Source organism: Streptomyces sp. NPDC005492, assembly GCF_040605995.1.
In the GTDB taxonomy this organism is placed as follows: domain Bacteria; phylum Actinomycetota; class Actinomycetes; order Streptomycetales; family Streptomycetaceae; genus Streptomyces.
Genome location: NZ_JBEXDX010000004.1, coordinates 112,112 through 169,030 on the forward strand (window position 1 = coordinate 112,112; position 56,919 = coordinate 169,030).

The following is a 56,919-nucleotide window of genomic DNA, read 5'->3' on the forward strand; positions in this document are numbered from 1 at the left end:
GTCCGCCGCCATCTCCATGAGGAAGTCCACGAACCCCTGCCAGGGATCAGGATGGGCCAGAGCCCGCTCCGCCGACTCCTGCCGCAACCCGAGATCCTGCTCGAACAGGGCCCGCACAAGGGTCTCTTTGTCAGGGAAACGCCGGTACACGGTCCCGACCCCGACCCCCGCGTGCCGGGCCACGTCGTCGAGCGTGACGCCCAGCCCGTGCTGGCCGAAAACCTCGCGCGCCGCACGGAGAATCTTCTCCCGGTTGAGGGCGGCATCGCGCCTCAATGGGCGGTCGCCCCCCATCGGAGCATCAGCCCCGGAACCCTCAGCCATGGCGCCATGCTAACCCCGCTGATCACAGGCCCGCCGGAGCCGCACATACCCCCCACACCCCGGGCCACCCGGCGGAAAACGTTCCAACCACCCTCGGGGTACACTGACGCCGCCCATGGAGAACCGCGTCGTGCCTGGTCGCACGGCCTGCGCAGCGAGGGGGTGGACACCGTATCGGTTCGCCCCGCCCGTATTCAGGATGTCGCGGCCGCCGCAGGTGTCTCGGTGTCCACGGTGTCGAACGTCCTCAACCGGCCCGAGCGGGTCAACGCCCGCACCGCCGAGCGGGTCCGTGACGCGGTCGCCGCGCTCGACTACGTACCGCATCCGGGAGCCGCGGGACTGCGGACCGGCCACTCGTCCTCCATCGGGCTGGTGCTGCCCGATGTGGCCAATTCGTTCTACTCACGTATCGCACGGGGTGCCGCCGACGCGGCCTACGACCACGGCTATTCCCTCGTGCTCTGCGACAGCGGGGACGCTCCCGAGCGGGAGCAGGGCTACTTCACGATGCTGATCGAGCAGCGGGCGGTCGGGGCGGTGGTGGTGCCGCTCGGCGCCGACCCCACCCGGCTCACCCGGCTCCGCGAACGCGGCATCCCCCTGGTGCTCGCGGACCGTGCGCTGTCGGCCCAGGACGGATGTTCCGTCTCCGTCGACGACATCGCCGGCGGCCGGGTCGCCGTGGAGCACCTTCTGGACTGCGGGGCCCGCGACATCCTCGTCGTGAACGGCGAGCGCGGGATCGTCCAGTGCGCCGACCGCTACCAGGGCGCCCGCCAGGCCGTGCGTACCCGGCGTGAGGCACGGCTGCGCCAGGTCGTCGCCGACGAGATGACGGTGGCGTACGGCCTGGAGATCGCCCGAGCTCTCGACGAACTTCCCGACGCGGTCTTCTGCACCAACGACTTCCTCGCCGCCGGCCTGTGCCGCGGACTCGGCGAGCGGGGGGTGCGCATACCCGAGGAGGTCCAGGTCGTCGGCTACGGCGACCTCGACATCGCGAGCTTCGTGGGCACGACCCTGACGACGGTCCGCCAACCCGTCGAGGAACTCGGCCGGGCGGCCGTCGGAATGCTGCTCGACGAGGTGGAGGCCCGCGCCGAACACGCCCATGAGACAAGGGTGTTCGCGCCCGACCTCGTCCTCCGGGACTCCACCCGATCCCCGTCAGACCGGAATCCGTAGGGTCACCGGTCCCATCAGCCCCGACGCGAGTTGGGACGGGAACGCCCACGCCGTCGGAGTGGCCTCGGCGAAATAGGGCGCCAGGGTGTTGTGGACGGTCACCTCCAGCCGGACCAACCGCCCAGCGGCTCCCGCGAGTTGGAACCGGTACGGAGGACAGAACGCCTCTCCGACACCCTCCCCGTCGACGAGGACGGACACGCTGCCGCGCACCCGCCCGAGATCCAGTACCGGGTCCGGACCAGCCGGGACCTCCACCTCTCGCGCGTACGTGACACCACCGCTCCAGCCGCCCAGCCCCAGCACCGTCCAGTCCCCCAGCGGCAGTTTCGCCGGCACCGTACGCACGCGGACCGGCCCGCGCCAGGCCGAACCACCCCGCAGTACGGCGGTGGGCGCGGTCACCACCTCGAACTCCGCGCACCCGGCGACCGGTTGATCCAGCGTCAGATCCCGCCCGTCGAGCTGCTTCTCGATGCCGTCGCCGAACCGTACCCTCGCGGGCAACTCCAGTGGCAGGTCCAGCGATACGGTGCCCGGCGGCACGGTGAAGCGGAAGCGCTGGGCACGTTCGTGGACCATGTCCGTGGACCGCAACGGCAGGACGGCGGTGCCGAGCACCGGTGCGCCGGTGAGCCACTCGGTGTCCGGCAACGGGTGTGGTCGTACGGCCGCGTAGCAGTGCTGCAACTCGCCCCACCGGCCCGCGTGTTCGACGGTACGACCATGCCAGCCGCCCGTCTCCGCCTCCCAACCGGTGCCGCTGACCAGCGCGTTGGCGGAGGATGTCACGCAGTCGACGAACACGGCCTCGCGCGGGTGGACGGCGTCGGCCACCACCTCCAGCAGGTGTTCGCCTTCGCCCAGGGTGAGTTGGTGCCGGAAGAACATCGGTACCGCTCCCCAGTCGGACTCGTAGTACTCCACCTTCTCCTGGCGCGCGACGACCACCCCGTCGAGCAGTACGGTGACGCCCACCGCGGTGCCCACGACGAGTACCGCCTCGCCGGTGGCGGTGAGACGCCCGCGATAGGTGACGCCGCCGTAGGGTCGTACGTCCTCCGGCAGGCACATGAACTGCGGGCGGGCCGCGAAGCCGTCCGGGCGGGTCAGACAGAAGTAGCTGCCCAAGGGTGTGTCGGGCGCGCCGGAGATCAGCAGCGGTCGATCCTGGGCGTCAGCCAGTTCGTACTCAAGGACGTTGCGGGACCGGCCGATCCGCACGCGGGCGGTGGCGAGGTATCCCGTGCTGGTGTCCAGTCGCTCGCCGTTCCACCACACTCGCTTGGTGGCGGCGGCGCCGATGTGGAGGTCGGCGGGGCCGCGGTGGTCCGTCTCCACGATCGAACGGATCCGGGCGACCGTGCCAGGTCCGGGCACGGGGACACGCACGAACTCCTCTGTCACCAGGCCCTTGTTGCCGAGCAGGCCATCCGGGTCCGGGATGCCGCGGCTCGACGAGTACAGCGAGACGCTCCAGGCCGCGTCGTCGGTGGGGGTGAGTGGCCGTTCTCCGGCGAGGATCTGTTCGACGGCCGGTGCGTCGAGCGGGTCGGGGGCCTGGGCGGTGGGCACCGGGGAGAGGACGCGGACGCGGTTGCCGTAGGTCGCGCGCGTCTGCTCCCAGCGGGGGCGGGAGTCGTCCGTCTCGGTCCAGTCCATGGTCCAGATCTGCGGTTCGGCGACGGAGGAGCCCGCGGGCAGGGCCAGGTCGCCCCAGGTGTTGTCCATGGTGGGGACCAAGCGGCCCTCCCATCCGCTCGAAAGGTCCAACGCCCGTTCCTGACCGCGGAGTTGTGGTGTCGTCGGGGGCTCCGGTCGGATGCCTTCCCGCCATACGACGAGGGCGGCGGGGGCGCCTTCCAGTGGGACGTCGATCGTCGAGAGGCCGTCGGCGACGGTGATGTTGGCCGGTCGGCGGGTGGCGGTCGCCGGGTTCCAGATCTCGGCCTCGGTCACGACCGCGCGCACGGTGACCGTCGAGTGACGGGTGTAGCGGGCGGGGTCCGCCTCGTGGTCGGCGTCGCCCGGCCGCGTGCGGGCGTCGGGGAATGCCCCGGTCACCAGGGCCACCGCGTCAACTCCCCTTCTCCTGACGAGCAGTGGCAGCTCCCCCGTCGCGTGTCCGGCGGCATCGGCGACCGTCGTCGCGCCGGTCTCGGCATCGCTCGCCCGCTCCAGGCGTGGATGCTTCAGCAGCGCCGCCACGACGGAGTCGTCGCCGGCCTGTCCGGCTGCCGTCGCGGGCGGACGGCCCACGACCACCACCCGGCCGCCGCTGTCGAGGAGTTGGGTCAGTCGACGGGCCGTCTCCTCCTCCAGGACGCTTGTCGAGGGCAGCAGTACGGCGCGGTAGGCGAGGTCCCTGACACGCAGGGCTCCGTCGGTGGCGGTGGCGCGCTGCACGGAGGCGTCGTCGATGACGTCGAAGGAGATGCGGTGCCGGTCCAGTGAACCGACGTGCGGGCTCAGCCAGTTGTTCGTGCCGCACAGGTCGAGGTAGTCGCGCTGCGTCTCGTCGACGTCGGCGTGGTCGTCGCCCAGGCGGCCGTCGCCGAAGTGCTGGACGGGTGCGTCCAGCGGGATGAGGGCCTGCATGGTGGCGGTGGGGTGCAGGACCGCGACGTCGGCGCTGTAGGTGCCCCAGGACATGATCGAGCAGATCCGGGCGACGGCCCGGGAGAACGCCGGGTACTGTCGCCAGTAGGGCTGACGCCAGTCGGTGGACGGCGGCGCCCACTCGAACCAGCCGCCCGCGGTGCCGAAGTAACTGGCGTGCGGGTTGTACAGGTTGGCGCCGCTGCGCAGGAACGGCAGGAGCCAGTCGTAGGTGTCGGCGAGGGTGCCGCCCCAGCCGGAGGAGTGGAACGCCTCGATCCAGACGCGCTCGTGGCCGTAGAGGTGGGCCATGGACGAGTGGACCTTGGAGTCGCCGTGGTGGTCGCTGCCGGCTGCGCCGTACCAGCGGTGGGTGCGGAAGTAGTCGGTGTAGATCTGCGTGGACTGGGCCGGGAAGCCCGCTCGGGCGGGGTGGCTCTGGTCGGCTCCGACGAGCATGCCGCGTTCCTCGTGCCAGGACGCGAGGGGCTTGAAGAGGGCTTCTTCGGTGAGTTCGGCGCGGACGGCGTAGTAGTCGGCGCGGATCTTCGCCGCGCGGGCGGTCGCCGGGCCGAACAGTGCGGGCAGGTGGTCGAGGAGGTCGTAGCCGCGGCGGGCGCGGAACTCGTCGGGGAAGCGGTGGCTCCAGGAGTTGGTGCCGGGCAGTTCGTCCTGGAAGCTGCCCGCGATGACGTTGCCCAGGTATTCGGGGACGCGGCGGTCGTATTCGTGGTGGACGGCGTCCAGCAGCAGTCCCACGGCATGCGGGGAGAGGTAGTCGAAAGCGGTGGGGACGGCGGTGACGAGCTGTACGTCCGTCCCCTCGGCGGCCGAGATCCGGAAGGGGCCGGAGCCCTGTGCCGTGGGCAGCCGACGGCCCGTCAGGTCGTAGGCGGCGACCAGGGTTTCGCCGCCACGCGGCGCGACCGTGCCGCCGACGACGGTGGCCCGGCGGGAGCGCAGTGCCCGGCCGTTGGCGTCCAAGCGCCGTCGGGTGATGGCACCTTGGACGTTGGCGCCGGAGAACCCGATCTGGTCGTAGAACCACAGGCGGGTGCCGATGTCCCGGGCGATGCGGCAGGTGTCGGTGAAGCGGTCCCACCACTCCTCGCCGAACCACGGCGGGTCGTCGGTCCGGGCGCCGAAACTCGGCCCGGCCGGCGCCAGGTTGATCACCACGAGGTTGTGGACACCGCCGTCCGCGAATCTCCGGAGCTGCCATTCGAGGCGCTCGCGGGTGACCTTGGCACCCGACCACCACCACAGCGGGGTGGGGCCGAAGTCCCGGGGCGGAGTGTCGAAGAGCTGCTGGAGCTCGGGAGAGATCATGATGGCGGCGGTCCTTCCGAGTGCGGCTCGGGCACCTCGCGGATCAAAAACGTTTTAGATCGGCTCGATCGTCTGTCACCTGCGATGTTGGCACCGGTCGCGAGAAGCGGGAAGGAGGCCCGTGCTTCTTCCCCTCGAATTGCGCAAGAGGGGTTGTTGGAACGTTTTTTGAACCCTATATTCACTGCGACCCCGGCCCAGAGCCGCGAGGAGCCGCATCATGATCCGTTTCTCACCTGCCCCGGAACGCCCTGAACAGCCCATTCCGAAGCACTTGTGGAAGGTCGCGGCCCTCTCGGGCATGGCCTCCTACCTGGACGCCGCGCTCATCGTCAGCATCGCCGTCAATCTGGCGATCTACCGCGACAGTTACGACATGGGCGTGTGGATGGCGGGGGCGATCAGCGCGATCGTCACCGGCTGCATCGCCGTCGGCTCCCTCGTCGGCGGCCGGCTCGCCGATATGTTCGGGCGCCGCCGGGTCTACAACCTGGACATCCTCTGCTACGCGGTGGGCGCGATCGTCATCACGCTGGCGCCCAACGACATCGTGCTCTTCGTCGGCGTGCTCGTCGCGGGACTGGCCGCCGGCGCCGATCTGCCGACATCCCTGGCCGTGGTCTCGGACGCCGCGCCACCCGAAGGCCGGGCGCGGCTGGTGTCCTTCACCCAGGTCATGTGGGTGGCGGGCATCGTCGTGGTCATCTTCCTCGGCTACCTCCTGTCGGACACGGGGCTGACCGGGGCCCGGTTCATCACCGGCCATCTGATCGTCGCCGCGCTGGTCACCTGGCAGCTCCGCTCCCGGCTCGAGCTGGCCGACGAGCCGTCGGAGCCGACCGTGACGGAGGCGGCGGTGCCGCACGGCATCGAGCTGAAGAACGTGTGGAACCGTGCCGCGCTGCTGCCGATGGCGGCGACCTTCGTCTACTACGTCACCTGGGGCATCGGCGCCAACACCTTCGGCCAGTTCGGCACGTACCTGCTGGTCACGGTCAGCGGCGCCTCCCAGAGCCTGGCCACGGGGATCAATCTGGCCTTCCTGCCGATCGCGTTGGTGCTGACCTTCGTCTTCGTCCGGATCGCCGACACCCCCTGGCGCGACCGGCTGTTCTACGTGTTCACGGTCGTGCAGGTTATCGCCTTCTGCATCGCCTCCCTCACGGCCGGCGCGCTTGTCGGCATGCTGGTCTTCTTCGTGCTGTACCAGATCTCCAACCCCTTTGCCGGGGAGGCCAGTTACAAGGTGTGGTCGCAGCTCACACTCCCCCCGGACACCCGCGGCACCACCCAGGGCCTCACCTACGCCCTCTCGCGCGGGGTCTTCGCCGGCGTCGCGTTCGTCACGCCCGCCCTGATGGACTACAGCGCCTCGCTCCTGCTCTGGCTGATCACCCTCTGCATGGCGGCGTCGGGGGTCGCGGGCGTGTACGTCATCCATGTCCTGATCCGGCGTTCCCCCGCCACCGCCGCCGCCCCGGCGCCGGGCCTCGGCGTGGCCCGCACCTGAAGCCGCACCGGCACCCGGAAGGAACACCGCCCATGGCAACGACCGACCCCACGACCGTGACCGCGGAACGCGCCGCCACCCTGCGCGAGTTGCTCCCTCCGGTGACCCGCCGCCGTACCCGGATCGGACTCGTGGCGGGCGGGCTCGGCGCCTACTGGCCGCAATTCCCTGACCTGCTACCGCAGTTGAGGGAGTCGTCCGCATACGTCGCCGAGCGGTTCCAGCGGATGGACGCGGAGGTGACCGACGTCGGGTTCATCTCCGACGCCGCCGAGGGAGCGGTCGCCGCCGAGCAACTGCGGCGGGCGGACTGCGACTTGATCGTGCTGTTCCTGACGACGTACCTGACCTCGTCGATGGTGCTGCCGATCGCCCGGCGCTCGCACACACCCGTTCTGGTCATCGACCTCCAGCCGACCGAACGGATGGACCACGCCTCCTTCGACACGGGCGCCTGGCTCGCCTACTGCGGACAGTGCCCGGTGCCGGAGGTCGGCAACGTCTTCCGACGGGCCGGGATCCCCTTCCGGTCGGTGTCGGGCTGGCTGCGCCAGGAGTCGGCCTGGCGGCGCATCGAGCAGTGGATCAAGGCCGCACGGGTACGAGCAGCGCTGCGGCACGCCCGGCACGGTCTGATGGGGCATCTGTATCCGGGGATGCTCGACGTGTCGACCGATCTGACGCTGCTCCCGGCGACGTTCGGCTCGCATGTCGAGGTGCTGGAGTTCGATGATCTGCGGCACCGGGTGGAGCAGGTCAGTGAGGCGGAGACCCGTGAGCGCACGGCGCTCGCCCGGCGGATCTTCGCCGTGGACGACAGCGTGGTGGACGAGGACTTCGCGTGGGGGGCGACCGTGTCCGTGGCCCTCGACCGGCTCGTCGAGGACTTCGGGCTCGACACCCTCGCCTACTACCACCGAGGCCTCGACGGCGAGCTGCACGAACGGCTCGGCGCCGGCATGATCCTGGGTGCGTCCCTGCTCACCGCCCGGGGCGTGCCGGCCGCCGGCGAGTACGAACTGCGCACCAGTCTCGCCCAGTTGGCGACCCAGAGCATCGGTGCCGGGGGCTCCTTCACCGAGATCCAGGCCCTCGACTTCGAGGACGACGTGGTGGAGATGGGCCACGACGGACCCGCCCACCTCGCCGTCAGCTCCCGCGACCCGCTGCTGCGCGGCCTGGGCGTCTACCACGGCAAGCGCGGCTGGGGCGTCAGCGTGGAGTTCGACGTCCAGCACGGCCCCGTCACCCTCCTCGGCCTCGGCCAGGACGCCGACGGCACCCTCTCGTTCGTCGCCTCAGAGGGCACGGTCGTACCCGGACCGCACCTCACGATCGGCAACACCACCAGCCGCGTCGACTTCGGCCGCGACCCCGGCGAGTGGGTCGACGCCTGGAGCGCCACGGGCGTCGGCCACCACTGGTCCCTGGCCCTCGGCCACCACACCGCGGACCTCCGCGCCGCCGCGAGCCTGCTGGGCATCGAGCACCGGGAGGTGTGAGCGGCTCTCGGCGATCAGGTCCGACAGGCCACGTCCCGGCGGCCGCCCAGGTATGCGGCCCGTTCCAACGCCGTGAAGTCGCGGTGTACGGCGGCGCAGATTCTGTCGGCGGCCTGCCGGGGGCCGAGCAGAGTCACGTTCCACAGGCGCACGGTGCCGTCGCTGCTGCCGGTCGCGAGGGTGTGGCCGTCGGGACCGAAGGCCACGGACCGTACGGGCCCGGTGTGGCCTGTCAAGGTGCCCCGCAACCGCCGGGTCGCCACGTCCCACAGGCGGACCGTGCCATCGTCGCCGCCACTGGCCACGGTACGGCCGTCGGCGCTGAAGGCCACCGCCCACACCTGGTCGCCGTGACCGGTCAGGACGGCCCGCTGCTTGCCGGTGGCGGTGTCCCACAGCCGTACGGTGCGGTCCTCGCTGCCGCTGACGAGGGTCCGTCCGTCGGGGCTGAACGCCAGTGCTTTGACGGTGCTGGTGTGGCCGGTGAGCGTGGCCAGGGTGGTGCCGGTGGTGAGGTCCTGGAGCCGGATCGTCTTGTCGTACGCGCCGGTCGCGAGGGTGTGGCCGTCGGGGCTGACGGCGACGGACCACACGGGCTTGGTGTGCCGGGTGGTGAGGGCGCGCCCCTTGCCGGTGGTCGTGTTCCACGCACGGAGTTCGCCGTCGTCGTAGCGGCTGATCAGGCCGCGGCCGTCCGGGGTGAAGGAGACCGACCAGACGCCGGACCTGTAGCGCAGGACCAGCCGGGATGTCGCCGTGCGCACGTCCCACAGCCGTACGGTCCCGTCGACGCCGCCCGTCGCCAGGGTGCGGCCGTCGGGGCTGAACGCGACGAACCGTACGGCCGAGGTGTGGCCGGTGAGGGTGGCCCGGAGTGTTCCGTTGCCGGTGTTCCACAGGCGGGCCTTCCCGTCGTCCCCGCCGGTGGCCAGGGTGCGGCCGTCGGGGCTGAGTGCCACCGAACGGACCGGTCCCGTACGGGTGTTGAGAGTGGCACGCGTCCGGCCCTGGTCGGACTCCCACAGGCGGGCCGTGCTGTCCTCGCTGCCCGTGGCCAGGAGACGGCCGTTCGGGCTGAACGCCACCGACATCACGAATGCCGTGTCCCCGGTGGCGATGATCCGGCTCTCGCCGGTGGCCGGCGTCGTCAGCCGCAGGGTCTTGTCGGTCCCGGTGCTGGCCAGGGTGCGGCCGTCCGGGCTGTAGGCCACCGACATCACCTGGCCGGTGTGGCCGGTGCGCAGGATGTGTCCGGCACCGCCGCCCGTGTCGAACAACCGGACGGTTTTGTCGCTCCCGCCGGTGGCGAGGGTCCGACCGTCGGGGCTGAAGGCCACGGACCGTACGGCCCCGGTGTGGCCCGTCAGCGTGACTCGCGGGCGTCCGGTGGACGCGTCCCACAGGCGTGCCGTGCGGTCCTCGCCGCCGGTGGCGAGGAGACGGCCGTCGGGGCTGAACGCCACCGACCACACCTGGGCGCTGTGGCCCTTGAGCGTGGCACGGGCCTTTCCCGAGGCCGCGTCCCACAGGTCCACCGTCTTGTCCTCGGCGGCCGCGATCGTGCGGCCGTCGGGGCTGAACGCCACTGCCACCACCTGGCTGTGGCCCGGGCGTTGGAACCTGGCGCGGATCTTGCCCGTGGTCACATCCCAGACCTGCACGCCGTTCTCCCCGCCGACGGCCAGCGTCCGGCCGTCGGGAGCGAACGCGACCGCATCCTGCGCTCCGCCGCCACCGGTGAGTGTGGCGCGACTCCTGCCCGTGGCCGTGTCCCACAGCCGGACGGTCTCGTCGTCGCTCGCGGTGGCCAGGGTGCGCCCGTCCGGGCTGAACGCCACCGACCACACCTGGGCGCTGTGCCCGGTGAGGCGGTGACGCAGTGGCAGGGCGGCAGCCGTGTAGAGGCTGCTGACGGCCTCGGTGGTGGGGCTCGTCCGGTACGACTGGACCGCGAGCAGCGAGGCCAGATCGGGGTCGGTGTCCAGCAACGCCTCGGACTGGGCGGCGAGTTGACGGGACAGTGCCGTGTGCTGCGCCCTGACCGCGCTCTGCCGCTGGGTGAACGCCAGCCCGGCGGCGATGACCGCCAGCACGAGCAGGGCCGCCAACGCCCCGCTCAGGAAGCGCAGTCGGCGGGCCGTACGGGCCGTCGCACGCTGTTCGGCGTCCCGCGTACGGAGGCTCGTGGTGAGGAACGCGCTTTCCAGCGGGGTGAGTTGGGCGGCGCTGTTGAGTGCGGTGAAGGCTTCCTCGGCCGCGGTCAGCCGGGCACCGCGATAGAGGGAGCCGGAGTCGCGGTCCAACTGGTCCCAGGCATCGGCGGCTTCGGTGAGTGATCGGCGTCGGCGCAGCACCTCGCGGTCGCGGTCGATCCATTCGCGCAGTCGGGGCCATGCGGTGATCAGCGCCTCGTGGGCGAGGTCGACGGTGTCGTCGTCGAGGGTGATCAGCCGGGCCCGGGCCAGCCGGTCGAGTACGACGGTCGGGTCGCCGTTGCCGGCCGCGTCGAGTTCGGCCCGGCGGGCGGGACGGCTGGTGTCGTCGGTGCCCTCACCCGGGGCGATCAGCCGCAGCATCACCTGGCGGGCGAGCTGGGCCTCCTGCGGGGAAAGACTGCCGTAGAGGTCCTCGGCGGTCTGGGTGATCGCGCCGCGGACGCCGCCGGCTGCCTCGTACCCCTTGAGGCTCAGTGTGCGGCCGCGGCGGCGGCGCCAGGTTTCGAGGAGCGCGTGGGACATCAGCGGAAGGCCGCCGGGCCGAGCGGTGACGTCCGCGACGATCCGGTCGGCCAGGGCCCGTTCGACGGTCAGGCCCTGGGCCGCGGCGGGCTTGACGATGGCCTCGCGCAGTTCGTCCGTGCTCATCGGGGCGACGAGCAGGCTCGCACCTCGCAGGGCGGCCGCGACGCCCCGGTGCTCGCCGAGCCGGCCGTAGAGGTCCGCACGCACCGCGATCACCACCCGCAGTCCGCTGTCGGGCCGGGAGGCGGTCAGCAGCCGGTCGAGGAAGCGGGTGCGTTCGGCGGGGTCCTGGCAGAGCGTGAAGACCTCCTCGAACTGGTCCACGAGGACCCAGGTCTCCCCCTCCTCCCCCGAGGTCTCAGCGGGGGCGAGCGCCCTGGTGTGGGTACGAGCCGGATGCTCGCCGGGGGTAAGGATGCGTACGGCCGCCGGGCGGGCGCCCGGCCAGGCGTCGCCGCGCAGCGCCGGGACCAGCCCGGCCCGCAGCAGGGACGACTTTCCGCTGCCCGAGGTGCCGACGACGGCCACGAACCGGTTGTCCAGGGCCAACTCCGCCAGATCGGCGACCAGTTGGTCCCGGCCGAAGAAGCGGCCGCTGTCGGCCGGTTCGAACCGCGCCAGCCCCCGGTACGGCGGTGTGGCCCCCTCCTCGCCCTCGGGCGTCCGCCCGGCCTCCTCCTCGGCCGCCCGCCGCCAACGCCGCTCCCACTCACCGCGGTCCGCGCCACAGGCCTCCGCGTACGCGAGGACGACAGCCAGGGACGGGAGCCGCTCGCCGGCCGCCGACTCCGACAGCGTGGCCGCGGAGAAGTCCGCCCGGTCGGCCATCGCCCGATAGGTGATCCCCCCTGCCTCCCGCCGGAGTTGACGCAACTCGTACGCGAACCGCTGCACCGGCCCGGCCTCAGGATCCAGCGGACCCTCCGGACGCCCCATGCCATTCCCCCGTCCCCGTCGCACGACCCGGCGGTACGTCCCGCGCCCCTCCCCCAAGGGGACGCGGGACGGCCTCCCCCACTGCTTCGAGTTCACCCCGGCCGGGAGTTGATTGGCAGCCCTTTCAGGGCACCAATCAATACCAAACGGCCTGCGGGAGAACGGAGTTCGCGCCCTTCCGGGGGCGCCACGCAGAAGGATGGCGGCGTTTTCCGCTCCGTGGCCATCCCACTCTTCATGCTCGTCCGGAGCGACGCCCCGCCCGGTTCGCCGGACAGATGGCCAGTTTGAATCCCAGCCCGCTGCCGACCAACATGCTCTCCTCCCGCAGGTCCCGATCGGACAGCACCTGCCCGACCGGGACCGCACGACCAAGCACCAGTACCGGCTCCTGATGACCGACGCTGGTTGCCACGACTACGCCGCCCGCGGTGCGGCATCGCTCCATGGCGCCTGTGGATCAGCTCAGGGGGACGACGATCTCGCCGCCGTGACCGCCCTTCTCCGCCTCGTCGAGCATGAGTGCCGCGAGCGTGGCACGGGAGATGTGGGGCGGCAGCACAGGGCGCTTGACGTCCGCGAGCAGCACGATGCGCCGCTTGGGGCTGACGGCGCCCACCCAGAGGTCGGGGGCGTGGAACACCGCGGCGCCGGCGTCCCTCGCGATCCGGTCGGCTTCCTCCCTCTCCGGCATCTCCTTGCCCACGACCCTTTGCATGATCGCCTGGTAGATCCTTCCGCCCGCGTTCGTCGACACCCCGGTACCCAGTGCGCCCAGCCACACGGTGCGGACACCGGCGGCGGCGAGTAGCCGCGCCCCGGCGGCGAGCGCGCCAAGGCCGTCGCCCTTGCTGATCCCGATCGCGGACACGGCCGCGTCACAGCGGCTCAGGTCGGGGAACGAGTCCGGGGACTTGACGTCCGCCCGGGCGACTTCGATGTGCCCCGAGGGCGGGACCGTGAACTGTTCCGGCGTGCGGACGAGGGCTGTGACCTGGTGCCCCCGTTCCGCGGCCTGCTCGACGAGGAGGCGGCCGACCTTGCCCGAGGCTCCGAGTACGGCGATGCGCATGGCGTTCCATTCTTTAACTAAACAAGTGTTGGTTAGTTAAGTGAACATGCGTTGGTTAACGTCTGTCAAGTGCGCCGGTGCCGGTAAAGTGATCACGACTACTGAGGGGCCGACGCCGACGGGAAGGGGTCGATGATGCCGTCGCAGGAGGCGCGCCCAGCGCGTCGCCGCAACCCGCGCGGTCAGGGGCAGGTCCTCAAGGCCCAGCTTGTGGACGCCGCGGCAAGACTCCTGGCCACCCTCGATCAGCCGGAGACGCTGACCCTGCGGCAGGTAGCCCGCGAGGTGGGAGTGGCCCCCGCCAGCATTTACGGGCACTTCCCCGACCTGGCCGCGTTGATCGAGCACGTGCTCCGGCTGCGTTACGACCAGCTCTCCGAGCTCATGGACCAGGCCGCGGAATCAGCCTCGGATCCACTCTCCGACCTGGTGGCCCGCTGCGCGGCCTACGTGCACTGGGGCGTCGAACAGCCGGGCAACTACCGGACCCTCTTCGGCGGACGCATGCCGGCGGATCTTGCCCTCGGAGGAGGCCACGGCGACGGCGCCCATCTTCTCGAGACCGTGATCACCGCCCTGGCGGGCGTCAACGCCACCCGTGGACGGCAGCCCACCGAAGAGCAGCAATGGCGCGACGGCCTCATGCTCTGGACCGCCATGCACGGACTGATCGGCCTCTACAACGACCACGGCGACCTCCCATGGCCGCCCCTGAACGACCTCCTCGCCAACCTGCTCAGCCTGCACACCGGCCGACCGACTGACGAACTCGCCACCCTCTTGGCCCGAGCCGGCCAACCCGGAACCAGCAGTGAGCACCGGGCGTCGTGAAGTTGCTGGTCACGGGTTTGGTGTGAGGGCCCGGAGGGATACTCACGCCTGCCGTCGGCTGGTGCCCATGCGAAGATCGTCTGGCCTGTCGGTCGGAGTCGTTCCCAGGTTCCGCTGCGCCCGTCAAGGAGTTGGCCAAGCGGCTGTCCGCACCCGATGGGGCACCGGAGCCGAGAACCGGAAGAACTTCTCCCGCAACCACAATTGCCATGGCGCGAGAGGATCCCAACCTGATGGAGTACGACGCCCGGAACGCCGGGGCCCTGGCACTCGCGCGCAGACCATCGCCTGGCTTGAGCAGCAAATGCCCGAGCCGGACATCTGCGACGCTCTGGACCAGGTCTGCGTGATCCGCGTCCACGACGACCGCATCCACCTCCCGAGCTACCTGGGCGTCGCTGCGGCGCTCCGGCCCATGGAGCAGTCGGGAACCTGGTCTCCGCCTCACCCTGACGTCGGGGGTGCCGCCCGGGCCTATCCGAGTCACGGCTGACTGTGTCACTCCCAGTGAATGTCGTTTCGACATGAGTGTCCCTTGTCATCCGACCAAGGCGTTTGACAGCGAACCCAGTCGTGCGGGGACAACACCGCCGGGACCGCGGGAGTACCGACGAAAGTGCTGCTCCCGGCATACCCTCATGCGGATCTCCCGCTCACCTCCCCGGGCCTGGGACCCGTTCCTCCCGCGGGGAGCGGGCTCCTGTCGACGCGCCACCAGCCGCGTGACGCCAGTGCGGCCAGACCGGCGCCGACGGTGTTGAGCAGTACGTCGTCCACCGACGACACCCGATCCAGTTGCAGGATGTACTGCGCTGTCTCGACCAGGATCGAGCAGCCCGCCCCGAGCGCGAGAACCCGCCGTACCGATGCCAGCGCCGCGAACCGCAGCGGGCCGAGGAACCCCAGCGCCGCGAACACCAGCAGGTTGCCGACGATCTGGCCCGCGTCCATCGTGAGGAGGTCCCGCAGCGGCACCATGTTCACGACCGCCCCGTCCTCATCGCCCGGCAGCAGGATCAACCAGACCGGCGGCACCGTCCCATAGACCATGCCGACCTCGGCGAGCGACATGCGCCACGCCCTCGCCGCCCTGACACCGGCGAGCCTCCGCCAGCGGGCCACAGCCCAAGCCGCCAGCGCTGCCAACGGCAACGCGGCCACCGTGAGGAGCACCACCCCGGTGAACGTACCGACCCAGCCGTGCCACCCTTCGAGTCGCACCCCGCCACCCCCGCTTCCATCCGGTTGTCATCGGCAGTCTCACCGGCGGCACGTACCGGCGGCGTATGAGTCGGCGTTTGATGCCGTAACGAACAAGCCCAACGGGATGACAACCCCTGAACTCAGCGCCGCTCAAGCTTCGGTGAGAACGGTCAACCTTCACAGGCGGCCCGTGTCTCTACACCCGTTTCGCCCCCGAACCCTGCGGCAGCGAGCCGTCCGCTCTGTCGTGGGGAGAGCCGATACGGTCCATCTGCCTCCAGGCCGGGAAGACCAGCGGGCACAAGGTGGCGAGCAGATACACACCGCCCACCGCCAGCAGCGCACAGGGCAGGCCGACCGAATCCACGAGGAAGCCCGCAACCGGTCCGCCCAGCGGAGTGATGAGCTGGACCGAGGCCGTTGTCGCGCTCAGCACGCGGCTGCGCAGTTCCTCCGGGACCGTCTCATAGGTCACGGTGGCCATGACGGGGTTGAGCACTCCGAAGGCGAGCCCCTCAACCGCCATGATCACGGCCAGCGGGGTGAAGGTGTCGGTGAAGGCGGCCACCACGAAGCGCGGCAGGCCCCCGACGAGGAAGGCGATCGTGAACACGGGCCACCGCCGAAAGCGGCTGCCCACCGCCCCGTAGACCAGCGCCCCTGTGAGTGCGCAGACCCCGAACGCCGCGTTCAGCAGACCGAGATCGACGGCACCACCGAGCTCCTCACGGGCATCCACGGGCAGAAGCACGGCGCTCCATCCCTGGTCGAGCCCCCGGGTGACCAACGTCATCAGGCACAGGCCCAGCAGCAGCGGCGTGGCCGCCACGAAGCGATACCCTTCCGCGAGTTCACGACGGTAGGCCCGCAACGACGTCCGCTCGGCCCGTCGTTGGGCCTGCGCCTCGGGCAGGCCGCGCACTCCGAACGCGAACAGCGGCGCGGCCACGGCGAGCGCCCACCGTGAACGAAGCAGGTCAGCCGGCGGGCGAAGCGAAGTGGTCAGCGTCTGGCGCGCATGACGAGGCGCACCGCGATGCGGTGTTCACAAGCAGCGCCTCCAACACTTCGCCGGGATGACCACCCGGCACCTCCACGCATTGTCACCTCGGACACCGGTCCCCCGCAACGACGATCCGTCGCAACGGGCGAGCCCACACAGAGAATTGACTGAGTTGCGCCCACCGCAAGGCCCGAGGTGTTTCCTGAAACTCGTCCACACACTCATGCAGTGCTGTCGGTGAGCTGGACCGGGTCAACCTGCCAGTCGGGCGAGGGCCAGCGCGTGCGCTCGGTCGAGGGAGTCGGCGGCAGCGCATGGGATGTCCGGTTGCACGCCGGTGCCCTCCCAGTTCGTGCCGGAGACCGGGTTGATGGCGCGGCCACCGGGGATGGTGGCTTCCAGGTGCGGGTGCACGGTCCAGCCCTTGCACGGATGTGCGCCCCCGCGGGTGCGCTCGCCGACGACAACGGCGCGACCTAGCTGCTGGAGGTCGTACGCCAACTCCTCAGCGGCAGAGAAGGTGCTGGCACTGGACAGCACATACAACGGCTTGCTGCCGCCGAAGCGTGCTCCGGGAACGTGCGGCAGGCTCCAGGACTGCTCGCTGCGCTCGCCGTCGCGCCAGTACATGGTGTTGAGGTGGGTGCGCTCGTCCAGTAGGTAGCTGCAGACGAAGGCGACCGCGTCCGGGTCGCCGCCCCGGTTGGCGCGAAGGTCCACGATCAGCGCCTGGGCGCGGGAGGCCAGGGTGAGCGCGGCGCTCAGCGGTTCGGCGGCCCACTCCAGCGGAAACAGCATCGGTGCCAGCTCCACCAGGGCGACGCCTCCGTCGAGCAACTGCACCCGGGGCGCACCGCCCAGAGACGTGTCGAAGTCCCGGCGTATGGAGTCCAGGGTGGCCGCCCCCTGCTCCGGGGACACCGGGTCGGCGTGGTGCTTCAGTCTCAGGTGTCGGTCACCGTTGACGGACTGCAGGTCCGCGGTGACCAGGCGGGCGAACTCCTCGGCGTCGTCTACGTCGTAGGCGCTCTCGGCGAGACGTTGTTGCAGCAGGCAGGCGACCTGCTCGGCTATCTCGGGGAAAACGTAGTGCTCGGTCAGCAGCCGGACTGTCTCGTCGATGACAGCGGCAGGCCGATGCTTCGTCACAGTCGTCATGGCAGGGAGTAGAGCACTGCCCTTGCGAAAGCGTCAATTAATTTAGACACTTTCGGTATGCGCGATCAGCCTTCCCACCTGCCGCCTCCTCAGGACGTCCTGGAGCTCGGCGCGCCTGAACAGTTCGCGGCCCTCGCCCACCCGTTGCGTCAGCGGTTGCTCTTCGCCCTGGGCCAGCGGCCCGCCACCATCAGCCGGCTCGCGGCGCAACTCGACGCGAAGAAGGGCAACGTGGCCCACCATCTGAAAGTGCTCCGAGAGGCCGGACTGGTCCACATCGCAGAGACCCGCCAAGTCCGCGGCGGCACCGAGCAGTACTACCAACGCACGGCCCGCCGAATGGTCGTCGCCGAGCCCGAAGCGGCGGGCACCGCCGCGATGCTCGCCGCAGTCGCCCAGGAGCTGGACCGCTCTCCAGCCGAGACCCACCTGACACTGCGCCACCTGCGTCTCAGCCCCGCGAAGGCAAGAGAACTCGGCGAGACCCTCACCGAGCTGGTCGACGGGGCCGAGGAAAGTACAGAGGACCAGCCCGTGCACGGTGTGTTGGTGGCGCTCTATCAGCAGGCTCCGCCGACCAGCACCACCAGTTCCGCCTAGCAGTATCAGCCCCACGAGACAGCACACCGAGCTCACCCGGTCGGTCTGCGCCGGCGCGCCGAACTCCTGGGCGGGCGGCAGCGTCGCCGCCGGCCCCACATGACACCGAGGACGACCTGCACGGCGTACGGGCATCACCCGTTGCTATCGCCCCGTCAGGTGCCCGCGACGGCTGCCGCGAGGCGGGGTGCGGCGAACGCCGTCCCGCAGATGAACCGGAGCAGCGGCCCGAAGGTCGCCGCCGCTTGGATGCCGGTGAAGTACAGGCCGGGCACGGAGGACTGGAGCCCCGCGTCGAGATGGGGGAGCCTCCGGTGCGGGCGAGCCCGGCACGCAGTTCGGGGGCCAGGAAGTCCAGTCCGTCCAGGCGGACTTGGTAGCCGGTGGCGGCCAGGACATGCTCGGCCGTGACCGTGTGCGTCTGCCCTTCGAGGTCCCTGGTGGTGACCATAAGGCCAGTGTCTTGCCGCCGCACATGGGTGATCTGCTCTCCGAGCCGTACGGGCACGGTCCCCTCGAGGCGCGGCTTGAGCCACCACGACCCGAACGGACCGAGTACCCGTTTGACCAGCCGCAGCCGATGGCGACGGCGTTCAGACCTGCGCGCAGCCGGGGCCCACTTGGAGCCGAAGGGCGTCGGCGTGGTCATCGAGGCCGAGCACAGTTGCATGACCCTGCGCGGTGTCCAGGCCACCGGCTCCAGCACCATGACCTCCACCCTCCTCGGCCTGCTGCGCACCGACGGCCGCTCCCGCAGCGAATTCCTCGCCCTGACCGGCGCACCCCCTGATCAAGCCGGCACCACACCGCAGGCAGTTGCCCGACACGCAACCGAAAGACCAATGCCCTCGGTCAAGAGCGTCTCCAGGTCGTCCACGTCAAGCGGCCCGGGTCCGGTGTTCCGGCTCTCCAGGAGAGGCCGGGACGTCCACGGCGCGGCGCCGCTGGAGGGACAGACCGGCGGCTGTGTGACCACGCTGCAGGCCCTGCTCAACAAGGCTGAGCACGACGGAGGGCCGCGCCCGGGCGAACCGCGACGGATCGGCCGTGGGCATGTCCCGGTGGGCAGGGTCAGCAGGTTCAGCGGACCGGCAGCACGTTGGTGTGTTCCTCGCGCACCGCCTGGAGGGCGCGGGGGTCGAGGCCGAGCAGGCTCAGGATCGTCGGTGCGATCTGCTTGGTCTGCACGGCCGCGGAGTCGCGCACGCCGTCCGGGACGGAGGCACCGGACACGACGAGAGGAACGGCGAGGTCGTCGGAGTGGCCGCCGCCGTGCTCGGCGATCTTCTTGGTGCCGCCGGTGTAGACGACGCCGTACTGCGCGACACCGAGGAGGTCCGGGACCCGGGCGTCGCCGGCCTTGACGTGGAAGTAGTCGGCCGCGGCCCTGCCGGCGTAGACCTTGCTGAGCCCGCCGTGGGCGTATGCCTTGGGCGCGGCGTTGATGTCGGTGCCGGTGCCGCTCTGCGCGAGCAGGTACTTCTTGGCGAAGGCGGTGGCGGCCGCTGAGCGGTCGGAGAGCCACAGCAGCATGGCGTCGTCGTCCACCGCGTGCGTCACCAGGTCGGCCGAGCCGGGGTGGAGCTTCTTCCAGGCGGCGTTGAGGCCGTCCAGCAGCGGGCCGTCGTCGACGCGGGTGAGCGCGGCGGGGTCGGTGGGCGACTGGCCGTGCTTGGCGGAGAGGATGACGGTGGTGCTGCCGGAGAGGTGCCGCTCGGCGATCTCGGCGGTCAGGGCGCCGATCTCCGTGTTGACGAAGTCCAGGTTCTTCACCAGCAGCGGGCCCGGGACGTTCTTGGCGGTGTAGCCGCCGGTGAGGCCGTCCGAGGTGGGCAGCTTCTGCGCGGTGGAGACCGACTGGAAGTTGAGGCCGAAGATCGCCGGGGTGCCGACCTTGTGGGCGCGGCTGTGGTCGTAGCCGTCGATCTCGTTGAGGACGGCCTTCACCTTGTAGCCGTCGTACTGCTCGGTGGCCTTGTTGTCCGTGGTCCAGTCGTTGCCGGCGGCGTAGCCGAGGGCGTCGCTGTTGATCTCCGGGGTGAACAGGTCCTGGACGCCGGTGCCCGAGGGGCCGTTGAGGATCTCGTAGGCGGCGTGCTTGTCGGACCAGGCGGTGCGCAGACCCGCCTGGCGGGCCACCTCGAAGATCGTGTTCACCTTGAGGTAGGAGTGCGGGTACACCGGCCGGCAGGTCTTCGGGTCGACCGGCAGCTTGGACGCGTTGATCAGGCTCGCCGGGTGGCCGGTCATCGACAGGATGCTGTCCGGGAGGCCCGTGAGGCCCTGACCGGCGTCGATGGAGGCCTGGTTCTTGTCCAGGTCCTCCGTGAGGTCCACCTCGACCCCGGGCTTGACGCCCTTGCAACTGGTGGTTCCCGCCGGGAGGAGCGCGGCGTTGTAGGTGTCGTCGTAGTAGATGCCCGTGGTGCCGGGGCTGCCGCCGGTCGCCTGGGCGACCATGCCGGGGAAGGAGTCGGACGGCGTGGTGGTGCTGGCGTGGGTGTACTCCACGCCGCCGCCGACCAGCCGGGCCAGCGCGGACTTCGGGTGTGTGGCGATGTACCAGGCCAGGTCCGACTGGTGCAGTCCGTCGACGGAGACCAGCAGGACATGCCTGGCGGCGGCCCGGTGGGGGGAGGCCGCGAACGCGGAGGGCTGGGCGGCGGTCACCCCGATCAGGACTCCGGCGGCGGCGAGGACGGCTGCGGATCTGACGTGACGTCTGGACATCTGTTGTCTCCCGGGTGTTCGGCGCGGAGCTGCGCGTGCCGGGCTCATCAGAGTCTCGTCTTGTGTACCGGAAACGGCACATGTATGAACACATCCGGAATGGGCGGTCGGGTCTTCCCCAAGCAAGCCTGGTTTTCCCCAAGGAGGAGGCCTGCGGCACCGGCGGGCAGCGTGACCGGATGGAATCTGCGCCCAGCGGGTTCCCCTACCTACCTCGCCTGCGGAGCCCGGCGCTTCACTCGCGACGGCCGCCTCAGCCCGCGGCCCCACCCCGCGACACACCCGCATACCGCCGACTCCCCCGGTCCCGCCCCCGCCCACGCGCCCAGAAGAACAGGACCACCGAGGTCACCGCGGCGACCGCGCACCACGTCGAGACGAACTCCAGCTCCCACAGCGCCCAGCAGACGATCGCGCCGACGGCGACCAGGACGCCCAGCAGTACCAGCCCTCGGTCGCCGGACGCGAGCAGTGCGCCCACGGTCGCGACGAGGTAGCCCGCGATGACCAGTTGGGCATGGGGGAGGTCGACGACGTACCCGACGGTGTGGCCGCGGATCTCGGAGGTCACCGGGTGCGCGACAAGGGCGTGGGCGAGTGCCGCGGCCGTGGCCACGCCGATCGCGAGCAGTACACCGATCCGGGGCCGTGCCCGCCGTGGCACGGCGCACCACACGCCCGCCGGGACCCACACCGCGAGCAACGGCAGGGCGATGATCGCCCAGGTGAGGGTGGCGGCGCCGGTGCCTCCGCCGTCCGCCCACACCAGGGACTCCACGATCTGGTGGACGCCGAGGAGCACCGGCAGCGCGGCCAGCGGGAGATCGGCCGGCCTGCGGGTCCTGGCCACACAGGCCACCCCGACGGCGAGGACGCCCGCACCCGCGACGAGGTCGGCCTTCGCACTCCAGCACATCGCTCCCCCACGGGATCGGTCCGCGTCCTCCTGCTCCATCGCGCACGCTACGGCTCCGTCCCGCCGCGCCCGGCGTGACACGACGGCCGCATCGTGCCGTGATGGCATACCCCGGCACTCCCCTTCGACGCCCGATGCGAGCAACGCACGGCGTTCCGGGCCCAGTTGGCGGCCGGGGCCGCCAAACCACCCCCGGCCTGCGCGCGAGCGTCTCCCCGTGATTGGCTGACCCCGGCCACCGCAGACCGTGCCACGCACAGGAGGACATCGCAGCCATGAGCAACCCCTACACGTTCGAGTACAAGGTCGTCAGCTTCCGGGAGTCGCTGATCGGCGACGCCCTGGACGGCGACAAGCTGGAGAAGGTCCTCAACAAGCACGCCGAGGACGGCTGGGGCCTCAAGGCCATCACCGCGGCCGACGTCAAGGGCCGCATCGGTCCCGGCGCGGTCGAGGGCCTGCTCCTCACCTTCGAGCGGCCCCGCGCGTAACTCCCCGGTGCCGTACGCGGGACGGGGGCCGGGAGTCGTCAGCGCCGAGGAGTGGCGGGCGGCGTGCCGGGTCCCGGGATCTCCCCCGACCCGCGCGGGATCAGCTCGGTCGGCATGACGACCCGGCGGGGCGGTGATGTGTCCCCGTGGATGCGGGCGAACAGCAGATGCGCCGCGCTCGTCGCGAGGGCCACGGGATCCTGGGCGATGACGGTGACCGGCGGGGTCAACCGCGCGGCCAGGGCGAAGTCGTCGAAGGCGATGAACGCGATCGTGGCGGGCAGCACGGCCAGCACACCGAACGCTAGGGCCTCGTTGCCCGCGACCACGGCGGTGGGCGGCTCGGGTGCGGAGAGGATCGCGGTGACGGCCCGGGCGGCGTCCGCGCCGGAGCCCACCCCGTGCCGGACGAGCGCCGGATCGGCGTCGATGCCCGCCGCGTTCAGGGCCGCCAGATAGCCGCGGTGGCGCTCGCCGCAGGTCCAGATCTCCCGCTTGTCGCCGAGGTAGCCGATCCGCCGATGTCCGTGCGCGATCAGATGGCGTACGGCCCGCTCCACCGCGCCGAAGTTGTCCACCACCACGGTGTCCACGTCCAGGCCCGGCGCCGCCCGGTCCACACACACGATCTTCGTACCCCGTGCCTGCGCCGAGCGCAGAAAGCGGTGGTTGCCCGATACCGGGGTCAGGATCAGCCCGTCGACGCGGCGGGCGGTGAAGGCCGCGACGACCTCGCGTTCACGGTGCGGGTCGGCGCGGCTGGAGCCGATGAGCACCATGTTGCCGAGCCGGTGGGCGATGTCCTCGGTGGCGGAGGCGACGGCCGCCATGAAGGGGTCGGCAACGTTGTCCACCATCAGTCCGATGGTCTGGCTCAACCGGTCCGTACGGCGCAACTGCCGTGCCACGTCGTCGCGTTGATAGCCCAGCCGGCGGACGGCGGCCTCCACGCGGGCTGCTGTTCGCGGTGCCACGCCCGTCTCGCCGTTGACGACCCGGGACACCGTCATCACGCTCACGCCCGCTGCCGCGGCTACGTCCTTCATCCTGGGACGACTGGCCACGCCGCGTCCTCCAGCTCCCGTCCGGCACGCCCGGACCGACGGGTCGATGACTCCCGCCCGATTCCGTTCGTACCCGACCCTTGACGCCCACTCATGGGCCTCCCAGAATCGACGAACTGTTAACGATACCAACCAGAAAGCACAGCATGGCCTCTGCAAGGGAACCACTTCTCGCGGCACATGGTGTGGTCAAGCGTTTCGGCCATGTCCAGGCGCTCCAGGGCGCCGACTTCACGGCGTACGCCGGTGAGGTCGTCGCCCTGATCGGTGACAACGGTGCCGGCAAGTCGACGTTGGTGAACGTCCTTTCCGGCGTGCTCACCCCGGACGAGGGCGAGGTGCGCCTGGACGGGGTGCCGGTCCGGTTCAGCGGACCGATGGACGCGCAACAGCACGGCGTCGAGACCGTCTACCAGGATCTTTCGCTGGCGCCGGATCTGGACGCGGCGGCCAATCTCTATCTCGGCAGGGAACTCGTCCGGGGCGGCTTCCTCGGTCGCCTGGGCGTGCTCGACCGGCCCACGATGCGCCGGGAGGCGGTCGCGGCCTTCGGTGAACTGGGCGTCGAGCTGAAAGATGTGACGGCTCCTGTGACAACGTTGTCGGGAGGGCAGCGGCAGTCCGTGGCGGTGGCCCGCGCGGTCGCCTTCGCCAACAAGGTCATCTTCATGGACGAGCCGACGGCCGCCCTGGGCGTCGTCCAGCGCGCCCGGGTCCTGGAGACCGTGCGCAGGGTCGCCGACCGGGGCATCTGCGTCGTGCTCATCAGCCACAACATGCCCGAGGTGCTGTCGGTCGCGGACCGGGTCGAAGTGCTGCGGCTGGGGCGCCGGGTCGCCTCGTTCACCGCGGCCGACACCACGATCGAGGAACTCGTCGGGGCCATGACCGGATCGCTGGACGAGCCCGCGCCGGGCGGGAACCACGGCCCGGCCGGCGCGACGGAAGCGGAGGACGGGCGATGAGCGCCAACAGCCAGGACATCAAGCCGGCCGCCCCGGCACAGGAGCCGCCGCCCCCGGCCGACGGCGGACGCCTCGCGATGCCCCCGTGGCTCCGACGGGCCGCCGGGATCAGCGAGTTGTGGACGTTCGTGATCCTCGTGGCGCTGGTCGCGTTCTTCACGATCGCGGCGCCGGGCAAGTTCTTCACGCAGTACGACATCACACAGATCGCCGTGAACGCGGCCATCTATCTGGTGCTCGGCGTCGGCATGACGTTCGTGATCATCACCGCGGGCATCGATCTGTCGATCGGCTCGGTGCTGGTCCTGGCCGCGGTCGCGGCGGGCGAGTACAACCTCCACCACGGCGGACCCACCGCCGGCTGGGGCACGGTCACCGTGTGTGTCCTCATCGCCCTTGCCGTGGGCGCGGGTTGGGGCGCGTTGCAGGGCGCGGTGGTGGCGACCGGCAAGGTGCCGCCGCTGATCGTGACCCTGGGCGGTCTGGGCGCGGCGCTGGGTATCGCCGAACTCGCCACCGGCGGCCAGGACCCGGCCGGCGCCGCGGCCACCCACCTCCAGAACAGCCTGGGCTTCGGCAAGTTGCTCGGCATCCCGTGGATGGTGATCCTCGCGGCGGTGGTCACCGCCCTGTTCGGCGCGGTGCTGGGCGCCACGCGCTTCGGCAGCCACACCCTGGCGATCGGCTCCAACCCGACCGCCGTACGGCGTGCGGGCATCCCGGTGGGACGCCATCTCATCCTGGTGTACGGCCTGATGGGCCTTCTCGCCGGGCTGGGCGCGGTGATGTGGCTGGCCTCGTACGGCACGACGTCCATCGCCGGCCACTCCACCGACAACCTGAAGGTGATCACCGCGGTGGTCCTTGGCGGCACCAGCCTGTTCGGCGGGCGGGGTTCCGTGCTCGGCACCGTGATCGGTGTGTTCATCCCCGCCGTGCTCACCACCGGGCTGATCGTCATCGGCGTTCAGCAGTACTGGCAGGACGTCGCCGTGGGCGTCGTCCTGGTCGTGGCCGTCTACATCGACCAGATGCGCAGAAAGACCCGAGAGCGTGCCTGACCCCCGCAGCGAGTCCCGCAGAGAACCCCGCACCGACCCCCGCACGACCCAGGAGGACACCCTTATGTCGAGCTTCCGCGTCTCCCGCAAAATACTGGTCGCCGCGGGCACCGTGCTGGCCCTCACCGGCGCCGCCGCCTGCAGTTCGTCGAGCGACAGCGGCGGTTCGGGGTCGAAGGGCGGCGCCTCGGGCAAGAAGGTCCGGCTGATCACCGGCGTGAAGAGCGACCCCTTCTACATCACCATGACCTGCGCGGCGCAGACCGAGGCCAAGGCCAAGGGCATGGACTTCTCCGCGGACGGTTCCGCGCAGTGGGACGTGTCGGTGCAGCGGCCCCTGCTCGACTCGGTGGCCGCGTCCCGGCCGGACGGGCTGCTGATCTCGCCGGTCGACACCAGCGCGCTCACCCCCTCGCTCAAGCAGATCCAGTCGGCCGGGACCAAGGTGGCACTGGTGGACACCACGGTCTCCGACTCCTCGATCGGCATCACCCGCATCTCGTCCGACAACGAGAAGGGCGGCCGGGTGGCGGCCGACGCGCTCGCCAAGCTGATGAACGAGAAGGGCTCGGCGATCGTCATCAGCGTCAAGCCCGGAGTCTCCACCACGGACGCCCGCATCAAGGGCTTCACCGAGGAGATGGGGAAGTACCCCAACATCAAGCTGCTGCCGACCCTGTACGACAACGACCTGCCGGCCACGGCTGCCTCGCAGATCCAGTCGACGCTGGCAGCCCATCCCGACCTGGGCGGTGTCTTCGCGGGCAACACCAACACCGGTACGGGCATCGCCACCGGTCTCAAGCAGGCCGGCAAGCAGGGCGCGGTGAAGGTGGCCGCGTTCGACGCCGAACCGGACGAGGTCGCCTCCCTCAAGGCGGGCACCCTCCAGGTCCTGGTCGCGCAGGACCCGGCGGCGATCGGCAAGGAGGCCGTCGACCAGTTGGCCGCGGCCTTCGAGGGCAAGAACGTCCAGAAGTCGATCGGGACCAACATGGTGGCCATCACCAAGGCGAACATGGGTCAGCCCGAGATCAGCAAGTACTTCTACAAGGCCGGCTGCTGACCCGACCGACGCGACCGGTTCCGCCCGGGTGTTCCGCTCTTCCGCAGGCACCCGGCGGAACCGATTCCGGAAGGGGACTTTGCATGACCATGCGCGAGCGTGCATAATCTTCCTATGTCTAAGGTCCTCACCTCTCTTCCCACCGGCGAGCGCGTCGGCATCGCCTTCTCGGGCGGACTCGACACCTCGGTCGCGGTCGCCTGGATGCGCGACAAGGGTGCCGTCCCCTGCACCTACACCGCCGACATCGGCCAGTACGACGAGCCCGACATCGCCTCGGTGCCCGGCCGCGCGCAGGCCTACGGCGCCGAGATCGCGCGTCTGGTCGACTGCCGTGCGGCGCTGGTCGAGGAGGGCCTGGCCGCGCTGACCTGCGGGGCGTTCCACATCCGCTCCGGCGGGCGCGCCTATTTCAACACCACCCCGCTGGGCCGTGCCGTCACCGGCACCCTGCTGGTCCGGGCGATGCTCGAGGACGACGTCCAGATCTGGGGCGACGGCTCGACCTTCAAGGGCAACGACATCGAGCGGTTCTACCGCTACGGCCTGCTCGCCAACCCGCACCTGCGGATCTACAAGCCCTGGCTGGACGCGGACTTCGTGACCGAGCTGGGCGGCCGCAAGGAGATGTCGGAGTGGCTGCTCGCACACGAGCTGCCCTACCGGGACAGCACGGAGAAGGCGTACTCCACCGACGCCAACATCTGGGGCGCCACCCACGAGGCCAAGACCCTGGAGCACCTGGACACGGGCGTGGAGACCGTGGAGCCGATCATGGGCGTCCGCTTCTGGGACCCGTCGGTCGAGATCGCCACCGAGGACGTGACGATCGGCTTCGACCAGGGCCGCCCGGTGACGATCAACGGCAAGGAGTTCGCCTCCCCCGTCGACCTGGTGATGGAGGCCAACGCCATCGGCGGCCGCCACGGCATGGGCATGTCCGACCAGATCGAGAACCGGATCATCGAGGCCAAGAGCCGGGGCATCTACGAGGCGCCCGGCATGGCCCTGCTGCACGCCGCCTACGAGCGCCTGGTGAACGCGATCCACAACGAGGACACCCTCGCCCAGTACCACAACGAGGGCCGGCGCCTGGGCCGTCTGATGTACGAGGGCCGCTGGCTGGACCCGCAGGCCCTGATGGTCCGCGAGTCCCTCCAGCGCTGGGTCGGCTCGGCGATCACCGGCGAGGTCACCCTGCGGCTGCGGCGCGGCGAGGACTACTCGCTGCTCGACACCACGGGCCCCGCGTTCAGCTACCACCCGGACAAGCTGTCCATGGAGCGCACCGAGGACTCGGCCTTCGGCCCGGTGGACCGGATCGGCCAGCTCACCATGCGCAACCTCGACATCGCCGACTCGCGCGCCAAGCTGGAGCAGTACGCCGGGCTCGGTCTGATCGGCGCCGGAAACGCCGCGATCGGCGCCGCGCAGGCCGCCGCGACCGGCCTCATCGGCTCCATGCCCGAGGGCGGCGCCGAGGCCATCGCCTCCCGGGGCGAGGTCGACGAGGACGACGCTCTGCTGGACCGCGCCGCGATGGAGTCCGGCACCGACTGACCGGCTCCGGGACACACCGTCACCGCCGTAGGGCCGCCTCGACACACACCGTCGGGGCGGCCCTTCGCCGACCCGGGCTGCACCGACGCCCACGTAGCCTTGCGCCATGACCAGCATGCGCCAAGCCGTCGACGTGAACGTCGACGCGATGATCGACGACCTCAGGACCCTCGTCCAAGTCGAGTCCCCGTCACGCCAGTTGGACGCCTTGACGAAGTCGGCCCGAACCGTTGCCGAGGTCATCGAGGGGCGGCTCGGTGGGCGGGCCGTGGTCGTCGACAGCGAGGGCGGGCCGCACGTCCACTGGTCGGGCGGTGGCGCACCGCGCGTGCTGATCCTGGGTCACCACGACACGGTGTTCCCGCTCGGCACCCTGGAACTGCGCCCCTTCCGGGTCGAGGACGGCCGGGCGTACGGACCCGGTGTCTTCGACATGCTCGGCGGTCTGGTGCAGGCGATCCACGGGCTGGCCACGCTCGACGACCGGTCGGGCGTGGAGATCCTGGTGACCGCCGACGAAGAGGTCGGCTCCCACTTCTCCCGGGCGCTGATCGAGGAACGCGCCCTCGCCTGCGGTGCCGTTCTCGTGGTCGAGGGCGCCGCCGACGGCGGGGCCGTGAAGACCGGCCGCAAGGGTTGCGGCACGTTCGAGGTGTCCGTCGCGGGCCGGGCCTCGCACGCGGGACTCGAACCCGCCGCCGGGGTCAACGCGTTGGTCGAGGCGGCCCACCAGGTGCTGGCCGTCGCAGCGTTGGCGCGGCCCGAGATCGGCACCACGGTCACCCCGACCGTCGCGTCGGCGGGAACGCTGGACAACGTCGTACCGGCCGAGGCGACCGTCCTCGTGGACGTCCGGGTCGAGTCGGCCGGTGAGAAGGAGCGGATCGAGTCCGCGTTCGCCGCTCTGTCCCCGCGTCTGGACGAGGCGGTGATCACCGTACGGGGAGGGGTCGGCCGGCCTCCTATGCCCGAGTCGGCGGCGGCCGAACTGTTCGCGGTGGCACGGCGGTTGCTGCCCGGTCTCGAAGGCAGGGCGGTCGGCGGTGGCAGCGACGGGAACTTCACGGCAGCGCTGGGGGTGCCGACGCTCGACGGGCTGGGAGCGGTCGGGGGCGGGGCCCACGCCGACCACGAGTATCTGCTCGTCGCGTCGATGGCCGAGCGGGCGAACCTCGTCGCCGGGCTGGTGAATGTGATCCAGGACTCCCGACCCCAGGCAGGTCAGACAAGTTCGGACGGCATCAACAAGCCACCGAAGAGCCATACTTGACCATGCGGGGGATCGTCCCGTGATGGCCTGATACGGGGAGAGCGACATCCAGTGAGCAATATCAGCAAGGTCGAGGGCAAGGTCGAGGTACGGCTCCGCTGGGATCCGAGTCCCTTCGGTCAGCCACCGCGCCATCTGGACATCGTCGCGGCGACCTACTCCGCCGACGCCCCGTACGGACCTCCGGTGTACGTCGTCCACACCGAGAGCCGCTCGCCGGACGGCACCATCAACATGAGCCGGCACAGCGAGACCGGTCAGGGGTACGGGTACATCGAGGTGATGGTGCTGGAACTCGACCGCCTCGCGTCCTCCTTCGCGCGGGTGGTCGTAGGGGTGGCGATCCATCAGAACGGCGGGAACAGGACCTTCGGTGACCTGTCGCACGCCAGGGTGCTGGTCATGGAGGGGTACAAGGAGTTGTTGTCGGACGACTTCGCGGGGGTGGCCGGGTCCACCGCCGCGACGGTCGGCGAGTTCACCAAGGACGCCTCCGGGGCGTGGGAGTTCCGCTCGATGGTGCGCGGGTTCGACAGCGAGCCGGTGGGGTTCACCGCGGAGATGGGCAGCCTCTCTCGGCCCTGACCGGCCGGTCCGTCGCGAAGTCCGGGAGCAGTGCCGTGACGGTCGGCCGCCGTTGGCGCAGTTCGTGGAACAGGCCCATGACGAGGGCGGTGCCCACCGCGACCAGATGCTCGCGGCCCGCCAGATTGGGTCTCACGATCGACTCCCACACCATCGATCCGCCGGTGAGGACGAACACGACGGGTGCGCGGCGAACCACGGCGAGGTAGGTGAAGAGGCCTACGACCGCGGCGGACGGCCCGGTGTCGAGGACGTGCCCGACTTCGGGTCGCAGCCCGATGCCTCCGCAGCCGGGCCCGATCAGGAGCATCAGGCGCACGGTGAGGGTGCCTGCCAGCGTGGTCGCGTAGGCGACGACCAGCGTCCGGGCCCGGCCGAGTGCCAGCTCGGCCAGCGCGAACGCGAGGAACAGTTGGGTGATGCCGGCCCACACGGGCAGGTCGAGGGCGGGCACGTACAGCGATATGGGGGTACGCAGCAGGGCGAGCCACAGCGGCAGGTCGCCCTGGACGCCGCCGAGATGCCGCACCACCGTCTCCCCGCCCGGCCGCTGTGCCAGCGCGTGGAAGAAGATGACGCCGAAGGCGGCGACGAACGCCAGGGACACGCCCGGCAGTCCACGCCGCAGCAACTGCCGTACGGGATCGACGACGATGCCCTGCCATTCCCCCCGCAACGTGCGCCAGATGAGCACTGTCCCCTCACTCCCCCACCATCGGTGGAACATACGATCCGGAATCCAGCCCCCCGACCGGGTCGGACGCGTCCCTGGTCGGTCCGGAGCTGTTGGCGCGGCTCGCGGACGGTACGCATGGGGCCGATATTGAAGAGTGGGAAGCGATCCCGACGGTTGTCCGACGAGTGAAGGCAGCGGGAGGGCCGGTGCGTACATCTGGAGATCCGGCCGGGTCCACCGTGGTCGACCCCGGGCACCGGACCACGCCTCCGCTCTCGTGGGCCGTGGTGGTGTTCTGGCTCGTCAGCGTCACGGCACTGGTGGCGTTGACGGGCATCGTCCTGGGCCGGGACACCCGCCCGGCACCGTTTCTGGTGGTGCTGCCGGCGCTGATCGCCGGGCGCGGGACGGTGCGACAGACCACCGTCGCCTCGGTGTGGGTGACGTTGGTCATCGTCGGTTCCCTCATCGACAGCCCGCTGGGCAGGGCGGGAGCGGACGCGGCGGTCATCGCCTTCACTCTGGTGTTCAACGGCCTCAGCGTGGCCCGGGCGGCGCAGCGGATCCGCTGGGAGGGCGAGATCGCCCGGCTGCGGTCCGCGGCGGCGGCACTGCAACGGCAGATCCTGCGCCCGTTTCCGCTGATGACCGACCAACTGCTGGTCCACGGCCTGTACCGGCCGGTGGAGGAGGACAGCCGGGTCGGCGGCGACGTCTACGAGGTGGTCGCCTCCCCGTACGGCACCCGCGTCTTCATCGCCGACGTCCAGGGCAAGGGCCTCCAGGCGATCAGCGCGGCCTTCGCCGTACTGAGCGCCTTCCGCGAGGCGGCCGTAGCCGAACCCACGCTCACGGCCGTGGTCGACGCCCTGGAGGAGGCGGTGCTGCGGCACAACTCCTTCGCGGCGCAGACCGGTGAGCGGGAACGGTTCGTGACGGCGATCGTCCTCGGGGTGGACGGTGAGCGGGAGGTCCAGGCGATCAACTGCGGTCATGTGGCGCCGCTGCTGCTCCACGAGGAGCGGGCCGAGCCGGTGCTCCGGCAGGAGCCCTGCGTTCCGCTGGGCCTCGACGCGCTGGCCCCTGAGCCTCGTACCGTCGAATGGTTCGTGTTCCCGCCGGAAGGCACCCTGCTGCTCTGCACGGACGGCGTCACCGAGGCGCGTGATCCGTCCGGCGCGTTCTACCCCCTGGAGGAGCGTGCCGCGGCCTGGGGCAAGGTCCTCCCGAAGGAGGTGCCGGCCACCCTCTACGGCGACCTGCGCCGCCACACGGCGGGCACGCCCCGGGACGACACCGCGCTGCTGGTGCTGCGCCGGAGGGGTGACGCGGGCCTCCTGTGACGGCGCGGGACGGTCACGGGCGGCCGCCCTGGCGGGGGTCGCCCGCGGTGAGGTGTTCGAGGACCTCGGCCAGTTCCTGGCAGGCCTGTTCCACCGAGAGTCTGGTGTTGCGCTGTTCGGTGATGACGGAGGACAGCAGCAGGGCGGTGAGGGCCATCGTGCCGTTGAAGGCCTGGAGCTTCATCATCACCTCGACATGGGTGAGCCGGTCGAAGGGGCCCGACTCCTGGGTCGCGGCGATGGTGGCCATGACGGAGGCGAACAGGGCGCACAGCATGCTGCCCGCGAAGCGGAACCGCAGTGCCGCCCAGATCAGCAACGGATAGACCAGGAACAGCAGACTCACGTGGCTGTGACTGACCAGGGGGACGATCACGGCGGCGGTCGCCGCGAGCAGCAGGGCCTCCTTCCAGCGGTGCAGGTCCAGTGGCAGGCGCACGGTGCTCAGCATCAGCAGGAGCGGGGTGACGATCAGGACGCCCATCGCGTCGCCGACCCACCAGCCGAGCCAGACCGGCCAGAAGGAGTGTTCCTCCAGCTTGTCGGTGACGACGAGCAGTCCGACCCCGCAGGAGGCGCTGATCAGCATGGCGGACAGCGCGCCCAGGAACACCAGCGCGAGGCCGTCCCGCAGCCGGCCGAGGTCGGTGCGGAAGCCCACCCGGCGCAGCATGAGGTAGGCGCAGGCGGGGGCCGCGGTGTTGCCCGCCAGGACGACGAGCACGGTCGGCCGGAGCGAGGTGAGGGACATGACCACGAGGAGTACGCCGAGGGCGATACCGGGCAGGACCCGCAGCCCGAAGAGCAGCAGACAGGCCACCGCGACGCCGGTGGGCGGCCAGATGGGTGTGAACACGGCGCCCTCGACGACCAACTGCCGTATCAGGCCCAGCCGTCCCGCCGCGAAGTAGCCACCGGCGACGGCCAGCGTCAGGAGGGCGTACCCGGCCGGTCGCCGTAGATCCTCGAAACCCACCACGGGTGCCATCAGACACCGACCCGACCGGGTCGGCGAGGCGAGGGGCGGAGCGGGAACGGCCCGGGTCGCGTCCATGAAATCCCGTCGTGGGACTTCTCGGACCTGCCCTATGGCCCGGTGGCCGGCGCGTCGTGGCCCACGACCAGGACGGCCGCGTCGTCCTCGTGGCCCACCCGTTCGGCTCCCTTGATCACGGCGGCGGCGAGCGAGCCCGCCTCCATGCCCGCCACGGCGGCGACTCCCGCGAGGCGCATCACCTGGTCGAGGCCTTCGTCGACGCTCATTGAGGGGCCCTCGACCACGCCGTCGGTCACCAGGACGAAGACTCCGCCCGTGGTGAGCCGGTGCTCGGTCACCGGGTACCGCTGGCCGGCGACGATGCCGAGGGGTGGTCCGCCCTCGTCGTCGGTGATGCCGCAGCGGCCGTCCGCCGTGGCCCAGATGGAGGGTATGTGTCCGGCCCGTGCGCTCTCCAGGACTCCGGTGACCGGGTCGAGCCGGGCGAAGGTGCAGGTGGCGAAGAGTTCGGTGCCCAGGGACAGGAGCAGGTCGTTGGTGAGGCCGAGGAGTTCGCCGGGTTCGCTGGTGACGGAGGCGAGTGCGCGCAGGCCGACCCGGACCTGGCCCATGAAGGCGGCGGCCTCGATGTTGTGTCCCTGGACGTCGCCGATGGACAGGCCGATGCGGCCGTCGGGCATCGTGAACGCGTCGTACCAGTCGCCGCCCACGTTGAGGCCGTGGTTGGCGGGCGAGTACTGGACCGCGAGGTGGAACCGGGGGGTGACGGGCATGTCGCCGGGCAGCATGCCGCGCTGGAGGGCGACGGCCAACTGGAGCAGGGAGCGCTGCAGCTCCGCGCGCTCGCGTGCCTGGGCGGTCAGCGTCCCGAGCCGGGCCAGCAGCTCGTCGCCGTCGTCCGTGGGGCGCTTCCGGAACATCCACCACTCCAAGAGGTTGGTACCGCTATAAGCATAAAGAACCGATTTTTCCCCCTCCGGAGCGTGCAGCCGGAACGACGAAAGGCCCGGCCACCGCGGGAAGCGGGGCCGGGCCGACCTGTCGTACGCGCCGCGTCAGCCCTGGCGGGCCTTGAAGCGCGGGTCCTTCTTGTTGATCACGAACGTGACGCCTCGGCGGCGTACCACCTGCGCTCCGGGCTTGGCCTTGAGCGAGCGCAGGGAATTGCGGACCTTCATGACGTCCTCCCGTAGCGGCGCTCGAAGCGCTCCACGCGGCCGGCGGTGTCCACGACCCGCGTGTTGCCGGTGTAGAAGGGGTGGCTGGCCGACGAGATCTCGACGTCGATCAGCGGGTAGGTGTTGCCGTCCGCCCACTCGATCGTGCGCGCCGACTGCGCGGTCGAGGTGGTGAGGAACGCGGTGTCCGCCGCGCGGTCGCGGAAGACGACCGGACGGGAGACGGGGTGGATACCAGACCTCATGGTGCTTCCTTCCTCAGGCCGTCCGCTGAGGGGCGGCCGCTGTGCTGGGTTCAACGTGTCTCGCGGAATTCGACGTGCGCTCCGGCCACCGGGTCGTACTTGCGCAGGACCAGCCGGTCGGGGTCGTTGAGACGGTTCTTGCGCGTCACATAGGTGACGCCGGTCCCGGCCGTCGACGTCAAGGTGACGACGGGACGGGTCGTGGTGCGTGCCATGAGGACCTCCTTCCGCCCACATCCCGGGAGGTTGTCCCGAGCATGTCAGCTACATGCGTTCCAACACCGGCACCCCTCGGCGCATTCCCGCCTCTAGACGGCCGCCACCGCCGCCCGCTCACGGGCCGCCCGTACGGCCTGGGACAGTCCGTCGATGTCGTACGCGCCGTAGTGGCGGCGGCCGTTGACGAAGAAGGTCGGGGTGCCCGCGACGCCGCTGAGGTCGGCGGACTCGACGTCCTCGGCGACATGGCTCGCCCCGGCGTGGGCCCGCATGTCCCGCTCGAAGCGGGCGGTGTCGAGGCCGATCTGTTCGGCATAGCCCCGCAGGTCGCTCAGGCGCAGGGCGCCCTGGTGGCTCAGGAGCAGGTCGTGCATCGCCCAGTAGCCACCCTGCAGCGCGGCGGCCTCCGCGGCCTCCGCGGCGAGCTGGGCGTGGACGTGCACATCGGTGAGCGGGAGGTGCCGCCACACATAGCGCACCTCGTCCCCGAAGGACCCGAGCAGCTCGCGGACGACCGGCTCGGCCTGCCCGCAGAAGGGGCACTCGTAGTCGCCGTACTCCACGACGGTCACCGGGGCCTGCCGCGGTCCGCGCAGATGGTCGCGGTCGGGGTCGACGGGGACCGACAGGTCGACGATGGTCTCCACCTTGCCGAACAGCACCCTGGGCCGGACCTGCGGCGGCAGCAGTCCGATCGCGCCGGTGACCAGGCGGCCGACCAGGAACGAGGCGATGACGGCACTGAGGATGCCCGTCTTCGCGTCCTCCAGGGTGGTGCCGTCGAAGGCGAGGGTCGCGATCAGCAGGGAGACCGTGAAGCCGACGCCGGCCAGGGTGCCACCGGCGGTCACGGCCCCCCAGCCGACCGGCGGCCGGATCCGGCCCCGGGACAGGACGCTGGTCAGCACCGTCGAGGAGACGATGCCGAGCGGCTTGCCGACGACGTACCCGATGAGGATGCCCAGCCCGACGGGTGAGGTGAACGCCCTGGTCAGTTGCTCCCCGCTGATCTGGAGCCCGGCGTTGGCCAGCGCGAACAGCGGGACCACGACGTAGCTCGCCCACGGGTGGTACATGCGCTGCAAGCGGTCGTTCGGGGAGATCGACGCGGCGATGCCGGCGCGGACGTCGCGTTCCAGCTCGGGTGTGGGCTGCTCGCGGAACAGCCGGAACAGGCCGGTCGCGCGTTCGAGGTCGTCGCGTCCCGCCGGATAGGCGTAGGTGATCATCCCCATGGCGAGTCCGATGACGACAGGGTCCACGCCCGATTCCAGCAGGGCGACCCAGGCCACCGCGCCGAGCAGCGCGTACACGGGCCCCCGGCGCACCCTGTACCGCATCAGCAGCACGATGACGGCGAACGTGCCCACGGCGACCAGGAGCGCCGGTACGGCGAGATGGTCGCTGTAGAAGACGGCGATCACCACGAGCGCCAGGAAGTCGTCGACGACGGTGATCGTGAGGAGGAACACCCGCAGCCCGGGCGGCATATGGCGGCCCACGACGGCCAGCATGCCCAGCGCGAACGCCGTGTCGGTGGACATCACCGCGCCCCAGCCGTGCGCCGTCCCGTGCCCGCCGTTGATCGCCAGATAGATGCCGATCGGCACGAGCATGCCGCTGGCGCCCGCGACGATCGGCAGCGCCAGCCGTCTGCGGTCGCGCAGCTCGCCCATGTCGAACTCGCGGCGCGCCTCCAGGCCGACGACGAGGAAGAACAGCGTCATCAGCCCGCTGTTGACCCACTCGCGCAGATCGAGGGAGACCCCGTGCGAGCCGAGCCGGACGGAGAGGCGGATCTGCCAGAACGACTCGTACGCCGACGGCGCGACATTGGCCCAGACGAGCGCGACGAGCGCCCCTACCACCAGGACGGCGGCGCTGCCGGTCTCGGTCCGCAGAAAGTCACGGAGCGGGGAACGCGTCTCGTCGCCGCACGAGGTCTGCCCCATGTAGTCGGTGGCTTCCAAGGACATTCGGGGTTCACTTTCGCCTGGCGTCGTGACTCACGTGTCGCCCAACACCGCCTGCCACACCATTCATTCCTACGGCGAGGAGGTGCGGATCAGCCGCCCAGCGCCGCCCCGACCACGGCCTTCGCCTCCTCCTGCACCTGGCCGAGGTGGTCCGGGCCGAGGAACGACTCGGCGTAGATCTTGTAGACATCCTCGGTGCCGGAGGGCCGCGCCGCGAACCAGGCACTCGCGGTGGTCACCTTGATGCCGCCGAGGGCCGCGCCGTTGCCGGGCGCCTCGGTGAGTACGCCGGTGACGGGCTCACCGGCCAGGGTGTCGGCGGTGATCTGCGCGGGCGAGAGCTTGGCGAGCAGCGCCTTCTCCTCGCGGTTCGCGGGGGCGTCGATCCGGGCGTAGGCCGGCGTGCCGAAGCGGTCGGTGAGGGCGGCGTAGTGCTGCGAGGGCGTCTTCCCGGTGACCGCCGTGATCTCGCTCGCGAGCAGCGCCAGGATGATCCCGTCCTTGTCGGTGGTCCACACGGAGCCGTCCCGGCGCAGGAAGGACGCGCCGGCCGACTCCTCGCCGCCGAAGCCGAGCGAGCCGTCGACCAGGCCGTCCACGAACCACTTGAAGCCGACGGGCACCTCGACGAGCCGGCGCCCCAGGTCGGCGGCGACCCGGTCGATCATCGACGAGGACACCAGTGTCTTGCCGACGCCGGCGTCGGCGGGCCACCGCTCGCGGTGGGCGTAGAGGTAGGAGATGGCCACGGCCAGATAGTGGTTGGGGTTCATCAGGCCGGCGTCCGGGGTGACGATGCCGTGCCGGTCGGAGTCGGCGTCGTTGCCCGTGGCGATGTCGAACCGGTCGCGCTGTGCGATCAGCGAGGCCATCGCGTACGGCGAGGAGCAGTCCATGCGGATCTTGCCGTCCCAGTCCAGCGTCATGAACCGCCAGGTCGGGTCCGTGAGCGGATTGACCACGGTGAGGTCGAGCCGGTGCTCCTCGGCGATACGGCCCCAGTAGGCGACGGATGCCCCGCCCAGCGGGTCGGCGCCGATCCGCACACCGGCCGTCCGGATCGCGTCCAGGTCGAGGACGCTCGGCAGGTCGGCGACGTACGTGCCGAGGAAGTCGTAGCGCCCGGTGCCGGGGGCGGCGAGCGCGCGGGTGTAGGGGATCCGGCGGACGTCCTTCATGCCGCTCGCGATGATCTCGTTGGCGCGGTCCTGGATCCAGGAGGTGATCTCGGAGCCGGCCGGGCCGCCGTTGGGCGGGTTGTACTTGAAGCCGCCGTCGGCCGGCGGGTTGTGCGAGGGGGTCACCACGACGCCGTCGGCGAGGCCCGAGGTCCGGCCGCGGTTGTGGGTGAGGATGGCGTGGGACACCGCCGGGGTGGGCGTGTAGCCGTCCGCGCTGTCGATGAGGACCGTGACCCCGTTGGCGGCGAACACCTCCAGCGCGGTGACCTTCGCGGGCTCGGACAGCGCGTGGGTGTCGGCGCCGAGGAAGAGCGGGCCGTCGGTGCCCTGGTCGGCCCGGTACTCGCAGATGGCCTGGCTGGTGGCGGCGATGTGGTCCTCGTTGAACGCCGTCGCCAGCGACGACCCGCGGTGCCCCGAGGTGCCGAACGCCACGCGCTGCCCCGGCTCGGCGGGGTCCGGGTGCAGCGCGTAGTAGGCGGTGACCAGTCGGGCTACGTCTACGAGATCCTCTGCGCGGGCCTGTTCGCCCGCTCGCTCGTGTGGCATGTGCCCGCTCCTCCGTATCGACCGACTTCGCGTACGGCCCCATCTTTCCTCGTCAGGGCCGACTTTCGCGAGTACACCACCTCCGCCTGTGGATAACTTCGCCGCCGCTGTCCGTCAGTACCGGTGGCGCTTGTCCAATTGGTTGAGCACGGCGCCCGCCATGGCCGCCTCGCCCTTCGCGTTGGGGTGCGCCGGAGCCGCCGGGGAGGCGGGCTGCAGCGGCTCTATCCAGCGGTCGGCGGGCGCCTTGCACATGTCGTGGCCGACGGTCGGACCGTAGGTGTCGACGTACTCCGCGCCGTTGAGCGCGGCCACCAGACGGAGCATCAGGTTGAGGCGCTTGCCGATGTCTCGCAGATACGGGAAGTCCTTGGCGGCGAAGGGCACCGAGGGGTAGCAGCCGCTGCCGTCGTCGGGCAGCAGGTCCGGGTAGCCGACGACGAGCACGCGCGCGTGCGGTGCCTTCTTGTGGACCGCGCGCAGCACCTTGGCCACCTTGGGCGCGGTGTTGAGGATGCTGAGTGCCAACTGGTCGGCCCCGGAGGAGGTGTAGTAGCGCTGGCACGGGTTGCCCGTCAGGTCCGTGGCGCTGAGCTTGGCGCAGGTGCCGATGATGGTGCTGAACCCGATGTCGTTGCCGCCGATCTGGACGGTCACCAGGTCCGTGTCCCGCTGCACGGCGTCGAGTTGGGGCGGATTGGTGCCCTGCGCCTTCCACATCTCCGCGGTCGTGGCGCCACCGCAGCTCACGTCCTTGAGGACCGTCCCTTTTTGGTCCGCCGTCACCACCGAGGGGTAATTCTGGTCCGAGCGGGCGCAGTTGGCGTCCACCTGGGTCGGAATGTAGGGGCCCGAGGTGTAGGAGTCCCCGAGCGCCACATACTGCGTGGTGCGGTCGTGGCCGTGACCCGAGCCGCCGTGCGCCGCCGCGGGTGTCGCGGACGCGACGACGAGGGCACAGCCGCTGACCGCCGCGGCGACCGCCACGGCCCTGCCGCGGTGGTGGGCCGTCGTGGCCGGGTGCGTCTCACGGTTCATGAAGTTCCTCCCCCAGGTACGAGACGGCGCGACGGGACCGGCCCGAAGCGATCGTCTCTTGTTCAACTGGCCTTGTATACCGGTCGGTAAGTCCCGGGGGCCAGAGGTCGGCGGGTATGAGTTCGCTGCCCGAAAGCGGCGTGGCGCCCGCCGAAACAGTTCGGCCGGTTTGGTGGCCGGTTCCCTTCCCCGCGCACATGGACCGCCCCCGGCGGGTATCCGTATCGCAGGCGCCAACGCGCGCGGGGGTGGGGGGAGTTGACCCTGGTGACGCAGAGGGAGCACGGGCACCAGCAGCACGAGTCGCCGCGCTCCCGGAAGCGGGAGATGATCCGCGCGCTGCGCGCCCAGGGACGCTACGGCCCCGCCCTGCACGAGGTGTTGCCCGCTCTCCTGGTCGTGGCCCTCGTGGTGTGCGGGATCGTGGCCGGTCTCGCCGTGACCTACCGCGTCCTCGGCACCGGCGCGCTCGCCGGCGGGCTGGCGCTGCTCGCCCTGGTCGCCGCGGCCGTGGTCCGGCACCATCGTCCGCTGGCCCGTCGCCGCCTGGGCTACTACACGCCCGAGGAGATCGCCGACCTGGACGTGGAGGGCCTCGCCCTGGCCGTGTCCCGGATGCTGCGCCGGGACGGCTGGCGGGCCCTCGCCCGGCCCGACTCGCTGGGCCAGCCCAGGGTCAGGGCACGCAACCGGCTCGGTCACCGTCTGGACGTGGCCTTCCGGCCGGTCGCCGAACCGTTGCCCGACGAAGAGGCCCCGACACGCACCGCACGCTCGGCCGGCTCCGGGCCGCATCTCCGTCTCGTGGTGCACCGGGGCACCTTCAGCCGACGGGATGTCCAGTGGGCCCGCAGACAGGGCGGCGTCCAGCTCATCGACGGCACACGATTACGGCGCTGGGCCCACGGCACGCCGCTGCACCGCCTGACCGACGTCCCCTGACACACGGAACGAGCCGCGGGCACCGGGCCCACGGCTCGTTCACGGTACGGCCGCTCAGCTCTCGCAGCTGTTGCCCGTCGCGGGGTTCAGCAGACCGAGGACGTCGATCGTGTTGCCGCACACGTTGAGGTCCAGGTCGACCGGGATCTGGACGACGTTTCCGGAAAGCACACCCGGGCTGCCGACGGCGACACCGACGGGGTTGGGGCCGGGGTCGGCGCTCGCCGTACCGGCACACAGCAGCAACGCCGCACCCGCCAGACCCATCACGGCCGTCAGACGCTTGCTCATGAAGAACTCCTGTCACTCGGAGAGGCATGTCCCTCCACGCTGAGGGTGCTCCGGGGGTCGCGACATTCTTCGGCGTCCGAACGGGTGGCGGCACTTCTCCCGGGCCGCCCGCTCAGACGGTGAGACCGGCGGCGGCCGTCGCCCCGAGTTCCCAGCAGGCCTCGGCACCGGCCCTGTCCGGCTCGCCGGTCAGCGTCACCGGATCCGCCACGCGCCGCCAGCCCAGCCCGTTCGTGATCGACTCGATGCCGCGCACGGCTCCCGTCACGTCACTCCCGCCGTGCACGTAGTACCCGAAGGGTCGGCCGCGCGTCTCGTCCAGGCACGGGTAGTAGACCTGGTCGAAGAAATGCTTGAGGGCACCGGACATGTAGCCGAGGTTCGCGGGTGTGCCCAGCAGATATCCGTCGGCGGCCAGCACGTCCGGCACGGTCGCGGACAGGGCGGCCCGCCGTACGACGCGCACGTCCTCGATCTCCGGAGTCGTCGCTCCGGAGACGACGGCCTCGAACATCGCCTGGCAGTTGGGCGAGGGGGTGTGATGCACGATCAGCAAGGTGGGCACGGGGCGAACCTACCCGTTGGCGGGAACCACCTTGGTCACCTTGCCCCGAGGAGTGGCCGACAGGTAACCACTCGTCCCGTACGAGTCACTCAGGTAAACGGACATGTACGCAGGGGTGTTGAACGTCTTCCACGGTAGCTGGACCACAAGGTAGCGGAACGTCGGGTTCTTCACTTTGAGCTCCTTCTCCGCACGCGTGAACAACGCGGGAACGGTGTCCCATTGGAAGTCACGCACGTCCACGGGCTCGTATCCGCTCCCCAACGTGCTCTGGATGATGCCCTTTTCCACGCCATCGTCGGCTCGGTAGGTGTAGTTGTCGTACTCGGTTCGGCTGCCCTTGACCATCACATCTGCCGAGACGTAATCGGGATAGACGGTGATGCCGCCGAAGCTGTCACGCCCCGTCTCCTTCTCGATGGCCTTGATGGCGGTCCGGATGCCGTTCGGGGTGAGCAGGTTCGTTGTCTTCGTGGACGTCCCGCTGGAGGTGGCCGAAGGCGAGGTTTGCTGTGTCTGTCCGGTGGCACCCGGGGACGACGCCGCAGAGCCCTTGTTGCCGTCGTTCCCGCCCGGCAGCACCTTCCAGGCCAGCGTCCCCACCAGCAGCACGCCTACGACGCTGGAGGCGACCGCAACCCCCGGAGACCGCTTCGGCTTTCGCCCGCGCCGCGGTACCGCCTGCATGTCATCGGTGGTCTGCAGCGGTGGCGGGACTGGCGGTGCGAGTGGGTACGAGGTGGTACCGGGACCATGGGCCGGCGGCTGGGCCGCGGCGGCGGCCAGCATCCGGGCGACCGTTCCGGCGTCCGGTCGGGCCTCGGGGTCGCGGACCAGGACACAGGACAGCACCGGCATCAGCGATCCGGCCCGCACCGGTGGCGGGACCTCCTCCTGGAGTACGGCCGCCAGGGTGGCCAGGGTCGTACCGCGCCGGAGCGGGTGGTGTCCCTCGACGGCGACGTACAGCATCATCGCGAGCGACCACAGGTCGGCGGCGGGGCCGCCGCTGTGGCCCGAGACGCGTTCCGGGGCCATGTAGTCGGGCGTGCCGATGATCGAGCCGGTGGCGGTGAGGGCGGTGGCGTCGCGGATGGCGGCGATGCCGAAGTCCGTGAGCACGGGGCGGCCGTCGGTGCGCAGCAGGACGTTGGCGGGTTTCACGTCGCGGTGCTGGACACCGGCCTCGTGTGCGGCGCGCAGAGCGTCGAGCACTCCGCAGCCGAGCCGGGCAGCCTCGGCCGGTGCCATGGGCCCCTGGCCCAACCGGTCGGCGAGCGAACCGCCTTGGACGAGTTCCATGACGAGCCAGGGGTAGGTGCCCTCGCCGCCGTCGACGATGTGATGGATCGTCACCACGTTCGGGTGCTCGACCCGGGCCAGGGCCCGCGCCTCGCGCAGGACCCGCTGGCGGAGCATCTCCGCCGCGCCGGGGTCGTACTCCGCGAGGTCGATATCCGGCGGCCGGACCTCCTTGACGGCGACATAGCGGTGCAGCAGCAGGTCGCGGGCGCGCCAGACCGTGCCCATGCCACCGCCGCCGAGCCGGGACTCCAGCTCGAAGCGGCCGTCGACGACCCGTCTGTCGGTCTCCCCCTCGTTCATGCGGAGGAGCTTATGTGACGAACGTGCATGACTGTGCCGCGCGTTCGGTGACCGGGAAACGTCCGGGCCGACCCGTGTGGGCCGACCCGGACGTCAGGTGGTGCGGACTGCTCAGACCAGGTCGAACCGGTCCAGATCGGAGACCTTGGCCCAGGCGGCGACGAAGTCGTTCACGAACTTCGCCTTCGCGTCGTCGCTCGCGTACACCTCGGCGAGCGCGCGGAGTTCGGAGTTCGAGCCGAAGACCAGGTCGGCACGGGTGCCGGTCCACTTGACGGCGCCGGAGGCGTCGCGGCCCTCGAAGGTCTGCTGGTCCGAGGAGGTCGACGACCAGGTGGTGCCCAGGTCGAGCAGGTTGACGAAGAAGTCGTTCGTCAGCGTGCCCGGCTTGTCGGTGAGGACACCGTGCGTGGACTGGCCCTGGTTGGCGCCCAGGACCCGCAGGCCGCCGACGAGGACGGTCATCTCGGGGGCGGTCAGCGTGAGCAGGTTCGCCCGGTCGAGCAGCAGGTACTCGGCGGGGAGGCGGTTGCCCTTGCCCTGGTAGTTGCGGAAGCCGTCGGAGGTCGGCTCCAGCGCGGCGAACGACTCGGGGTCGGTGTGCTCCTCGGTCGCGTCGACACGGCCCGGCGTGAAGGGGACCTCCACGTCGACGCCGCCGTCCTTGGCGGCCTTCTCGACCGCGGCGGCACCGCCGAGGACGATCAGGTCGGCCAGGGAGACCTTCTTGGCACCGGAGTTGAACTCCTGCTGGACGCCTTCGAGGGCCCGCAGCACCTGAGCGAGCTGGTCGGGGTCGTTGGCCTCCCAGCCGCGCTGCGGCTCCAGGCGGATGCGGGCACCGTTGGCGCCGCCGCGCTTGTCGCTGCCGCGGAAGGTGGACGCGGACGCCCACGCGACGGACACGAGCTGCGAGACGGTCAGCCCGGAGGCGAGGATCTTGGCCTTGAGCGCCGCGATGTCGGCGGCGTCGATGACCGCGCCCTCGGCCTGCGGCAGCGGGTCCTGCCACAGCAGGGTCTCCGCCGGGACCTCCGGGCCGAGGTACAGGGACTTCGGGCCCAGGTCGCGGTGGGTCAGCTTGTACCAGGCGCGGGCGAAGGCGTCCGCGAACTCCGCCGGGTTCTCGTGGAAGCGCTTCGAGATCTCGCCGTAGATCGGGTCGAAGCGCAGCGCGAGGTCGGTGGTGAGCATCGTGGGGAGCTTCTTGGAGTCGCTGTGGGCGTCGGGGATGATCGCCTCGGCGTCCTTGGCCACCCACTGGTTGGCGCCTGCGGGGCTCTGGGTGAGCTCCCACTCGTAGCCGAAGAGGATGTCGAAGAAGTCGTTGCTCCACTGGGTGGGCTTGGTGGTCCAGGTCACCTCGAGGCCGGAGGTGATCGCGTCGCCGCCCTTGCCGGAGGCGTACGTGGACTTCCAGCCCAGGCCCTGCTGCTCGATGGAGGCGGCCTCGGGGTCGTTGCCGACCGCGTCGGCCGGGCCGGCGCCGTGGGTCTTGCCGAAGGTGTGGCCACCGGCGATGAGGGCGACGGTCTCCTCGTCGTTCATCGCCATCCGGCGGAAGGTCTCACGGATGTCGCGGGCCGCGGCCAGCGGGTCCGGGTTGCCGTTGGGGCCCTCGGGGTTGACGTAGATGAGGCCCATCTGGACGGCGCCGAGCGGGTTCTCCAGCTCGCGGTCGCCGGTGTAGCGCTGGTCGTCGAGCCAGGTGGTCTCGGGGCCCCAGTACACGTCCTCGTCGGCCTCCCAGACGTCGGCGCGGCCGCCGCCGAAGCCGAAGGTCTCGAAGCCCATGGTCTCGAGCGCCACGTTGCCGGTGAGGATCATGAGGTCGGCCCAGGAGATGGACTGGCCGTACTTCTTCTTGACGGGCCACAGCAGACGGCGGGCCTTGTCGAGGTTGCCGTTGTCCGGCCAACTGTTCAGCGGCGCGAAGCGCTGCTGCCCGCCGCCCGCGCCGCCGCGGCCGTCGCTCATGCGGTAGGTGCCGGCGCTGTGCCAGGCCATCCGGATCATCAGCGGGCCGTAGTTGCCGAAGTCGGCCGGCCACCAGTCCTGCGAGCTGGTCAGTACCTCGGCGATGTCCTGTTTGACGGCCGCGAGGTCGAGGGCCTCGAACGCCTTGGCGTAGTCGAAGTCCGCGCCGAGCGGGTTCGCTACGACTGGGTCCTTGGCGAGGATCTTCAGGTTGAGCCGCTCGGGCCACCACTGGCGGTTGCCGCCGCCCTGCGTCGGGTGCGGGGCCCGCCCGTGCGCGACGGGGCAGCCCCCGGCTTCCTCCGACTTCGCGTCCGTGACGATTGCGTCGTGGTTCTCAGACATGGAAATCCTTCCAACTGGGTGGATCAAGTTGCTCAGGAGCTGGGGGCGTTGGCACAGCCGGGGCACAGGCCCCAGTAGATGACCTCGGCCTCGTCGATCGTGAAGCCCTGGTCGTCGGACGCGGTCAGGCAGGGTGCCTCACCGACCGCGCAGTCGACGTCGGCGACGACACCGCACGACCTGCACATGAGGTGGTGGTGGTTGTCGCCGACGCGTCCTTCGAAGCGGGCGGGACTGCCGGCCGGTTCGATACGGCGTATGAGTCCGGCCGAGGTCAGCGCGTGAAGCGCGTCGTACACGGCCTGAAGCGATATATGTCCTACGCGGTCACGGACCCCGGATGCGACCGCCTCGACATCGAGGTGGTCACCGTGCCGAACGGTCTCCAGCAGCGCGACGCGGGCTGCCGTCACCCGCAGGCCGGCACCGCGGAGCTCCTCGGCGGTGGTCGGTGTCTGGGATGCGGTCATGGCGTTCAACCTACAGCCATAAACACGAGTGATTCAAGAAAACAAGTAGTTCAAGTTTTGTTCAGCCGCCGGTGGGCCAGTACCAGGGCCCCCGACGAGGGACTCGGCGACGACATTCAGTGACGACGCTGCTGAATCCGATGCGGGGCAACGGTTGGACTCGGGAATCACGCGAGGGCACAGTAGGCACGTCGTTCACAGCGGCCCCGATGCCGGACCCCCTCGCACCTCGCGGAGAACCCCCGATGAACCACGTCGCAGACCCCGAGCGCTACAACGGCACCATGCGCTACCGCCGCACCGGCCGCTCGGGGCTCGACCTGCCCCTGCTGTCGCTGGGCTACTGGCACAACTTCGGTGACGACCGGCCGTTCGAGACGCAGCGGGAGATCGCGCTGCGCGCCTTCGACCTCGGGATCACCCACCACGACCTGGCGAACAACTACGGCCCGCCCTACGGCGCCGCCGAGATCAACTTCGGTCGGCTGCTGAAGGAGGATCTCGCGCCGTACCGCGACGAGCTGGTGGTCTCCACCAAGGCGGGCTGGGACATGTGGCCCGGTCCCTACGGGCAGGGCGGCGGTTCCCGCAAGTACCTGCTGGCCTCGCTCGACCAGTCGCTCAGGCGCACGGGCCTCGACTACGTGGACATCTTCTACTCCCATCGGCTCGACGCGGGCACCCCGCTCGAAGAGACCATGGGCGCGCTGGACACCGCCGTGCGCCAGGGCAAGGCGCTCTACGTCGGCATCTCCTCCTACGACGCCGAGCGGTCCCGTGAGGCCGCCGCGATCCTGCGCGAGCTGGGCACTCCCCTGCTCATCCACCAGCCGTCGTACAGCATGGTCAACCGGTGGATCGAGCACGACGGGCTGCTCGACGCAGCGCGGGACGAGGGCTTCGGGGTCATCGGTTTCACGGCGCTGGCGCAGGGGCTGCTGACCGGGCGGTACCTGGACGGGATCCCGGAGGGATCGCGGGCCGCGGCGGGCACGTCGTTCGACGCGGGCTGGCTGACCGAGGACATGGTGCGCCGGCTGCGCGCGCTCAACGACATCGCGGCCCGGCGCGGCCAGACCCTGGCGCAGATGGCGCTCGCCTGGGCGTTGCGCGACGAGCGGGTCACTTCGCTCGTCATCGGCGCGTCCCGCACGGAGCAGCTCGAGCAGAACGTGGCCGCGCTCGACAACCTCGACTTCAGCGAGGAGGAGCTGACCGAGATCGACTCGTACGCCGTCGACGGCGGGGTGGATCTCTGGCAGGACGCGCGTACTGGGAAACTCGGCTGAGCGTCGAGGTGCCGGCCGCCACGGCCGGCATCCCAGGACACCCGCGGAGGCGTGGAGTACATGACAGTTGACGGCTCGGTCGAGCGCACGGACGGCAGCATCGACGACGGGATCGTCCCGACCACGCAGGCCGTGCTGGAGAGCCTGGCTCCCAGCGCGACCTTCCTCGTCGTCACCGTGGAGCCCGGCGGCGAGGAGACGGTACGTCAACTCCTCGGTGACCTGGGCGGGTTGACGCGGTCCATCGGGTTCCGCGCGCCGGACGGTCGCCTCAGTTGTGTGACCGGTGTCGGATCGGAGGCGTGGAACCGGCTGTTCGACGGTCCGCGCCCCGCCGAGCTGCATCCGTTCCGCGAACTCGCCGGCGACCGCCACCGTGCCGTCTCGACCCCCGGTGACCTGCTGTTCCACATCAAGGCGGTACGGCCCGACCTCTGCTTCGAGCTGGCCACCGAGATCATGGGCCGGCTGGGCGGTGCCGTGTCCGTGCGCGACGAGGTGTCCGGGTTCCGGTACTTCGACGTGCGTGATCTGCTGGGCTTCGTCGACGGCACGGAGAACCCCGTGGGGCAGACGGCCCGCGAAGCCGTGGTGGTCGGCGGCGAGGACCCGGAGTTCGCGGGCGGCAGCTATGTGATCGTGCAGAAGTACCTGCACGACATGGCGACTTGGAACACGCTGTCGGTGGAGCAGCAGGAACGGGTCGTCGGGCGGACGAAGTTGACCAACATGGAGATGGACGACGACGTCAAACCGGCCGACTCGCACATCGCGCTCAACGTCATCACCGGCCCGGACGGCACCGAGCGGAAGATCCTCCGCGACAACATGCCGTTCGGCAGCGCGGGACAGGGCGAGTTCGGCACCTACTTCATCGGGTACGCCCGTACGCCCTCGGTCACCGAGCAGATGCTGCGCAACATGTTCCTGGGCACCGACTCCGCGTCCCACGACCGCATCCTGGACTTCTCCACGGCCGTCACCGGCAGCCTCTTCTTCGTGCCGTCCGCGGACTTCCTCGACGACCTGCCCGTCTCCCCGGGGCAGGCAACTTAAGTGAACGGTTAACCAGCCGTTGACACTCCTGTCCGCCGGGCGCCCAATGAGGCCCGGACGCGGCGCCCGGCCGACCGGCCAAGTGCCGTACGAGACAGGGGGATTGGGGTATGCAGGTTCCCGCTCCGTTCGAGTACCAGCGGGTCGGCAGCGTGGGCGAGGCGGTCGCGCTGCTCGACCGGCTGGGCGACACGGCACGGCTGGTGGCCGGCGGGCACAGTCTGATCCCGATGATGAAGTTGCGGCTGGCCAACTTCGAGTACCTGATCGACATCAACGACCTGCACGACGAGCTGGGTTACGTCCGCGTCGAGCCCGGGCTGATCCGCATCGGCGCGATGACCCGGCACCGCGAGCTGCTGGAATCGGACGAACTGGCCGCCGCCTTCCCGGTGTTCCGCGACGCCGAACGGGTCATCGCCGACCCCGTCGTACGCAACCGCGGCACCCTCGGCGGCTCCCTGTGCCAGGCCGACCCGTCCGAGGACCTCTCCGCGGTGTGTACGACACTCGACGCCAGTTGTGTGATCCAGGGCCGGGACGGCGAGCGGGTGGTGTCCATGGAGGACTTCCACCGGGGGCCGTACGAGACCGCCGTGGGTGACGCGGAGATCCTCACCGAGGTCCGCTTCCCGGTGCGTCCGCACGGGTCCAGCGCGTACGAGAAGGTCGAACGGCGGGCCGGTGACTGGGCGGTGGTGTCGGCCGGCGCGGCGGTGTGGCTGGACGGCGACGGACTGATCGCCGACGCCCGGGTGGGGCTCGCCGCCGTAGGACCGAACACGGCCGGCATCCCCGGTATCGCCGAGGCACTGCGCGGCCGGCGCCCGACGGAGGAACTGTACGGACAGGCCGGGGACATCGCCGCCGAGGCCTGCTCGCCGGTGACCGACCGGCGTGGCAGTGCGGACTACAAGCGCCATCTGGCACGGGAGTTGACCATGCGCGTGCTGCGCCGGGCCGTGGCCCGCATCGACGGACAGGAGGGGTGATCGTGCAGGTCAGCATGGTCGTCAACGGCGAAGAGGTCACCCGGGAGATCGAAGGGCGGCTGCTGTTGGTCCACTTCCTGCGGGACCACCTCCGCCTTACCGGCACCCACTGGGGGTGCGACACCAGCAACTGCGGTACATGCGTGGTGTGGTTGGACGGCGAACCGGTCAAGTCCTGCACCGTGCTGGCCGCGATGGCGGGCGGCCACGAGGTGCGCACCGTGGAGGGGCTGGAGCAGAACGGTGAACTCGACCCCGTACAAAGGGGGTTCGTCGAGTGCCACGGTCTCCAGTGCGGCTTCTGCACACCCGGCATGATGATGACGGCGCGTGCGCTGCTGGACCGCAACCCCGACCCCTCCGACCAGGAGATCCGGGAGGCGATCTCGGGACAGATCTGCCGCTGCACCGGTTACGCCACCATCGTCCGCTCGATCCGGTGGGCGGCGGCCGAGGAGGCCGGGACCCGAACGTCCCTGGAAACACAGGCGACTTCGGCTTCGGGGAGCGCCTCATGACCGCCGTCTCCGAGAACGGGCATCGCACCGCGTTCGTCGACAACGACCGGAAGCCCTGCGGCCACGGCCGGATGCTGCGCAAGGAGGACCCGCGGTTCGTGCGCGGGAAGGGCCGCTATGTCGACGATCTCGATCTGCCCGGCATGCTGCATCTGGCGATCCTGCGCTCGCCGTTCGCGCACGCCCGCGTCCTGTCCGTCGACACCTCCCTGGCCGAGGCCCATCCGAAGGTCCGGCTGGTCGTCACCGGGGCGATGCTCGCCGAGCAGGGCCTGGCGTGGATGCCGACCCTCTCGAACGACGTGCAGGCGGTCCTGGCCACCGACAAGGTCCGCTTCCAGGGCCAGGAGGTCGCCTTCGTCGTAGCGGAGGACCGCTACGCGGCCCGGGACGCGCTGGAGTTGATCGACGTCGAGTACGAGCCGCTCGACCCGGTGATCGACGTCCGCACCGCCCTCTCGCCCGACGCGCCCGTCATCCGCGACGACCTGGAGGGCAAGGCCGACAACCACTGCTTCGACTGGGAGACCGGCGACGAGGCGGAGACCGAGGCCGTCTTCGCCCGCCCGGACGTCGTGGTCACCGAGGACATCGTGTACCCGCGTGTGCACCCGGCGCCCATGGAGACGTGCGGCGCGGTCGCGGACTACGACCAGGTCGACGGCCGTCTCACCCTGTGGTCCACCACCCAGGCCCCGCACGCCCATCGGACCCTCTACGCGATCGTCGCCGGGCTGCCGGAGCACAAGATCCGGGTCGTCTCCCCCGACATCGGCGGCGGCTTCGGCAACAAGGTGCCGATCTACCCGGGTTACGTGTGCGCGATCGTCGGCTCGCTGCTGACCGGCAAGCCGGTGAAGTGGATGGAGGACCGCGCGGAGAATCTGATCAGCACGGGTTTCGCCCGCGACTACGTGATGCGCGGCGAGATCGCGGCCACCCGCGACGGACGCATCCTCGCCGTCCGCACCCAAGTCCTCGCCGACCATGGCGCGTTCAACGGCACGGCAGCACCCGTGAAGTACCCGGCCGGCTTCTTCGGCGTCTTCACCGGCAGTTACGACATCGAGGCCGCCCACTGCAGGATGACCGCCGTCTACACCAACAAGGCGCCCGGCGGGGTGGCTTACGCCTGCTCGTTCCGCATCACCGAGGCCGTGTACCTGATCGAGCGGATCGTCGACTGCCTCGCGTACGAACTGGCCATGGATCCGGTCGAGTTGAGGATGAAGAACTTCATCCGACCCGAGCAGTTCCCCTTCCGCACCAAGACCGGCTGGGTCTACGACTCCGGCAACTACGCGCCCACCATGGAACTGGCCAAGGAACTCGCAGGCTACGGCGCGCTCCGCGCCGAGCAGGCCGCGAAGCGGGCGCGCGGTGAACTCATGGGCATCGGCGTGGCGTTCTTCACCGAGGCGGTCGGCGCGGGCCCCCGCAAGGACATGGACATCCTCGGTCTCGGCATGGCCGACGGCTGTGAGCTGCGGGTGCATCCGACGGGGAAGGCGGTCGTACGCCTCTCCGTGCAGTCGCAGGGGCAGGGGCACGAGACGACGTTCGCGCAGATCGTCGCCGAGGAGCTCGGCATCCCGCCGCAGGACATCGACGTGGTGCACGGCGACACCGACCAGACGCCGTTCGGCCTCGGCACCTACGGCAGCCGCTCCACCCCCGTCTCGGGCGCCGCCGCGGCGCTGGTCGCCCGCAAGGTGCGGGACAAGGCGCGGTTGATCGCCTCGTCGATGCTGGAGGTGTCGGTCGCCGACCTGGAGTGGGAGAAGGGTTCCTTTCGTGTCGCGGGCGACCCGATGGCCTCGGTCACCATCCAGGACATCGCGATGCGGGCGCACGGCGCGGGCGATCTGCCCGAGGGTGTGGAGGGCGGCCTGGAGGCGCAGATCTGTTACAACCCGGAGAACCTCACCTATCCGCACGGTGCCTACATCTGCGTCGTCGACATCGACCCGGGCACCGCCAAGGTCACCGTCCGCCGCTTCGTCGCGGTCGACGACTGCGGCACCCGCATCAACCCGATGATCATCGAGGGGCAGGTGCACGGCGGGCTCACCGACGGCGTCGGCATGGCGCTGATGGAGATGATCTCCTTCGACGAGGACGGGAACTGCCTCAGCGGCTCGCTGATGGACTATCTGATCCCGACCGCGCTCGAAGTCCCGGACTGGGAAACGGGGTTCACCGTCACCCCCTCCCCGCACCACCCCATCGGCGCCAAGGGGGTCGGCGAGTCCGCGACGGTCGGCTCGCCGCCCGCGATCGTCAACGCGGTGGTCGACGCCCTGAAGCCGTACGGCATCCGGCACGCGGACATGCCGCTCACGCCCTCGCGGGTGTGGGAGGCGATGCGGGGCCGACCGGCTCCGCCGATCTGAAGGTGGTCGCGATGACCGGCAAGTTGAGCGCGCGAGCCCTTGAACTCACCGAGCGGCGCGTGCCGTTCGTCCACGCACGCGTGGTGCGCGCCCAGGCGCCGGCCTCGGCGCACCCCGGCGACGAGGCCATCGTCCATGGCGACGGCACCATCGACGGCTACGTCGGCGGCCAGTGCGCCGAGGGCTCGGTGCGTACGGCCGCGCTCGGCGCCCTGCACGACGGCGGACCGCTGTTGCTGCGGGTCCTGCCGCAGGGGGACGCCGAGTTCCCCGAGACACCCGGGGCGCGGGTCGTGGTCAACCCCTGCCTGTCCGGCGGTGCGTTGGAGATCTTCCTGGAACCGGTGCTGCCGCCACCGCTGATCGAGGTCGTCGGGACCACCCCCGTCGCGGAGGCCTGCGTCGCGTTCGCCTCCCTGCTCGGCTACGCCGCGGCTCGCTCATTGCCCGACGGCCCGCCCGCCGACCACACGGCGGCGGTGATCGTGGCCGGGCAGGGCCGGGGCGACGCGGAGTCCCTACGCGCCGCCCTCGACGCGGGTGTCGGACACATCGCGCTGGTCGCCAGCCACCGTCGTGCTGCCGCTCTCCTCGACGAACTCGGCCTGACCGAGGTGGAACGGGCCCGTGTCCAGGCTCCGGCCGGGCTGGACATCGGTGCGCGGACCCCGCCCGAGATCGCGCTGTCGATCCTCGCGGACGTGGTGCGGGTCGTCCACGCCTCGAAGCTGCCCCGGCCGGTCCCCGAGGGCCCGGCCGAAGCCGTGGACCCGGTGTGCGGGATGACCGTGACCCTGCGCGCCGACACGCCTCACCTCACCACCGAGGAAGGCGAGTTCTGGTTCTGTGGGACGGGCTGCCGGGACCGCTGGTCCACGGGTGAACGGGCTACCGGGTGAGCGCACTGTTCGCGGACGCCGACGACGTACGGCGGCGGCTCGACGCGGTCGGCCACCTCGTCGACGACGGCACGGCGACCGCCCTCCTCCTCGCCACCCTGCTCGACCGGCCGCTGCTGCTGGAGGGCGAGCCGGGCGTGGGCAAGACCAGTGCCGCGAAGGCCCTCGCCAAAGCCCTGGACACTCCGCTGATCCGGTTGCAGTGCTACGAGGGGCTGACGGCCGGGGAGGCGCTGTACGAGTGGAACTACCAGCGCCAACTGCTCGCCGTCCGGCTCACGGAGGCGCACGGGCGCGAGCTCTCCGATGCCGACCTGTTCAGCGAGGAATTCCTGCTCGACCGGCCCCTGTTGCGAGCGGTACGCCATCAAGGCCCGCTGCCGCCCGTGCTGTTGATCGACGAGATCGACCGGGCCGACGACGAGTTCGAGGCGCTGCTCTTCGAGTTCCTGGGCGAACGGTCCATCAGCGTCCCGGAGTTGGGCACCTTCACCGCCGTACGGCCGCCCGTCGTGGTGCTCACCTCCAACCGCAGCCGGGAACTCCACGACGCGCTGCGCAGGCGCTGCCTCTACCACTGGATCGACTTCCCCACGCCCGAACGCACGGCGGAGATCCTGCGCCGTACGGTGCCGGCCGCGAACGAGCCGTTGATCGCGTCCACGACGGAGTTCATCGGCCAGGTCCGCGGGCTCGATCTCGACAAGGCGCCCGGTATGGCGGAGGCCATCGACTGGGTCTCCGCGCTGGCGGCACTGCGGGTCGCCCGGCTGGCTCGCGACGACATCGTCCGCACGCTCAGCACGGTCGCCAAGAGCCCCGACGACCGCACCGCCGTGGTCGAGGCCCTCGACGCGCTCGGCTATCCCGAAGAAGCGAGGACACCATGAAGATCGACCACGAGTTCAGCGTCGGTGTGCCGGTCGAGCGGGCCTGGCAGGCGCTCACCGATCTGGAGGCCCTCGCCCCGTGCATGCCCGGCGCCGAACTCACCGGCGTCGACGGCGATGTCCACCGGGGCAAGGTCAAGGTCAAGGTCGGGCCCATGGTCAGCCAGTTCGCGGGGACGGCACGCTTCGTGGAGCGGGACGAGAGCGCGCATCACGCCGTGATCAGCGCGGCAGGCAAGGACATGCGCGGGGGCGGCAACGCGTCCGCGACGGTCGACGCCCGGCTGCGTGGCGAGGGCGCGGGCACGGTCGTGACGGTCAGCACGGACCTCAACATCAGCGGCAGGCTGGCCCAGTTCGGCAGCGGCATGATCAAGGAGATCTCGGAGAAGCTGTTCGCGCAGTTCGTCGCGAACGTGGAGACACGGTTGCTGACGACGCCCGACCAGCCGGAGGCTGAACCCGAGGCGGAGGCGGTGGAACCCGTGCCGGAGACGATCCCGGTGGCCGAGCCGCTGAACCTGATGCAGGTCGCCGGTGCCTCCGTGTACAAGCGGCTGATCCCCGCCCTCGTCGCGGCCGTCGTCATCGCCGTGGTGGTCTGTCTGCTGGTCCGATGACACCGGGTGGCCCCCTGCTGCCCGCCGTCGACCGGGCCGCCTTCGCCACCGCGCTGGCCGTCCGTCTCAGGGAACACGGCGTGCCGGTGGGCCCGACCGCCACCCGGGACTTCGTGCACGCGCTCGCCTCGGTCCCGCCCCGGACACGGACGGCGCTGTACTGGACCGCTCGCGTCACCCTCATACGCGACCATCCCGAACTTGCCCGTTTCGACGAGGTCTTCGACGCGGTCTTCGGGCAGGCGGTGCTCGCGCTCGATCCCCACATCCGGCGCGATGGGCTTGGCGCGCGGCCCGACGGACGGGATGGTGCTCGTGCCGACGCCGCGCCTGTCGGCGGTGCCGGTCTGCCCTGGGTGACCCTGCCGCCCGCCGTGGACACCGCCGAACACCGAGCAGACCGCGCGCTGACCGTGCCGGAGCGGCTGCCGAGCGAGCTGGCGGCCGTGGTGGACGCACCGTTCGGTGAACTGAGCGCGGAGCAGGCCGAGTTGCTCGGTCGCAGGCTGGAGGCGCGACTGCGGGAGTGGCCACTGCGCCGAACCCGGCGCCAAGCCGTGCGGGCAGGCGGCCATCGGGTGGCGATCCGGGAGACGGTGGCCCAGGCCCGGCGTACCGGCTGGGAACCCGTACGGCTGGTGCGGGCCGGACCGGTGGACCGGCCGCGCCGGGTCGTGGTGCTGTGTGACGTGAGCCGGTCGATGCAGGCACAGGCGGTGGCGTATCTGTACCTGATGCGGGCGCTCACGCTGACGACCCGCGCCGAAGTCTTCGCGTTCGCCACGTCGTTGACCCGGCTCACTCCGGTGCTCGCGCACCGCTCGGCGCAGGAGGCGTTCGACGAGGCGACGCTCCGGGTCACCGACCGGTTCGGCGGCACCCGCATCGCCCACTGCCTGGGCACGCTCCTCACCTCGCACCACGGCGGCACCCTGCGCGGCGCGGTCGTACTGATCGGCTCGGACGGCTGGGACGGCGACCCACCGGACCGGCTCGCCGCCACCATGGCCCGACTGCGACGCCGCGCCCATACGGTGATCTGGCTCAACCCGCGGGCCGCCGCGCCCGGTTTCGCACCGCGTACGTCGACGATGGCGGCGGCGCTGCCGTATGTCGACCTGCTGCTGCCGGCCGACAGTTTCGGCGCGTTGCTGCGGGTGCCGGGCGAGATCGCACGACTCGGCAGGCGGCGGAGCTATTAGCTCCACAGCGTCACGTGGATCGCCGGCCGGAACCGCCCCGCCGTCACACCCGTCCCGCGCAGCATTGCCTGAGTGGCGCGCGGTGTGGTGACGAAGCGGCGTAACTCCGCTGCGGCGGGTGGGGCTTCGCGGTCGAGGAGGGTGAGGAGGTTCCAGGAGCCGCGGGCGGGGAGTTGGGGGCCGGTGAGTCGGCGGAGGTCGCCTTCGGTGAGGTCCTTGGTCACGGCGAAGGCGACCGCGAGAGCAACTCCCTTGCCGCGCTTGGCCTCGTCGACTGAAGCGGCATGGCTCTGGAAGATCCGCTGATTGTGTTCCGGGATGCCCAGGCGGCGGAGTATCGACGGCACGATGCCCGTACGGCCGACCGCCGAGGGGCCCAACAGCCAGGTTTGAGCGCGCAGTTCAGCGGTACCTGCGTTCGCCGTGGTCGCGAGGGGGTGGTCGGGGCCTACGACGGCGATGAGCTGGTAGTTGAGGAAGTGCGTGCAAGTCAGGGCGGCGTCGAGGGTGGCCGGGCGGGGGCCGATGGCCACGTCGACGGAGCGGGTCTGGAGCAGTGTGGCGAACTTCTGCGGGGTGTGGACGCTGAGTTCCACGTCGAGGTCGTCGGCGCGGCCCGCGAACAGTTCGATCAGGCCGGGTGCGGCGTGCTCGGCGAATAGGCTCGACGCGGCGACGCGCAGCAACCGGCGGCCGGAGCCTGCCTGTTTCACTTCGAGGATCGTCTGGTCCTGAAGCCCCAGCAACTCGGCGGCCCTGCTGGCCAGTCGCAGCCCACCGGGGGTGAAGGCGAGCCCGTTGGCCGTACGGGCGAAGAGTTTGTCGCCCAACTCCCTGCGCAGATGCGCGACATGGATCGAGACGGCCGACTCGGTGACGGCGAGATCGGCGGCGGCGGCCTTCACGGAACCGAGGCGGACGGTCGCCGCGAAGGCCCGTAGTTGTGCCGGGGTCAATCAGAACCTCCCGCACTCACCACGGGTGCCCATTCACCAGTGGCCAGGATCTCAAATTAGCGCACCTGTTCGCCAGGGGCCATGGTCGCGTCGAGAGCCGCAGGGGCACAGGGAAAACACAGGCGGGAGAGTTCAGCGTCGCGCCAAAACCCGTACACCGCACAGGTGTTGACGTGCACACACCGGACTGCGATGGTCTGGACCTGGCGCAGCCAGTAGCGCCCCCACAGCCAAGAACTGGAGTTGGCGTGCCTCTTCCGACACCCCCCACCGCACACCCCGCCAGAGCCTCGAAGCCCCGCACCCGGCGCCTCCGTCGCTCCGCCGTCGTCACCGTCCTCGGTGCGCTCGCCCTCGTGGTCGGGCAGGCGACGGCCGCCCAGGCCAACGTACTGACGCTGCTTCCGCAGAACGCCGACGGCCTGGAACAGACCTTCTCCCCGGCCTACGACTACGACGGCGACGGCTGCTACGCCACGGCCGCCATCGGTCTGGACGGCACCATCAACCCCGGGCTCAAGCTCGGCGGCGACGTCAACGGGCACTGCCACGACCTCGCTCAGCTGAACAACGCCAACACGTACTCCCGCGAGAAGTGCAACAACGACTGGTGTGCGGTGATGTACGCCAGCTACTTCGAGAAGGACCAGGTCACCCTGGGTCCGGCCGCGATCGGGCACACCCACGACTGGGAGCATGTCGTGGTGTGGATCAAGGACAACACGGTCCAGTACGTGTCGGTGTCGCAGCACTCGGCGTACCAGGTGTCCGCGGCCTCGGGGGTGCGTTTCGACGGCACGCACC

The 56,919-nt window shown here is 70.5% G+C and carries 50 protein-coding genes and 1 pseudogene (2 of these 51 only partly in view); 26 read left to right on the forward strand and 25 right to left on the reverse strand.

The genetic code is table 11. The annotated features are described in order from the left end of the window. Positions 1–324, reverse strand: partial view of a TetR/AcrR family transcriptional regulator gene (locus ABZT04_RS07590; protein ID WP_356054073.1) — the 5' portion only. 363 nt of this gene lie to the left of the window's left edge; 324 of the gene's 687 nt are visible here — the first part of the coding sequence; the start codon lies at positions 322–324; the stop codon falls past the left edge of the window. Between the two features lie 162 nt (positions 325–486). Here ABZT04_RS07590 and ABZT04_RS07595 point away from each other — a divergent pair, with 162 nt between their 5' ends. After that, positions 487–1,512, forward strand: coding sequence for a LacI family DNA-binding transcriptional regulator (locus ABZT04_RS07595; protein WP_356054074.1), 1,026 nt, complete (start codon positions 487–489; stop codon positions 1,510–1,512). Here the strand turns inward: ABZT04_RS07595 and ABZT04_RS07600 are convergent. Next, positions 1,495–5,439, reverse strand: coding sequence for a glycosyl hydrolase (locus ABZT04_RS07600; protein WP_356054076.1), 3,945 nt, complete (start codon positions 5,437–5,439; stop codon positions 1,495–1,497). The two genes, ABZT04_RS07595 and ABZT04_RS07600, sit on opposite strands and share 18 nt — an antisense overlap. A gap of 220 nt (positions 5,440–5,659) precedes the next feature. Here ABZT04_RS07600 and ABZT04_RS07605 point away from each other — a divergent pair, with 220 nt between their 5' ends. Beyond that, positions 5,660–6,949, forward strand: coding sequence for an MFS transporter (locus ABZT04_RS07605; RefSeq protein ID WP_356054078.1), 1,290 nt, complete (start codon positions 5,660–5,662; stop codon positions 6,947–6,949). A gap of 32 nt (positions 6,950–6,981) precedes the next feature. Then, a complete protein-coding gene (locus ABZT04_RS07610; RefSeq protein WP_356054080.1) occupies positions 6,982–8,451 on the forward strand; it encodes an L-fucose/L-arabinose isomerase family protein in 1,470 nt (489 codons plus the stop codon). 14 nt (positions 8,452–8,465) lie between these two features. Here the strand turns inward: ABZT04_RS07610 and ABZT04_RS07615 are convergent, their stop codons facing one another. Beyond that, entirely contained in the window at positions 8,466–12,128 is a 3,663-nt protein-coding gene (locus ABZT04_RS07615; protein WP_356054082.1) for a helix-turn-helix domain-containing protein, read from the reverse strand. A 460-nt stretch (positions 12,129–12,588) separates the two neighbouring features. After that, the gene (locus ABZT04_RS07620; RefSeq protein ID WP_356054084.1) at positions 12,589–13,200 is read right to left on the reverse strand and encodes an NAD(P)H-binding protein; all 612 of its coding nucleotides are present in this window, start codon (positions 13,198–13,200) and stop codon (positions 12,589–12,591) included. A gap of 132 nt (positions 13,201–13,332) precedes the next feature. On the opposite strand from ABZT04_RS07620, the gene ABZT04_RS07625 reads away from it, so the two are divergent. Both ABZT04_RS07625 and ABZT04_RS07630 read left to right on the forward strand, forming a co-directional pair. Further along, positions 13,333–14,031, forward strand: a complete 699-nt coding sequence (locus ABZT04_RS07625) for a TetR/AcrR family transcriptional regulator (protein ID WP_356054086.1) — start codon at positions 13,333–13,335, stop codon at positions 14,029–14,031. Between the two features lie 304 nt (positions 14,032–14,335). Continuing rightward, positions 14,336–14,524, forward strand: coding sequence for a hypothetical protein (locus ABZT04_RS07630; RefSeq protein WP_356054088.1), 189 nt, complete (start codon positions 14,336–14,338; stop codon positions 14,522–14,524). 143 nt (positions 14,525–14,667) lie between these two features. Here ABZT04_RS07630 and ABZT04_RS07635 read toward each other — a convergent pair whose 3' ends face one another. From ABZT04_RS07635 to ABZT04_RS07645, 3 genes are all read right to left on the reverse strand, one after another. Further along, a complete protein-coding gene (locus tag ABZT04_RS07635; RefSeq protein WP_356054090.1) occupies positions 14,668–15,252 on the reverse strand; it encodes a VanZ family protein in 585 nt (194 codons plus the stop codon). A 178-nt stretch (positions 15,253–15,430) separates the two neighbouring features. After that, positions 15,431–16,183, reverse strand: a complete 753-nt coding sequence (locus tag ABZT04_RS07640; protein WP_356054092.1) for an MFS transporter — start codon at positions 16,181–16,183, stop codon at positions 15,431–15,433. A 306-nt stretch (positions 16,184–16,489) separates the two neighbouring features. Then, positions 16,490–17,395: a S41 family peptidase gene (locus tag ABZT04_RS07645; protein WP_356054098.1), complete on the reverse strand. Its 906-nt coding sequence runs from the start codon at positions 17,393–17,395 to the stop codon at positions 16,490–16,492. 57 nt (positions 17,396–17,452) lie between these two features. On the opposite strand from ABZT04_RS07645, the gene ABZT04_RS07650 reads away from it, so the two are divergent. Beyond that, the gene (locus tag ABZT04_RS07650) at positions 17,453–17,995 is read left to right on the forward strand and encodes a winged helix-turn-helix domain-containing protein (RefSeq protein ID WP_356054100.1); all 543 of its coding nucleotides are present in this window, start codon (positions 17,453–17,455) and stop codon (positions 17,993–17,995) included. Positions 17,996–18,615: 620 nt separating this feature from the next. Next, positions 18,616–18,774, forward strand: a pseudogene (locus ABZT04_RS07655) (GTP cyclohydrolase I); the annotation flags it as partial. A gap of 301 nt (positions 18,775–19,075) precedes the next feature. Here the strand turns inward: ABZT04_RS07655 and ABZT04_RS07660 are convergent. Together ABZT04_RS07660 and ABZT04_RS07665 are read right to left on the reverse strand one after the other, a co-directional pair. Further along, a complete protein-coding gene (locus ABZT04_RS07660) occupies positions 19,076–20,725 on the reverse strand; it encodes an alkaline phosphatase family protein (RefSeq protein WP_356054102.1) in 1,650 nt (549 codons plus the stop codon). A 253-nt stretch (positions 20,726–20,978) separates the two neighbouring features. Next, the gene (locus ABZT04_RS07665; RefSeq protein WP_356054580.1) at positions 20,979–21,641 is read right to left on the reverse strand and encodes a DUF6629 family protein; all 663 of its coding nucleotides are present in this window, start codon (positions 21,639–21,641) and stop codon (positions 20,979–20,981) included. Between the two features lie 275 nt (positions 21,642–21,916). Here ABZT04_RS07665 and ABZT04_RS07670 point away from each other — a divergent pair, with 275 nt between their 5' ends. Next, positions 21,917–22,132 (forward strand): DUF4177 domain-containing protein, encoded by a 216-nt coding sequence (locus tag ABZT04_RS07670; RefSeq protein WP_355915722.1) that lies wholly within the window; start codon positions 21,917–21,919, stop codon positions 22,130–22,132. 38 nt (positions 22,133–22,170) lie between these two features. Here the strand turns inward: ABZT04_RS07670 and ABZT04_RS07675 are convergent, their stop codons facing one another. Next, positions 22,171–23,196 carry a LacI family DNA-binding transcriptional regulator gene (locus tag ABZT04_RS07675; protein WP_356054104.1) on the reverse strand — a complete coding sequence of 342 codons (1,026 nt, stop codon included), beginning with the start codon at positions 23,194–23,196 and terminating at the stop codon, positions 22,171–22,173. A gap of 146 nt (positions 23,197–23,342) precedes the next feature. On the opposite strand from ABZT04_RS07675, the gene ABZT04_RS07680 reads away from it, so the two are divergent. The 6 genes from ABZT04_RS07680 (at position 23,343) to ABZT04_RS07705 (ending at position 29,703) form a co-directional block, all read left to right on the forward strand. Beyond that, positions 23,343–24,161 (forward strand): ATP-binding cassette domain-containing protein, encoded by an 819-nt coding sequence (locus ABZT04_RS07680; RefSeq protein ID WP_356054106.1) that lies wholly within the window; start codon positions 23,343–23,345, stop codon positions 24,159–24,161. After that, the gene (locus ABZT04_RS07685; protein ID WP_356054109.1) at positions 24,158–25,222 is read left to right on the forward strand and encodes an ABC transporter permease; all 1,065 of its coding nucleotides are present in this window, start codon (positions 24,158–24,160) and stop codon (positions 25,220–25,222) included. The genes ABZT04_RS07680 and ABZT04_RS07685 overlap by 4 nt, the downstream gene beginning before the upstream one ends. Further along, complete coding sequence (locus tag ABZT04_RS07690; RefSeq protein WP_356054111.1) at positions 25,215–26,288, forward strand: ABC transporter substrate-binding protein; 1,074 nt, start codon at positions 25,215–25,217, stop codon at positions 26,286–26,288. The genes ABZT04_RS07685 and ABZT04_RS07690 overlap by 8 nt, the downstream gene beginning before the upstream one ends. Before the next feature lie 114 nt (positions 26,289–26,402). Beyond that, a complete protein-coding gene (argG, locus tag ABZT04_RS07695) occupies positions 26,403–27,848 on the forward strand; it encodes an argininosuccinate synthase (protein ID WP_356054113.1) in 1,446 nt (481 codons plus the stop codon). A gap of 106 nt (positions 27,849–27,954) precedes the next feature. Next, positions 27,955–29,118 carry a M20 family metallopeptidase gene (locus ABZT04_RS07700; RefSeq protein WP_356054115.1) on the forward strand — a complete coding sequence of 388 codons (1,164 nt, stop codon included), beginning with the start codon at positions 27,955–27,957 and terminating at the stop codon, positions 29,116–29,118. 30 nt (positions 29,119–29,148) lie between these two features. Next, positions 29,149–29,703, forward strand: coding sequence for a TerD family protein (locus tag ABZT04_RS07705; RefSeq protein WP_356054583.1), 555 nt, complete (start codon positions 29,149–29,151; stop codon positions 29,701–29,703). On the opposite strand, the gene ABZT04_RS07710 is transcribed toward ABZT04_RS07705, so the two are convergent. Further along, complete coding sequence (locus tag ABZT04_RS07710) at positions 29,669–30,397, reverse strand: hypothetical protein (protein WP_356054117.1); 729 nt, start codon at positions 30,395–30,397, stop codon at positions 29,669–29,671. The two genes, ABZT04_RS07705 and ABZT04_RS07710, sit on opposite strands and share 35 nt — an antisense overlap. A gap of 188 nt (positions 30,398–30,585) precedes the next feature. On the opposite strand from ABZT04_RS07710, the gene ABZT04_RS07715 reads away from it, so the two are divergent. Then, positions 30,586–31,722, forward strand: coding sequence for a PP2C family protein-serine/threonine phosphatase (locus ABZT04_RS07715; RefSeq protein WP_356054119.1), 1,137 nt, complete (start codon positions 30,586–30,588; stop codon positions 31,720–31,722). A gap of 13 nt (positions 31,723–31,735) precedes the next feature. On the opposite strand, the gene ABZT04_RS07720 is transcribed toward ABZT04_RS07715, so the two are convergent. The 8 genes from ABZT04_RS07720 to ABZT04_RS07755 form a co-directional block, all read right to left on the reverse strand. Beyond that, positions 31,736–32,710 (reverse strand): MASE1 domain-containing protein, encoded by a 975-nt coding sequence (locus tag ABZT04_RS07720; protein ID WP_356054121.1) that lies wholly within the window; start codon positions 32,708–32,710, stop codon positions 31,736–31,738. A gap of 98 nt (positions 32,711–32,808) precedes the next feature. Next, positions 32,809–33,639 carry a PP2C family protein-serine/threonine phosphatase gene (locus tag ABZT04_RS07725; RefSeq protein WP_356054124.1) on the reverse strand — a complete coding sequence of 277 codons (831 nt, stop codon included), beginning with the start codon at positions 33,637–33,639 and terminating at the stop codon, positions 32,809–32,811. A gap of 135 nt (positions 33,640–33,774) precedes the next feature. Further along, positions 33,775–33,897, reverse strand: coding sequence for a type B 50S ribosomal protein L36 (gene ykgO / locus ABZT04_RS07730; protein WP_014669332.1), 123 nt, complete (start codon positions 33,895–33,897; stop codon positions 33,775–33,777). Further along, a complete protein-coding gene (locus ABZT04_RS07735) occupies positions 33,894–34,142 on the reverse strand; it encodes a type B 50S ribosomal protein L31 (RefSeq protein WP_026150279.1) in 249 nt (82 codons plus the stop codon). The genes ykgO and ABZT04_RS07735 overlap by 4 nt, the downstream gene beginning before the upstream one ends. Before the next feature lie 50 nt (positions 34,143–34,192). Further along, positions 34,193–34,357 carry a 50S ribosomal protein L33 gene (rpmG, locus tag ABZT04_RS07740; RefSeq protein ID WP_356054127.1) on the reverse strand — a complete coding sequence of 55 codons (165 nt, stop codon included), beginning with the start codon at positions 34,355–34,357 and terminating at the stop codon, positions 34,193–34,195. A 93-nt stretch (positions 34,358–34,450) separates the two neighbouring features. Beyond that, positions 34,451–36,337, reverse strand: coding sequence for a Na+/H+ antiporter NhaA (gene nhaA, locus ABZT04_RS07745; RefSeq protein WP_356054129.1), 1,887 nt, complete (start codon positions 36,335–36,337; stop codon positions 34,451–34,453). A gap of 89 nt (positions 36,338–36,426) precedes the next feature. Continuing rightward, positions 36,427–38,067, reverse strand: coding sequence for a phosphoglucomutase (alpha-D-glucose-1,6-bisphosphate-dependent) (gene pgm / locus ABZT04_RS07750; RefSeq protein WP_356054131.1), 1,641 nt, complete (start codon positions 38,065–38,067; stop codon positions 36,427–36,429). Between the two features lie 114 nt (positions 38,068–38,181). Next, complete coding sequence (locus ABZT04_RS07755) at positions 38,182–39,105, reverse strand: SGNH/GDSL hydrolase family protein (RefSeq protein WP_356054134.1); 924 nt, start codon at positions 39,103–39,105, stop codon at positions 38,182–38,184. A 267-nt stretch (positions 39,106–39,372) separates the two neighbouring features. Here ABZT04_RS07755 and ABZT04_RS07760 point away from each other — a divergent pair, with 267 nt between their 5' ends. Further along, the gene (locus tag ABZT04_RS07760) at positions 39,373–40,047 is read left to right on the forward strand and encodes a hypothetical protein (protein WP_356054136.1); all 675 of its coding nucleotides are present in this window, start codon (positions 39,373–39,375) and stop codon (positions 40,045–40,047) included. A gap of 54 nt (positions 40,048–40,101) precedes the next feature. Here ABZT04_RS07760 and ABZT04_RS07765 read toward each other — a convergent pair whose 3' ends face one another. From ABZT04_RS07765 to ABZT04_RS07785, 5 genes are all read right to left on the reverse strand, one after another. Next, on the reverse strand, positions 40,102–40,338 hold the full coding sequence (locus ABZT04_RS07765) for a chaplin (RefSeq protein ID WP_356054138.1): 237 nt from the start codon (positions 40,336–40,338) through the stop codon (positions 40,102–40,104). A gap of 112 nt (positions 40,339–40,450) precedes the next feature. Then, positions 40,451–40,903 (reverse strand): NAD(P)H-dependent oxidoreductase, encoded by a 453-nt coding sequence (locus ABZT04_RS07770; RefSeq protein ID WP_356054140.1) that lies wholly within the window; start codon positions 40,901–40,903, stop codon positions 40,451–40,453. A 9-nt stretch (positions 40,904–40,912) separates the two neighbouring features. Further along, positions 40,913–42,508 (reverse strand): serine/threonine-protein kinase, encoded by a 1,596-nt coding sequence (locus tag ABZT04_RS07775; RefSeq protein ID WP_356054142.1) that lies wholly within the window; start codon positions 42,506–42,508, stop codon positions 40,913–40,915. 111 nt (positions 42,509–42,619) lie between these two features. Next, positions 42,620–44,830, reverse strand: coding sequence for a catalase/peroxidase HPI (katG, locus tag ABZT04_RS07780; protein WP_356054144.1), 2,211 nt, complete (start codon positions 44,828–44,830; stop codon positions 42,620–42,622). 32 nt (positions 44,831–44,862) lie between these two features. Continuing rightward, positions 44,863–45,300, reverse strand: coding sequence for a Fur family transcriptional regulator (locus ABZT04_RS07785; RefSeq protein ID WP_356054146.1), 438 nt, complete (start codon positions 45,298–45,300; stop codon positions 44,863–44,865). A 245-nt stretch (positions 45,301–45,545) separates the two neighbouring features. Here ABZT04_RS07785 and mgrA point away from each other — a divergent pair, with 245 nt between their 5' ends. From mgrA to ABZT04_RS07830, 9 genes are all read left to right on the forward strand, one after another. Beyond that, entirely contained in the window at positions 45,546–46,589 is a 1,044-nt protein-coding gene (gene mgrA, locus ABZT04_RS07790) for an L-glyceraldehyde 3-phosphate reductase (protein ID WP_356054148.1), read from the forward strand. A 51-nt stretch (positions 46,590–46,640) separates the two neighbouring features. Then, a complete protein-coding gene (locus tag ABZT04_RS07795; RefSeq protein WP_356054150.1) occupies positions 46,641–47,645 on the forward strand; it encodes a Dyp-type peroxidase in 1,005 nt (334 codons plus the stop codon). Between the two features lie 110 nt (positions 47,646–47,755). Next, entirely contained in the window at positions 47,756–48,637 is an 882-nt protein-coding gene (locus tag ABZT04_RS07800; protein WP_356054152.1) for a xanthine dehydrogenase family protein subunit M, read from the forward strand. A 2-nt stretch (positions 48,638–48,639) separates the two neighbouring features. Continuing rightward, on the forward strand, positions 48,640–49,155 hold the full coding sequence (locus tag ABZT04_RS07805; protein ID WP_356054154.1) for a (2Fe-2S)-binding protein: 516 nt from the start codon (positions 48,640–48,642) through the stop codon (positions 49,153–49,155). Continuing rightward, positions 49,152–51,548 carry an aerobic carbon-monoxide dehydrogenase large subunit gene (locus ABZT04_RS07810; RefSeq protein ID WP_356054156.1) on the forward strand — a complete coding sequence of 799 codons (2,397 nt, stop codon included), beginning with the start codon at positions 49,152–49,154 and terminating at the stop codon, positions 51,546–51,548. Before ABZT04_RS07805 ends, ABZT04_RS07810 begins: the two co-directional genes overlap by 4 nt. Positions 51,549–51,559: 11 nt before the next feature. Beyond that, on the forward strand, positions 51,560–52,447 hold the full coding sequence (locus ABZT04_RS07815; RefSeq protein WP_356054158.1) for an XdhC family protein: 888 nt from the start codon (positions 51,560–51,562) through the stop codon (positions 52,445–52,447). Further along, positions 52,444–53,337, forward strand: coding sequence for a MoxR family ATPase (locus ABZT04_RS07820; protein ID WP_356054160.1), 894 nt, complete (start codon positions 52,444–52,446; stop codon positions 53,335–53,337). Before ABZT04_RS07815 ends, ABZT04_RS07820 begins: the two co-directional genes overlap by 4 nt. Then, positions 53,334–53,957, forward strand: coding sequence for an SRPBCC family protein (locus ABZT04_RS07825; RefSeq protein WP_356054162.1), 624 nt, complete (start codon positions 53,334–53,336; stop codon positions 53,955–53,957). Before ABZT04_RS07820 ends, ABZT04_RS07825 begins: the two co-directional genes overlap by 4 nt. Beyond that, positions 53,954–55,159, forward strand: coding sequence for a VWA domain-containing protein (locus ABZT04_RS07830; RefSeq protein ID WP_356054164.1), 1,206 nt, complete (start codon positions 53,954–53,956; stop codon positions 55,157–55,159). The genes ABZT04_RS07825 and ABZT04_RS07830 overlap by 4 nt, the downstream gene beginning before the upstream one ends. Here the strand turns inward: ABZT04_RS07830 and ABZT04_RS07835 are convergent. After that, on the reverse strand, positions 55,156–56,115 hold the full coding sequence (locus ABZT04_RS07835; RefSeq protein WP_356054166.1) for a LysR family transcriptional regulator: 960 nt from the start codon (positions 56,113–56,115) through the stop codon (positions 55,156–55,158). The genes ABZT04_RS07830 and ABZT04_RS07835 overlap by 4 nt on opposite strands. 356 nt (positions 56,116–56,471) lie before the next feature. On the opposite strand from ABZT04_RS07835, the gene ABZT04_RS07840 reads away from it, so the two are divergent. Further along, positions 56,472–56,919, forward strand: the 5' portion of a protein-coding gene (locus tag ABZT04_RS07840; protein WP_356054585.1) for an NPP1 family protein. It continues 260 nt past the right edge of the window; 448 of the gene's 708 nt are visible here — the first part of the coding sequence; the start codon lies at positions 56,472–56,474; its stop codon lies off the right edge, out of view.

What these genes read in the sequence shown, in the direction of transcription:
- ABZT04_RS07600 (WP_356054076.1), bottom strand. Translation starts at nt 5,439, where the DNA reads ATGATCTCTCCCGAGCTCCAGCAGCTCTTCGACACTCCGCCCCGGGAC.
- ABZT04_RS07605 (WP_356054078.1), top strand. Translation starts at nt 5,660, where the DNA reads ATGATCCGTTTCTCACCTGCCCCGGAACGCCCTGAACAGCCCATTCCG.
- ABZT04_RS07610 (WP_356054080.1), top strand. Translation starts at nt 6,982, where the DNA reads ATGGCAACGACCGACCCCACGACCGTGACCGCGGAACGCGCCGCCACC.
- ABZT04_RS07615 (WP_356054082.1), bottom strand. Translation starts at nt 12,128, where the DNA reads ATGGGGCGTCCGGAGGGTCCGCTGGATCCTGAGGCCGGGCCGGTGCAG.
- ABZT04_RS07620 (WP_356054084.1), bottom strand. Translation starts at nt 13,200, where the DNA reads ATGCGCATCGCCGTACTCGGAGCCTCGGGCAAGGTCGGCCGCCTCCTC.
- ABZT04_RS07625 (WP_356054086.1), top strand. Translation starts at nt 13,333, where the DNA reads ATGATGCCGTCGCAGGAGGCGCGCCCAGCGCGTCGCCGCAACCCGCGC.
- ABZT04_RS07630 (WP_356054088.1), top strand. Translation starts at nt 14,336, where the DNA reads ATGCCCGAGCCGGACATCTGCGACGCTCTGGACCAGGTCTGCGTGATC.
- ABZT04_RS07645 (WP_356054098.1), bottom strand. Translation starts at nt 17,395, where the DNA reads ATGACGACTGTGACGAAGCATCGGCCTGCCGCTGTCATCGACGAGACA.
- ABZT04_RS07650 (WP_356054100.1), top strand. Translation starts at nt 17,453, where the DNA reads ATGCGCGATCAGCCTTCCCACCTGCCGCCTCCTCAGGACGTCCTGGAG.
- ABZT04_RS07660 (WP_356054102.1), bottom strand. Translation starts at nt 20,725, where the DNA reads ATGTCCAGACGTCACGTCAGATCCGCAGCCGTCCTCGCCGCCGCCGGA.
- ABZT04_RS07665 (WP_356054580.1), bottom strand. Translation starts at nt 21,641, where the DNA reads ATGTGCTGGAGTGCGAAGGCCGACCTCGTCGCGGGTGCGGGCGTCCTC.
- ABZT04_RS07670 (WP_355915722.1), top strand. Translation starts at nt 21,917, where the DNA reads ATGAGCAACCCCTACACGTTCGAGTACAAGGTCGTCAGCTTCCGGGAG.
- ABZT04_RS07680 (WP_356054106.1), top strand. Translation starts at nt 23,343, where the DNA reads ATGGCCTCTGCAAGGGAACCACTTCTCGCGGCACATGGTGTGGTCAAG.
- ABZT04_RS07685 (WP_356054109.1), top strand. Translation starts at nt 24,158, where the DNA reads ATGAGCGCCAACAGCCAGGACATCAAGCCGGCCGCCCCGGCACAGGAG.
- argG (WP_356054113.1), top strand. Translation starts at nt 26,403, where the DNA reads ATGTCTAAGGTCCTCACCTCTCTTCCCACCGGCGAGCGCGTCGGCATC.
- ABZT04_RS07700 (WP_356054115.1), top strand. Translation starts at nt 27,955, where the DNA reads ATGACCAGCATGCGCCAAGCCGTCGACGTGAACGTCGACGCGATGATC.
- ABZT04_RS07720 (WP_356054121.1), bottom strand. Translation starts at nt 32,710, where the DNA reads ATGGCACCCGTGGTGGGTTTCGAGGATCTACGGCGACCGGCCGGGTAC.
- ABZT04_RS07725 (WP_356054124.1), bottom strand. Translation starts at nt 33,639, where the DNA reads ATGTTCCGGAAGCGCCCCACGGACGACGGCGACGAGCTGCTGGCCCGG.
- ykgO (WP_014669332.1), bottom strand. Translation starts at nt 33,897, where the DNA reads ATGAAGGTCCGCAATTCCCTGCGCTCGCTCAAGGCCAAGCCCGGAGCG.
- ABZT04_RS07735 (WP_026150279.1), bottom strand. Translation starts at nt 34,142, where the DNA reads ATGAGGTCTGGTATCCACCCCGTCTCCCGTCCGGTCGTCTTCCGCGAC.
- rpmG (WP_356054127.1), bottom strand. Translation starts at nt 34,357, where the DNA reads ATGGCACGCACCACGACCCGTCCCGTCGTCACCTTGACGTCGACGGCC.
- nhaA (WP_356054129.1), bottom strand. Translation starts at nt 36,337, where the DNA reads ATGTCCTTGGAAGCCACCGACTACATGGGGCAGACCTCGTGCGGCGAC.
- pgm (WP_356054131.1), bottom strand. Translation starts at nt 38,067, where the DNA reads ATGCCACACGAGCGAGCGGGCGAACAGGCCCGCGCAGAGGATCTCGTA.
- ABZT04_RS07755 (WP_356054134.1), bottom strand. Translation starts at nt 39,105, where the DNA reads ATGAACCGTGAGACGCACCCGGCCACGACGGCCCACCACCGCGGCAGG.
- ABZT04_RS07765 (WP_356054138.1), bottom strand. Translation starts at nt 40,338, where the DNA reads ATGAGCAAGCGTCTGACGGCCGTGATGGGTCTGGCGGGTGCGGCGTTG.
- ABZT04_RS07775 (WP_356054142.1), bottom strand. Translation starts at nt 42,508, where the DNA reads ATGAACGAGGGGGAGACCGACAGACGGGTCGTCGACGGCCGCTTCGAG.
- katG (WP_356054144.1), bottom strand. Translation starts at nt 44,830, where the DNA reads ATGTCTGAGAACCACGACGCAATCGTCACGGACGCGAAGTCGGAGGAA.
- ABZT04_RS07785 (WP_356054146.1), bottom strand. Translation starts at nt 45,300, where the DNA reads ATGACCGCATCCCAGACACCGACCACCGCCGAGGAGCTCCGCGGTGCC.
- mgrA (WP_356054148.1), top strand. Translation starts at nt 45,546, where the DNA reads ATGAACCACGTCGCAGACCCCGAGCGCTACAACGGCACCATGCGCTAC.
- ABZT04_RS07800 (WP_356054152.1), top strand. Translation starts at nt 47,756, where the DNA reads ATGCAGGTTCCCGCTCCGTTCGAGTACCAGCGGGTCGGCAGCGTGGGC.
- ABZT04_RS07810 (WP_356054156.1), top strand. Translation starts at nt 49,152, where the DNA reads ATGACCGCCGTCTCCGAGAACGGGCATCGCACCGCGTTCGTCGACAAC.
- ABZT04_RS07815 (WP_356054158.1), top strand. Translation starts at nt 51,560, where the DNA reads ATGACCGGCAAGTTGAGCGCGCGAGCCCTTGAACTCACCGAGCGGCGC.
- ABZT04_RS07825 (WP_356054162.1), top strand. Translation starts at nt 53,334, where the DNA reads ATGAAGATCGACCACGAGTTCAGCGTCGGTGTGCCGGTCGAGCGGGCC.
- ABZT04_RS07830 (WP_356054164.1), top strand. Translation starts at nt 53,954, where the DNA reads ATGACACCGGGTGGCCCCCTGCTGCCCGCCGTCGACCGGGCCGCCTTC.